Origin of the sequence: Shinella pollutisoli, from assembly GCF_024609765.1 — a bacterium.
Lineage (GTDB): Bacteria > Pseudomonadota > Alphaproteobacteria > Rhizobiales > Rhizobiaceae > Shinella > Shinella pollutisoli.
The window spans coordinates 55390-111684 of record NZ_JANFDG010000005.1 but is presented as its reverse complement, the minus strand read 5'-3'; the positions used below and the strand labels follow the sequence as shown (position 1 = coordinate 111684).

The following is a 56295-nucleotide window of genomic DNA, read 5'->3' as shown; positions in this document are numbered from 1 at the left end:
AACCTGCCGTTCGCACGGAGGTTGAACGCCGGCCGGCGGGCTTGTCAATGCGGCAGACGATTGCCGAGTCTTTCCAAGTGGCTGGGGGAAGCGGCGGAGAGATGGAGTCATCTGCGAAGGACGCCCTTGCACGGCCCCTGCCCCTATGGTCCAAAAGACGGCACATGCGAGGAGGAGAGGACATGATGGAAGAATGCTTCCGCTGGTACGGCCCGAAGGACCCGGTGACGCTCGACCATATCAGGCAGGCCGGCGCCGCGGGCATCGTCTCGGCGCTGCATCACATCTACGACGGTTCCGCCTGGCCGTTCGACGAAATTAGCGCCTACAAGGCCAATATCGAGGCATCCGGGCTCACCTGGTCTGTGGTCGAGAGCATTCCCGTCCACAATTCCATCAAGATCGCCGGCCCCGGACGCGAGCGCTATATCGGCTTCTACAAGGACACGATCCGCGCGCTGGCCGAGGCGGGTGTCAGGACCATCTGCTACAATTTCATGCCGGTCTGCGACTGGACGCGCACCGACCTCCTCTACCGCATGCCCTCCACCGGCTACGCGCTGCGCTTCGACGCCGTCGACTTCGCGGCCTACGACCTCTTCGTGCTGAAGCGCCGGAACGCGGAGCGGGATTATTCGCCCGACGCGATCCGCGCCGCCGAGGCGCGGCTCGCGACGCTTTCGGAGGAGCGGATCGCCACCGTCGAGCGTAACCTGATCGCCGGCCTGCCGGCGACCGAGCGCACCTACGACCGGGAAGGCTTTCGCCGGGCGCTTGCCGAATACGAGGGCATCGACGCGGCGACGCTCAGGGCCAATCTCCTCGCCTTCCTGCGCGAGATCGTGCCGGTGGCGGAGGAAGCGAGCGCGCGGCTCTCAATCCACCCGGATGACCCGCCCTTCCCGCTCTTCGGCCTGCCGCGCGTCGTCTCCTGCGCGGCGGATGCGCGCGCCATCCTCGCCGCGGCACCGAGCCCGGCGAACGGCCTCACATTCTGCACCGGCTCCTACGGCGTGCGCGCCGACAACGACCTGCCGGCGATGGTGCGCGAGTTCGGCCCGCAAATCCACTTCGCGCATCTGCGCAACGTCACCCGCGAGCCGGACGGCTCCTTCCACGAATCCGACCATCTCGACGGCTCGACGGACATGGTCGAGGTCGTCGTGGCGCTGCTGGAGGAGCAGGCGCGCCGCAAGGCGGAGGGCCGCGCCGACTGGCGCATCCCCATGCGCCCCGACCACGGCCACCTGCTCGCCGACGACATCGGCAAGGCGCGCATCAATCCCGGCTATTCGCTGATCGGCCGGCTCAAGGGGCTCGCCGAGCTGCGCGGCGTCATGCGCGGCGTCTCCCGCTTCATGGCCGCCTGAGCATCAATGTGAGGAATAACGGGCATCACAGCTATCTATTTCGTTTATGCTTGCGGGCGCGCTACCGTCCCGCATCGTCCATGACCAAAGGGGAACAACCATGAAAAGGACAATCCTGGCGCTCGCTCTCGCCGGCTCCACGCTCATTCCGGCCGTCGCCTCCGCCGAGACGCTGACGATCGGCACCGAGGGCGCCTACCCGCCCTTCAACTACCAGGATTCGGCCGGCAATCTCGGCGGCTTCGACGTCGAGATCGGGCTCGCGCTCTGCGCCGAGATGAAGGTGGAATGCACGGTGGTCGCGCAGGACTGGGACGGCATCATCCCCGGCCTCATCGCCAAGAAATACGACATGATCATCGCCTCGATGTTCATCACCGAGGAACGCAAGAAGCAGGTCGCCTTCACCGATCCCTACTATCTCGCCGCCATGACCCATGCGGCGGCGAAGGGTGCCGGCATCACCGACTTCACCAACGAGGGCATGAAGGGCAAGGCGATCGGCGCGCAGTCCGGCACGACGCAGGCCGACTACGTCGCCGCCGTCTATCCCGACGCCGACATCAAGCTCTACCCGACGCAGGACGAGGTGAACCTCGACATGGCCAACGGCCGCCTCGACCTGCAGGTCGGCGACATGATCCCGCTGCTCGACTGGGTGGAGAAGAACGACGACGGCAAGGCCTGCTGCGAGCTGATCGGCGAGCCGATCACCGATCCGAAGTTCGTCGGCGAGGGCGTCGGCATCGCCGTGCGCCAGGAGGACAACGATCTGCGCGAGCGCCTCAACGCCGCGCTGAAGACGCTGCGCGAGAACGGCACCTACCAGAAGATCAACGAGAAATATTTCTCGATCGACATCTACACGATGAAGTGAGGCGGCGAGCCCCCTCATCCGGCCCTTCGGGCCACCTTCTCCCCGGTGGGGAGAAGGGAAGGATGGAGGCCTCTCGTTTTCCCCTTCTCCCCACCGGGGGGAAGGTCCCGGCAGGGGGATGAGGGGGACATGCACCGCCCCCTTGCCTTTCCCGCGACCGCCGTCCACGCTAGGCGCATGCCGATCAACCGTCTCGAACGCTTCGCCCACAATCTCGACTGGAACCTGCTGCGCACCTTCGCCGTCGTCGTCGAGGAGGGCTCCATCACGAAGGCGGCGAACCGGCTGCTGCTCCAGCAGCCCGCCGTCAGCATGGCGCTGAAGCGGCTGGAGCAGTCCGTCGGCCATAGGCTGATCGACCGCGGCCCGGGCCGCTTCGCGCTGACGGAGGCGGGCGAGCGGCTGCATGCGCTCTGCCGCGACATCTTCACCGCCATCGTCCGCCTGCCCGAGGCGATGGAGCCCTCCGGCGAGGACGTCGCCGGCCACATCACCATCCATTCCGTCAGCCACGCGCTGAACCCGGAATGGGACCGCGCCATCGCCGATTTCTTCCGCCTGCATCCGCGCGTTACCGTCGCCGTCGCCGTCGAGACGACGACGGACGTGATCCGCTCCGTCGAGCGCGGCATCGCCACGCTCGGCCTGTCGGACGGCATCATCCCCGATACGCTGGACAAGGCGCCCTTCTGCTCCGAGCGCTACGCGCTCTATTGCGGCCGCGGCCACCGGCTGTTCGGCGCGGGCGACGTGCGGCTGGAGAACCTGCGCGGCGAGCCCTATGTCAGCTTCCTCGCCGACGTGCTCGGCGGGCCGCACATGGGGCCTGTCACGGCCGTGCGCGCCATCGGCTCCTTCGGCCAGCGGGTGCGCGCGCTCGCCTTCAACGTCGAGGAGGTGCGCCGCCTCGTCGTCGCCAATGCCGGCATCGGCATGCTGCCGGTCCATCTTGCGGCAAGCGCCGTCGAGGCGGGCGACCTCTGGCAGCTGCCGCCCTATGACGACCTGCCGGAGACCGAGACCTTCCGTATCACCAATCCCGGCGCCGCCCTCAATCCCGCCGAGCGCGCCTTCCTCGCCCATGTAGCGGACGTCAAGCCCTGGCGCTGGGGACGATCGGCATAAATCCGGCTGATACCAGTCTTCACCCCTATAAATTTGAAGAATGCGGGCCCGTCGCTTAGGCCTTGGAAAACCGCACGGCTGGAGCCCGACATGCAGACCTTCGACATCGCGATCATCGGCGGCGGCATCGCCGGCCTGTCGCTCGCCGCCTTCCTCGCCCCGCACCGCACCCTCGCCGTGCTGGAGCAGGAAGAGGCGCCCGGCTACCACAGTACGGGCCGCTCCGCCGCCGAGTTCACGCTGCGCGACAATGCGCCGGCCGTGAACGCGCTGGCGCGGGCGAGCCACGGCTTCCTCCTCTCCCCGCCCGAAGGTTTCGCCCCGGTGCCGCTCCTGATCCCGCGCGGCAGCATCATCCTCGGCACGGCGGACAAGGCGGAGCGCGTGCGGGCGCGCTTCGAGAATGCGCGGGCGCAGGGCGCGGCCGTCGAATGGCTCGACGGGGCAGCGCTCACCGCCCGCGCGCCGATCCTCGACCCGGCCTATGCGGCGGCCGCCTATTTCGACCCGGACTACTGGGACATCGACGTCGACGCCCTGCTGCAGGGCTATGCCCGCCGGGCGAAGCGCCACGGCGCAGAGGTTCTCGAACGGCGCCGCCTCGTCGCCGCGCGGCGCGAGGGCGGACGCTGGCTCCTCGAGACGGCCGGGGAGACGGTCGCCGCCAAAATCCTCGTCAACGCGGCCGGGGGCTGGGCGGACGGCGTGGCGGCGCTCGCCGGCGTCGCGCCGCTCGGCATCGTGCCGCACCGGCGCACGGCCATCACCGTCGACCTGCCGGAGGGCGTCGAGGCGGGCCGGCTGCCGGAGATCAACGAGATCGACGACACGTTCTACTTCAAGCCGGAGGCCGGCCGCCTGCTCGCCTCGCCCGCCGACGAGACGCCTTGCGAGCCCGGCGACGTGCAGCCGGAGGAGATCGACATCGCCTATGCCGCCCACTATGTCGAGGAGGCGACGACGCTTTCGGTGCGCCGCGTCGCCCGCAGCTGGGCCGGCATGCGCAGCTTCGCGCCCGACCGGCTGCCCGCCGTCGGCTTTTCCCGCGACGAGCCGGCCTTCTTCTGGCTCGCCGGCCAGGGCGGCTACGGCATCCTCACCTCCCCGGCGCTGGGCAGCCTCGCCGCATCGCTGATCACGGGGGCGCCGCTGCCCGATGCGGTGGCGCGGGAGGGCATCTCACCCGAGGCCTTCAGCCCGCACCGATTCGGCTGATCTACTCGACGAACACGACGCCGGCGGCTCCCCCCACCTGCCGCTGCGCGACGACCTCCCCATCGAGAGGAAGGTGGGCGGGCAGCCGCAAACGCAGGGCACAAAAGCCGACGGGCGCCTCTCGGCGCCCGTCCCGTTCTCAGCTTTCCGTGGCCGGCGTGCCGGCCGCTCCCGGCGCGCGGGCGGTCTCGCGGTCCTTCCACCAGCGGCTCAGGAACAGCAGGATCGGGCCGCCGATGTAGATCGACGAGGTCGTCGCGACGACGACGCCGAAGATCATCGGCCAGGCGAAGGGCTTCACCGTGTCACCGCCCCAGATCGCCATCGGCAGGAGCGAGGCGAGGATGGCGACCGAGGTGAAGATGCATCGCATGATCACCTGGTTGATCGACAGGTCGATGAGATCCGAGAAGGGCATCGTCTTGTACTTGCGCAGATTCTCGCGCATGCGGTCGTAGACGACGACCTTGTCGTTCACCGAGTAGCCGATCAGCGTCAGCACGGCGGCGATCGCCGTCAGGTTGAAGTCGATCTGCATCAGCGAGAAGAAGCCGATCATCTTGGTGATGTCCAGGATCAGCGTGGCGATGGCGCCCACGGCGAAGTGCCATTCGAAGCGCCACCAGATGTAGATCAGGATCGCCAGCATGCCGAGGCCGACGGCGAGGAAGCCCGAGCGGGCGAGCTCCGTGCTGACGGTCGGGCCGACCACCTCGGTGCGCTCGAAATTGGCGTCCGGGATGACCTCGGCGACGCCCTCGCGGATCTGCGCGAGCGCTGCCGTCTGCGCCTCCTCGCCGCCCGGCTGGCGCTGGACGCGCACGAGCACGGAGGTGCCCTGGCCGAATTCCTGCAGCGCCACCTCGCCGAGGTTCAGGTCCTCCATCTTCTTGCGGACGGTGGCGAGGTCGATCGGCGTCTGCGACGTCGCCTCCACCTGGATGCCGCCGACGAAGTCGATGCCGTAGTTGAGGCCCGGCGTGAAGAACAGGATGATCGAGGCCGTGGAGATGACGGCCGACGTGCCGATGGCGATGAAGCGGCCGCGCATGAAGGAGAAGCTCGGCAGGCTCCAGACCCGGCCGAAGATCGAGTGGATCTCGATCTTCTTCATCTTGCGGCGGATCACCGCGTCACGCATCAGCAGGCGCACGACCGTGATCGAGGTGAACATCGAGATGGCGATGCCGATGATCATGGTGATGGCGAAGCCGCGCACCGGCCCCGAGCCGAACATGAAGAGCAGGATCATGCCGACCATGGTCGTCATGTTGCCGTCGACGATGGTGGCATAGGCCTTGTTGAAGCCGACGTCGAGCGCCTTCATCGCGCCCGCGCCGGCCGCCGTCTCCTCGCGGATACGGGCGTTGATGAGGATGTTGGCGTCCACCGCCATGCCGATGCCGAGGATGATGCCGGCGATGCCGGGCAATGTCAGCGTCGAGCCGAGGAGGCCGAGCACGCCGATCGTCAGGATCGTGTGCAGCACGAGGCCGACATTGGCGATGAGGCCCCAGGTGCTGTAGAGCACCACCATCAGCAGCACGACGGCGATGAAGCCGGCGGCACCGGTGTAGAGGCCCATGCGGATCGAGTCCGAGCCGAGGTTCGGGCCGACCGTGCGCTCCTCGATGATGGTGAGCGGTGCGGGCAGCGCGCCGGAGCGCAGCAGCGCCGAGAGCACGGTCGCCTCCTGGGGGCTGAAGTTGCCGGAGATCTGGCCCTGGCCGCCGATGATCGGCTCGCGGATGACGGGCGCCGTCAGCACCTTGCCGTCGAGCACGATGGCGAAGGGCTTTCCGACGTTCGCCTGGGTGATCTCGGCGAACTGGCGCGCGCCGGTCGAATCGAAGCTGAAGGAGACGATCGGTTCGTTGGTGCGCTGGTCGAAGCCGGCCTTGGCGTCGGCGAGCCGGTCGCCGGAGATCGCCACGCGTTCCTCGACGGCATACTTGCCGGGGTCGTTGGCGCCGGGCAGGATCATGACGCCGCGCGGCGCGACGCCGTTCGGGTCGACGGTCTGGTCGACCATGTGGAAGCTCATCTGCGCGGTCGAGCCGAGAAGCTGGCGCAGGCGCGTCGGGTCCTGCAGGCCCGGCAGCTGCACGAGGATGCGGTCGCCGCCGACGCGCTGGATCAGCGGCTCGGCGACGCCGACCTGGTCGACGCGGCGGCGGATGATCTCGAGACTCTGCTCGACGGCCGCCGACATGCGCTCGTTGATGCCGGCCTCGGTGAGCGCGACGGAGACGACGGTGCCGGAGGTCGTGACGTCGATGTCGGAGGCGCCGGTGGCGAAGCCGAGCGCGGAGGTGGGGGTCGCGAGCTTGCGCACCTCCGGCAGCACCTTGTCGAGGGCGGCCTGGTCAGCGAGCGTGATCGTCAGCGTGGTGCCGGAAAGGCGGGCGGCCGAGGCGCGCTCGCCGGCGCGGCGCAGGATGGCGCGCGCGTCGTTCAGCAGCGCGTCCATGCGCGCCTTGCGCAGCGCTGCCGAATCCACCTCCAGGACGAGATGCGAGCCGCCCTTGAGGTCGAGGCCGAGCGTGACGGGACGGGCGGGGAAATAGTGCCCGAAGGTCGCCTGCTGCGCCGGCGTCAGGATGTTGGGCACGGCCGCGAGCACCCCGAACAGGGTGATCGCCGCATACACCACCAGGTGCCATTTGGAGATACGCATGGAAAGGTCCACTTCAATTGGCGGACCGGGGCGGCCCGAGAGGCCGGCGCCCGTCCGCAAGGATCGGAAAATCGTGTCTTCGCCTCAGGCGGCGGCGGGCGGGGCACGGCTGCGGAAGAAGGCGGCGCCGGCCTTCGCCGGGGCGGCATCGTCCGCCGGGCGGACGGTCCCGATCGCGGCGATCTCGAACGGATAGCGCAGGAGGCCCGCGCCCACGGCGATCGCCTTGCCCGCGGCGTCGCCGTCGGCGAGCCCGTTCTTCGCCTTCACCACCCGCCGTTCGGCATGGCCGCTTGCGGGGAACCAGAGCTCGTCGCCGGTGCCGAGCGGCGACGGCGCGAGCCCGCCCTCGGCGGAGCTGCGGGCCGCATCCTGCGTCGCGCGCGAGCCATCGGCGAAGGCGAAGGGGGCGAGAAGCAGCGTGACGAGCAGCACGAGGAAGCCGGCGGGCGCAAAGCCCCGCTGCCAAACCGCCCCTGTCCCGATCCTGTTCGTCATGCCCGTCCTTTGGCCTGTCCGTTTCCGGAATCGCCGCGAAGCGGTGCCCGAGGGGCGCCGATGCAGCGGCCCAAGAACCATTTACCGCCCGTCAAGTCAAGTTTCGACCCTGCAACTCGCGGGGCAATCGCATACGGGGCGGGAAGCGAGCCCCCGGCCCTTCCCTTCGCCGCGGCAGCGGATGGTACGGCGAGCCAAGAGAATGCGGCAGGCCAGCCCTGCGTCCGGCCCTTCGGCCACCTTCCCGCGGCGGGCGAGGGGAAGCGGCGGAGATTGCGCCGCTACAGCTCGTGGATCGTCACATCCGGGCAGGCCTCGCGCGCGAGATCGCGCAGATGCTGGTGGTGGGTGAGGTAGATCACCTGGCCGCTTTCCGCCATCGCGGCCATGACGCGCAGCGCATTGAGCGCACGGCGGTCGTCGAAGGTCTCCATGATGTCGTCGGCGATGAAGGGCACGGTCTCGCGGCTTGCGGCGATCTCGTGATAGCCGGCGACGCGCAGCGCCAGATAGAGCTGGAAGCGGGTGCCCTTGGAAAGATCCCTCGCGAGCTTCGAGCCGCCGGCGGCGGCGTTGGCGACGAGCAGCTCGCTCTCCTTCTCGACCACGGTGGAGAGGCCGGCATATTCGCCGCCGGTGATCTCACGGAAGGTTTTGGAGGCACGCTCCATCATGGCGCTGCGATGGCGCTCGCGATAGAGGCGCAGCGCCTGCTCGGCGGCCATGACGCCCGCCCGCGTGGCAAGATAGCGGCGCGAGCGCTCGGCAAGCTCCAGCAGCGCGGTGCGGCGGCGTTCCTCCAACACGGCCGCCTCGTCGCTGCCGGCGACGCGGGCGAGCGCCTCCTCCGCCCGGCGGCGCGCGGCGTGCTGCTCCTGCACCTCGCGGTCGAGCTCGTCGAGCCGGGCGGCCAGCGTCTCCCGCTCGGCGGCGAGCACGGCGGCGTCGACGCTCGCAAGCTGCGCCTCCGCCTCGTCCACCGTCCCGGCGCGGAGCTGCTGCACGAGGTCGCGCTCGGCCTCGGCGATGCGGGTGCGCAGGTCCTCGCGGCGCGCGCAGGCCTCCAGCCGCAGGCCCGCCTCGGCCAGCGTGTCGCAGCCGAGAAAGTCGAAGATCTCCGCCAGCCGCGCCCGCATCACCGCCCGGCGCTCGGCGATATCCTCCGCCTCCGCATCGAGGCGGGCGCGCGCGGCGTCGATGTCCTGCCGGCGGCGGGCGACAGCCTTCGCCGCGTCGAGGCGGCGGGCGATGGCGGCCATGGCCGCCGTCGGCGCATCGGTATCGAAGGGCTCGGAAAGCCGCCCGGCGAGCGCGGCGGCGAGGCGGCCGTAATCCTCGCGGTCGCGGCGCATGGCGGCGACGCGGTGCTCGTATTCGTCGCGCCGGGCGACCTCCTGCCCCAGCGCCTGCAGGAGCGGCAGGAGGGCGCCGAGCCGCCCGGTCTCCTGCGGCGCCTCCGGCCCGGCTAGCCAGGTGCCGGCGATCGCCGCCGCCCAGGCCGCGTGCCAGGCCGCCAGCGCCGCCTCCGCATCCTGCGCGGCCGCCTGCCGCTCGGCGAGCCGCCGCTCCGCCGCCTCCACCGCGTGCCGCGCGGCGAGCCGGGCGGCGCGCGCCTCGCGCAGCGCCGCCAGGCGGTCCTCGCCGGCCAGCAGCAGTTCCTCCAGCGTCTCCGGCCCCTCGCCCGTCCGGCCGAGCGCGGCGCGAAGACGGGCCATGGCCGTGCGGTACTCGCCCTCGACGGCATCAGCCTGCGCGCGTTCGCGGGCGAGCGCGTCGCGCGCGGCGAGCGCGTCGTCGCGCCGTGCGAGCCATGCCTCGATGGCGTCCAGCCCGCAATCGGCGGGCAGACCGAGATTTTCGGCGAGCGCGGCGATCTCCTGCGAGACGGCCTCGCGGGCCTCTTCCGCCCGCGCCGCGCCTTCCGCGGCGAGGGTGCGCTGCGCCTTGGCCTCGGCGAAGCCGCGCTCGAGCAGGCGCAGCTCGGAAAGCCGGTCGGCATTGGCGAGGCGGGCCGCGACGGCACGGTCGTCGGCCCGCAGCGCCTGCTCGAAGGCATCCGCGCTCCCGGCGTCGAGACGGGCGCGGTGTTCGCGCCAGGCGGCGTCGCGGCGCTCGCGCAGGGCGTCTGCCTCGCCGGCGCCGACCAGGCCGGCATCCGCGACGAGGGCGTCGAGCGCCGCGCGGCGCGTCTTTTCCTCGCGGTCGAGATCGGCCTTCCGGGCGGCGGCATGCCGAGCCGCCTCCTCCGCCGCCTCCTGCCGCGTCCGAAGCTCCCGCAGCCGGGCCGGGGCCGGCGGCAGCAGGCGGCCGAGTGCTGCGGCGTCGCCGGACCAGGGATGGAGGCGCGCCTCGGCGGCCTCGACCGACTGCGCCGCCAGCGCGACCTCGCGCAGCGCCGCGCGCAGGCGGGCGGGAAGATCGCCGGCACGCGTCGCCCGCAGCGCCAGCGAGAGCGCCTCGGCCGCCCCGTCGTCGTCGCCCTCTTCGCCTCCGGCGGCGGTGCGGGCGGCGGCAAGCGCGGCTTGCGCCTGCGCGCATTCGCGGCGGGCGGCCTCCGCCTCGGCGACGACGCCGGAGCGGCGCGAGAAAAGCGTCGTCAAACGGTCGCCGAGCCCGGCCGGCAGGAGAAGCGCGCGCGCATCCGCATCGCGCGGCAGGCCGAGGGCGGCCAGCCGGTCGGCGATCGCGGCGGCGAGCCGGTCGCGCTCCGCCTCGCGGGCGGCGAGGTCCATGCCGGCGGTGCGGAAGCGGGCTTCGAGCTCAGAGCCGGCAAGGGCGGCGATGTCCGCCTCGGCGTCGAGCACGGCGCGGTCGTCCTCAAGCGCGTCGCGTTCCTCCGCAAGGCGGGCGCGCTCCGTCTCCATCCGCGCGGTGCGGGCGGCGATCTCCGCCTCCTCGCGGCCGAGGTCGGCGACGAGCGCCCGCCAGCCGGGCGGCGGCGCCTCGCCGGGCTCGAAGGCGGCGAGCTCTTCGCGCAAGGTCCGCAGGCGCTGGAGCCGGGGCAGCGCGTCGAGGCTCCGCTCCAGCGCGGCAAGGGCGGCGCGCGCCTCGTTGCGGCCCTCCGCAGCCGCCTCGTGGCGGGCGGCGGCGGCGTCGCGCTCGCGCACCAGGGCCGCGTAGTCCCGGGCGGCGACGTCGAGGCCCTTGCGCTCCTCGCGCAGCGCCTCGATCTCCGCCTTCAGCGCCGCGAGCCCGTGCTTTCGGGCCTGCGGGCGGTAGAAGTCGTCGGCCTCGGCCTTGAGCGCGGCAAGGCCGGAGGCGAGGTCGGAAAGGCCGGAGCTTGCCGAAAACAGCATGGCGCCGAGCTCGCCCTCGCTCCTGAGGATGTCCTCGCCGCCCTTCTCGATGCTCTCGTCGTCGAGCGAGAACATCGTGCGATAGGCCGTGCGGTCCATGCCGCCGAGTACCGGGGCGAAGAGCCCGTCCGGCAGCGGCCGGTCGTCGGGCGCGACCAGCGAGCCCTGGTTGCGCTTCAGGCGGAAGAGCTCGTGCCGGGCGCCGTCGAGCGACAGGCGGCCGCCGACGCGCATGGTCGCATAGGGGTGCAGGAAGCCGTAGGCGCTCTTCAGCTCGATGCCGAAGAGCAGGTCGAGATAGGCCGAGAAGAGTGTCGACTTGCCCGCCTCGTTCGGCCCGTGCACGAGGTGGAAATCCGGCCGACCGGGCCGGGCCGGGCCGAAGTCGAGGCTGCGGTCGGTGAATTTTCCGTAGCGGACGAGGTCGAGCCGGTCGAGGCGCATGCGGTCAGGCCCCCTCACCCTCGCCGCCGAGGCGGGCGAGCACGCCGTCGCGGCCCTGGCGGGCGATGTCGGCGAGAAGCGCCTCCTCCGCCGCCTCGTCCGGGGCGACGAGCGCGCGGGCCTCGCGCGGGAGCTGGCGGAGCAGGTCGGACACGAGCGCGCGCAGGTCCTCGCGGTAGGCGTGGCTTTCCGCCACGTCGTCGCGCATCAGCCGGGCAAGCTCGGTGAACGGTCCGGCGGCACGGCCCTCCCCTTCCTCCGGTGCGGCCACGGAGAGTTCCGCGCCTTCGACCCAGCAGTCGCCGAGCGAGGCGGCGAGGCTCGAAAGCTCGGCGGCGAGCAGGTCCTCGTCGCGCCGGAGCCGCCAGGCGAGCGGCGTCACGCCACCGAGCGAAAGCCGCGCCACGAGATGGGCACCCGCCGGCCGTGCCGCCGCGAGCGCCGCCTCGACGCGGCCGAGCATGGCGTGCCAGTCGGCGATGCCGGAGAGGTCGACCGCCAGCCGCTCGAAGACGGCGACGGCGACGGGACGCTCCTCGCAGGTGATCGTGCCGTCCTCGGCAACCGTCACCAGCGTCACGCCCTTCGGCCCGGCCTCGTTGACGTCGCGGCCCTGCGGGTTGCCGGGCATGACGATCCACGGGCTCTGCGCGTGCACGCGGCGCTGGTGGACGTGGCCGAGCGCCCAGTAGTCGAAGCCGTGGGCGGCAAGCTCCGCGACGCTGCAGGGCGCGTAGGGGTCGTGGCGGACGGCGCCGGCGAGGCTCGTGTGCAGGAGGCCGATGTTGATGGCGTCGGGCAGCGGCGCGCGGAAGGACGGCAGCAGCGAGGCGGGCGCGTGCGGCTGGGCGAAGCTCACGCCATGGATGTGGACCTCGCGGCCGTTCTCGAGCCGGCCGGCGGCGACCGGTTTCCCGCGCCCGTCGAAGACGTGGACGTTCGGCGGGAAGGTCAGCTCGCGGGTGATCTGCGACTGCGCATCGTGGTTGCCGCGGATCAGGAAGACGCGGATGCCGGCGGCCTCCAGGCGGCGCATCTGGCCCGCCAGGAAGAGCGCCGTCGCCATCGAGGTCTGCGCGCCGTCGTAGAGATCGCCCGCCACCAGCACGGCGTCGACGGCCTCGGCGACGGCGAGGTCGACGATGCGCTCCAGCGCCTTGCGCGTCGCCCCGCGCACGAGCTCGCCGAGCTCGCCGTTGCGCAGCGCGAGCGACGTCAGGGGCGAATCGAGGTGGAGGTCGGCCGTGTGGACGAAGCGGAAGGGCATGGCCGGACAATCGCCCCGCCGCGCCGCCGCGTCAATGGCCGCGGCCCGCCGCCTTCCCATCGTTCACAATTGATGATCAAATCTTCGCGAAAGCCGCACCATGCTTTGACATGGTCCCTCATAATATCTATATTCCCCCTCATGAAGACGACGATCGAAATCTCCCAGTGCATGTTCAAGCTCTACCATCAGGTCAGCCGCCTGGTGAACGAGTGCATGATGGACGAAGGCGTGTCGCTGGCGCGCAGCAAGTTCCTGCTGCTGCTCGAATGCCAGGGGCCGCAGCGCTCCACCGACATCGCCGCCGCCCTCGGCTTCGCGCCGCGCACGGTGACGGAGGCGATCGACGGCCTGGAGCGCGACAAGCTCGTCCGGCGCGAGCCCGACCCGAAGGACCGGCGCGCCAAGATCGTCTCGATCACCGAGACCGGCCGCAGCGTGATTTGCGCTGCCCAGCAGCCGCAGCACAAGACCATCGAGGCGATCTTCGCGGTGCTGAGCGAGGAGCAGAGGCAGACCCTGTTCGAGATCGTCCGCTGCCTCAGCGAGCGCACCGAGGAGCTGCAATGCGCCCGCGACCGCAAGAGCGACGCCGACGAGACCGCGCCCGAACGGCCGCTGCGGGCCGTGGGGTGATACGAGGTCGACAGGAAAGCGCGAGAGGCCGGGATCGCTGGACCCCGGCCTTTTCTTTACGGAGCCTCGCGATGGCGCTTCCATCCGCCTGATGGAGGTCGCCGCGGAGCGGCGGGCGGAGGTGATTTCCGCCGGCGTTTCAGCCTGCCGCGTCACCCCACCCCGGGCCTCCGGCCCTACCCTTCCCATCGAGGGGATATGCCGCCTCATCTCGCGTCCATCAGGCGATACAGAAAAGGCCGGGGTCCAGCGATCCCGGCCTCTGTTCTTCGTCAAGCCTTGTCCTGCACTCCCACTCTCCCTCGTTGGAGGAGGTAGCGGCGGGTTGGGGTGACTTCCACCGATATTTCAGCCCGCCACATCACTCCCAACCCGGGCGTTCGGCCCGACCCGTCGAGGGAGGGCAAGGCCGGGCGCCTTTACATCGCGTTCATCGGGCCGATGCCGAAGAACAGGGTCTCGCCGGAGGAATCATCGACGCCATCATTGTCGGTGACGACGAAGCCGTTGCCGGCGGCGTCGACGGCGAAGCCTTCCACCTTGTCGACCACGTAGCCGTTGGCGGCCTTGAGATCCGAGATGAGGTCGCGGACCTCCTCCTTGCCGACGACCGGCAGTTCGCCGCCGAGCGGGGCGGGCTTCAGGTCGGCGAGCGCGACGCGATAGAGCTTCTTCAGCTTCGCCGCCTGGCCGATCAGGTTGTCGCGCTCGATGACATAGGCGTGGTCGCCGTGGACGGTGATCTCGGAGAGGCCGACCCAGCCGCTTTCCGTCTTTTCGAGCGGATAGCGCACCGCACCCCATTCCTTGGACGAGGGCTTGTAGGAGACGAGCTTGACGAAGCCCTTCTCGTCGTCGCCCCATTCGCGCTGCACGGCCATCCACAGCACCTGCTCGTCGCGCTCGCCGACGCTGGCGATGCCCTCGAAGCCGAAGCGCGTCTCGCCGGCGCGCAGCGCGGCGGGAATCGCGATCTCCTTCCTGATCTCGCCCTTGCCGTTCACGTGCAGGATCGCGTGGCCGTAGAGCTTGTCGGCGTCGCCTTCCGAAGCGAGCCAGAAGCCGCCCTCGCCGTCCGGCGTCACGCCCTCGATGTCGAGCTTCTGGGCGGCCGCGCCGTTGCGCGTGATGCGCAGCGCGTCGGTGATCACCGCCGGCCTGCTGCCGGCGTCGATGGTGAAGATCGTCGGCTGCAGGGCATAGACCGAATCGCTGACGGCATAGAGCCGGCCCGGCTGGTCCTTGACCGCGGCGAGGCCCGAGAGCGCGCCGAAGCCGATGAGCTCGCCGTCCTTTTCGGCGGAGACGATCTGCGGATAGGCCGGCTCGCCTTCCGCCCGCTCGTAGATCACGACGTGCGAGCGCGCGCCGCCGTCCTCGACGAGGTCGGTCTCGTTGGCGGTGACGAAGAGGTTGCGGCCGGGGATGGCGACGGCGCCCTCCGGCCCGATGCCCGACGGCAGGAGCTGGAGAAGCTCGGGCTCGGCGCCGGTGTCCCTGTAGACGCCGACGATCGAGGCGCGCTCGGCGAGCACGAAGAACAGCCGGTCCTCGCCGAAGGTCGCCGCCTCCAGGCCTTCCGGCTCGATGCCCTTCTTGTTGCGCTTGTCGGGATAGTGGCCGATCCTGGCGATCTCCCGCTCGAGACCGGCGCCGTTCTCGTAGAGGACCTTGCCGTCCTTGCCGAAGATGGTGAAGCCGCGGGCGCCGCCCTTCCAGTCGCCCTCGTTGGCGACGACGAGGCGGTCGTCGTCCAGCCACTTGACCGCGTCGGGCTCGCGGGCGACGTCCTTCATCTCGCCGGTGAAGGTCAGCGCGCCGTCGTTCTTCGTGTCGATGCCCTCGAGGCTGACGGCGCCGGCGGAGAAGTGGGACTTCACGTCGCCGGTCCTGCCGTCGACGATGACGATGTGGTTGTTCTCCTGGAGCGTGACGGCGACCTCGTCGAGATCGTTGAAGGAGACGAATTCCGGTTCCGGGTCGTCGCCGGCGACGGCGGCGAGCCCCGTCAGGTCGACGCGCTTCAGCGAGCCGCAATCGACGACGCCGTCCTTGACGGAGAGGAGCACGAGGTCGCCCGCCGGCATCTGCGGGATGGCGCCGTCGTCGACCTCCTCGTCGCGCTCGTTCTCGATGGCGATCGCGGCGATCGTCCTGTCCTTGTTGAGGGCGATGGAATCGGGCTGGCCGCCGATGTCGCAGGTGGCCTCGACGGCCTTCGCCGCAAGGTCGACCGTGGCGAGCAGGCCCGACGGCCTGGTGAAGCTCTCGCGGGTGTTGACGGCGACGAGCGCCTTGCCGCCGGCGACGGCGACCGAGGTCGGCTCGCCGTCGAAGGAAACGACGCCGCCGGCCTTGGGAGCGCTGGCATCCGTGATGTCGATGAAGCCGATCGCCTTCAGCGGGCTGTCGGAATAGACGAGCAGGTTGCCGTCCTCGGACGCCGCGATGATCTCGGACGAGGTCGGCGTCGCCCTGTCGGCGCCGTCGGGCAGGTTGTCGGCGACGGCGAAAGAGGCGATGCGGTTGAACACGGGCTCGGCGCTGGCGGCGGGCGCCACCGAGGCGGCAAGGGCCGCTGCGAGCGCTGCGGTGAGCGAACGGGTCTTCATGAGAATCCTCCGGGGTCCGGTATGAGGGAACCCGGCGGTTCTGAGGCCGTCCTGTTACAGGCCGATGACAGTTTCCGGACAGCCGTGCGACGATCCACAGCGACGAAAAAAGGGCCCGGCGAACCGGGCCCCGATCCTGGAATTCAGGATTGGCGGCGGAGTGGATGACCGCTCTGCCCGAGCATCGGATCAGCCGTTGACGGCGTCCTTGAGACCCTTGCCGGCCGAGAACTTCGGCACGTTGCGCGCCGGGATCTCGATTTCGGCGCCCGTCGAGAGGTTGCGGCCCTTGGAGGCTTCGCGACGCGATACGGAGAAGTTGCCGAAGCCGACGAGGCGGACGTCGCCGCCGTTCTTCAGCTCGGACTGGATGGTGTCGAAAACAGCGTCGACTGCGGAAGCGGCATCCGTCTTGGAGAGGCCCGACTTTTCGGCCACTGCGGACACGAGTTCATTCTTGTTCATGTTTCCACCCCTTTCTTACGGTTCGAAAACGACTCATGACAAGTCGGGGGGCAGAATACGCATCGGCCCCTCACCCGCAACCGGAATCCGGCGGAAATCCCTGGAAAACCGGGCTTTACGCACTTTTTTCCGTAAAAAAAGACCGGCGCGGAGGCCGGTCTTTTCACTTTTGCACAGAAACGGCGGGCGTTTACCCGGCGTTATGCTCAATGCGCGACGGCGCCGGCGCCCTCTTCGGACGATTCGACCGGGGCGACCTTGGCGTCCGCGGCCGCGCCGTCCCATTCGATCGGCTCGGGCTTGCGCACCAGCGCATGCTCGATCACCTCGCCCATTCGCGAGACCGGGACGATCTCCATGCTGTTCTTCACGTTGTCCGGAATATCGGCCAGGTCCTTGGCGTTCTCTTCCGGGATCAGAACCTTCTTGATGCCGCCGCGAAGTGCGGCGAGCAGCTTCTCCTTCAGGCCGCCGATCGGCAGCACGCGGCCGCGCAGCGTCACCTCGCCCGTCATCGCGATGTCCTTCGAGACCGGGATGCCGGTCATGATGGAGACGATGGCGGTCGCCATGGCGATGCCGGCCGACGGACCGTCCTTGGGCGTGGCACCTTCCGGCACGTGCACGTGGATGTCGGTCTTGTCGAAGCGCGGCGGCTCGATGCCGAAATCGACGGCGCGCGAGCGGACGTAGGAGGCCGCCGCCGAGATCGATTCCTTCATCACGTCCTTCAGGTTGCCGGTCACCGTCATGCGGCCCTTGCCGCCCGGAAGGCTGACGCCCTCGATGGTGAGCAGCTCGCCGCCGACCTCGGTCCAGGCAAGCCCCGTGACGACGCCGACCTGGTCCTCGCGCTCGGCCTCGCCGTGGCGGAAGCGCGGCACGCCGAGGAAGTCGTGGATGTTCTCCGCCGTCACCTCGACCTTCTTCGCCTTGCCCTTGATGATCTCGGTCACCGCCTTGCGGGCGAGCTTCATCAGTTCGCGCTCGAAGTTACGCACGCCCGCTTCGCGGGTGTACTGCTGGATGACCGCCATCAGCGCGCCGTCGGTGACCGAGAATTCCTTCGGCTGCAGCGCGTGGTCGCGGATCGCCTTCGGCAGGAGGTGCCTTTTGGCGATCTCCAGCTTCTCCTCTTCCGTGTAGCCGGCGATGCGGATCACCTCCATGCGGTCCATCAGGGGCGCCGGGATGTTCAGCGTGTTCGCCGTCGTCACGAACATCACGCTCGACAGGTCGTACTCGACCTCGAGATAATGGTCCATGAAGGTCGAGTTCTGTTCCGGGTCCAGCACCTCCAGCAGCGCCGAGGACGGGTCGCCGCGGAAGTCCATGCCCATCTTGTCGATCTCGTCGAGCAGGAAGAGCGGGTTGGACTTCTTCGCCTTCTTCATCGACTGGATGACCTTGCCGGGCATCGAGCCGATATAGGTGCGGCGGTGGCCGCGGATCTCGGCCTCGTCACGCACGCCGCCGAGCGCCATGCGCACGTATTCGCGGCCGGTCGCCTTGGCGATCGACTTGGCGAGCGACGTCTTGCCGACGCCCGGAGGACCGACGAGGCACAGGATCGGCCCCTTGATCTTGTTGGACCGGGCCTGCACGGCGAGATACTCGACGATGCGTTCCTTGACCTTGTCGAGGCCGAAATGGTCCTCGTCGAGGATCTTCTCCGCGTTGTTGAGGTCGGTCTTGATCTTCGACTTCCTGTTCCACGGAATGCCGGTCAGCCAGTCGAGATAGTTGCGCACGACGGTGGCCTCGGCCGACATCGGGCTCATCTGCCTGAGCTTCTTCAGTTCCGCGTCGGCCTTCTCGCGGGCTTCCTTGGAGAGCTTCGTCTTGGCGATCTTCTCTTCCAGCTCGGCCATCTCGTCGCGGCCGTCCTCGCCGTCGCCGAGCTCCTTCTGGATCGCCTTCATCTGCTCGTTCAGGTAATATTCGCGCTGGGTCTTCTCCATCTGGCGTTTTACACGCGAGCGGATTCTCTTCTCCACCTGAAGAACCGAAATCTCACCTTCCATGAAGCCGAGCGCCTTTTCGAGACGCAGCTTGACGCTCGTCGTCTCCAGCATCTCCTGCTTCTCGACGATCTTGATGGAGAGGTGCGAGGCGACCGTGTCGGCGAGCTTGGAATAGTCCTCGATCTGGCTCGCGGCGCCGACGACCTCGGGGGAGATCTTCTTGTTGAGCTTGACGTAGTTCTCGAATTCCGAGACCACGGAGCGCGACAGCGCCTCGATCTCGACCGGGTCCTCCTCGGGCTCGACCAGCACGTGGGCCATCGCCTCGTAGAAGTCCTCGCGCTCGGTGTAGCCGTCGATCTCCGCGCGCGCACGGCCCTCGACCAGCACCTTGACGGTGCCGTCGGGCAGCTTGAGGAGTTGCAGCACGTTGGCGACGGTGCCGATGCGGTAGATCGCATCGGTCTCCGGATCGTCGTCGGAGGCGTTGATCTGGGTGGCGAGCATGATCTGCTTGTCCGTGCCCATCACCTCTTCCAGCGCCCGGATCGACTTCTCGCGGCCGACGAAGAGCGGGACGATCATGTGGGGGAAAACCACGATGTCGCGGAGCGGCAGGACCGGGAACGCCGTGGTCTCTTGCGGCTGAGACGTCTTTTTCGTCATGTCATGTCCTTTCAAACGTCCCGTTGCCGGGACCCGGAACAGCGCGTGAAGCCCTCTGTCCCGCGTTCTTTTTCCACCCACAAGTGGCGTGCCGTTAACCTTTTTTCAAGTCCGGCGGCGCGGCACCGGGGCCGGAGGAAGCAAAGCCTAGCGGCCGGCCCTGTCGCGGACCTTGCGGGCTGCCGGCGCATACGAAAAGACCCGCCGAGGCGGGTCCTTCCTGTCGGTGACCGGTCTCAGGCCGAGACGTTGGCCTTCTCGTCCGAGCGTTCCGAGTAGATGTAGAGCGGCCGGGCCGAGCCCTTGACCACCTCGTCGGAGATGACCACCTCGCGCACGCCTTCGAGCGTCGGCAGCTCGAACATCGTGTCGAGCAGGATCTTCTCCATGATCGAGCGCAGGCCGCGCGCGCCGGTCTTGCGCACGATCGCCTTCTTGGCGATCTCGCGCAGCGCGTCCTCGTGGAAGGTCAGCTCCACGTCCTCCATCTCGAACAGGCGCTGGTACTGCTTGACCAGCGCGTTCTTCGGCTCGGAGAGGATCTGGATCAGCGCGTCCTCGTCGAGGTCCTCCAGCGTCGCCAGCACCGGCAGGCGGCCGATGAACTCGGGGATGAGGCCGAACTTCACCAGGTCCTCCGGCTCCAGGTCGCGCAGCACCTCGCCGACGCGGCGGTCCTCGGGTGCGCGCACCGTCGCACCGAAGCCGATCGAGGTCTTCTCGCCGCGCGCCGAGATGATCTTGTCGAGGCCGGCGAAGGCGCCGCCGCAGATGAACAGGATGTTCGTCGTGTCGACCTGCAGGAACTCCTGCTGCGGGTGCTTGCGGCCGCCCTGCGGGGGCACCGAGGCGACCGTGCCTTCCATGATCTTGAGCAGCGCCTGCTGCACGCCCTCGCCCGAGACGTCCCGGGTGATGGACGGATTGTCGGACTTGCGCGAGATCTTGTCGACCTCGTCGATGTAGACGATGCCGCGCTGGGCGCGCTCGACATTGTAGTCGGCGGCCTGGAGCAGCTTGAGGATGATGTTCTCGACGTCCTCGCCGACGTAGCCGGCTTCGGTCAGCGTCGTGGCGTCGGCCATGGTGAAGGGCACGTCGATGATGCGGGCGAGCGTCTGGGCGAGATAGGTCTTGCCGCAGCCGGTCGGGCCGACCAGCATGATGTTCGACTTCGCCAGCTCCACGTCGGAGCCCTTGGCGGCATGCGCCAGACGCTTGTAATGGTTGTGGACCGCGACCGAGAGGATGCGCTTGGCCTGCTGCTGGCCGATCACGTATTCGTCGAGGACCTTGATGATGTCCTGGGGCGTGGGAACGCCGTCGCGGGACTTGACCATCGAGGTCTTGTTCTCCTCGCGGATGATGTCCATGCACAGTTCGACGCATTCATCGCAGATGAACACGGTCGGGCCGGCGATCAGCTTCCGGACCTCGTGCTGGCTCTTGCCGCAGAAGGAGCAGTAAAGGGTATTCTTGGAGTCGCCGCCGTTGCTGCCGCTGACCTTGCTCATATCACTTTCCTTCCAGCACGCCGCCCATTCCGAGAGGGAACGGCCGGACCACTCAAACCGCCTTTGCCGGAAACGCCCTGGAAAGCGTCGCCTTGGAAGGCTTCGGGGGTACTGACCGGACGGGGCTTCGCCCCTTTGGCCGGTGGCAACGAATCCCCCACCGAACTGACGAATGCTAGGCCGTCACAGATCAACATAGCATTAATGACCAATATTAACGGCTTTGCCGCGCGGATAAAGCCCCGCCACCATTACAATTGTGTCACATTCGCCACGCCCCGCACACAAATCCTTGAGCCTCAGCCGCCCTCGCCACCCTCGATCGCCTCGCGGCTGGTGATGACGCGGTCGACGAGACCCCATTCCTTCGCCTCGTCCGCGCTCATGAAATGGTCGCGGTCGAGGGTCTGTTCCACTTCCTCGTAGGTCCGGCCGCAATGCCGGACATAGACCTCGTTCAGACGACGTTTCATCTTGAGGATGTCTTTTGCATGGCGCTCGATGTCGGAGGCCTGGCCGGAGAAGCCGCCGGAGGGCTGGTGCACCATGATGCGCGCGTTCGGCGTGGCGAAGCGCATGTCCTTGTGGCCGGCGGCGAGCAGCAGCGAGCCCATCGAGGCGGCCTGGCCGATGCACAGCGTCGAGACGGCCGGCTTGATGAACTGCATCGTGTCGTAGATCGCCATGCCGGAGGTGACGACGCCGCCCGGCGAGTTGATGTAGAGGGCAATCTCCTTCTTCGGGTTCTCGGCCTCGAGGAAGAGGAGCTGCGCGCAGACGAGCGTGGCGATGTGATCCTCGACGGGACCCGTCAGGAAGATGATGCGCTCCTTGAGGAGGCGCGAATAGATATCGTAGGAACGCTCGCCGCGGTTGGTCTGCTCGACGACCATCGGCACCAGAGCCATGGCGGTATCTACGGGATTTCTCATGTCAATCCTTCATCGGTGTGGCCCTGAAACCCTCGCCCAAGCGTTGGGAATCAGCAAGTTTCGTCCTCCCTACATAGAGTGTGAGGGTAGAGGACTTCAAGACAGGCCGGCGTTTTGGCCTCGTCTATGCCGCAATGCGGTTAACCCGTAAGGGCAAGCCCGCGATTTTCACCGCCGATGCGGGGACAGGGTAAAGAAAGCGTGAAGCCGGGCGGGATGCCGCAGGCGAAAAATCGCGGTTTTCCCGAAGCCGCGAATGCGCTACCGCTCGGCCATGACGACAAAGCCCTTTCCCTTCCTGATCATCGATCCCGCAACCCGCCGCGTCTCGCTCGACGGCCGCGACCCCGCCTTCTACCGCGACCCCAATCCGGTCTATGCCGCGCTGCACGCGCACTGTCCGACCTTCTGGTGGGAGGAGCAGAGGCAATGGACCTTCACCGGCTACGACGCGGTGAACGGGCTCCTGCGCGACCGCCGCTTCGGCCGGCAGATCCTGCATATCGCCAGCCGCGAGGAACTCGGCCTGCCGGAGCCGTCGCCGCATCTGAAAAACTTCGACGCGGCGGAGGCCTGGTCGCTCCTGGAGCTGGAGCCGCCGGAGCACACGCGGCTGCGCACGCTCGTCAACCGCGCCTTCGTCTCGCGCCAGATCGAGAAGCTGACGCCGGAGATTTCCGCGCTCTGCCACGAGACCATCGACCGCTTCGAGAAGGACGGGCGGGTGGAGCTCCTCTCCGCCTTCGCCGACATCCTGCCCGTCACCATGATCGCCCGGATGATCGGCATTCCCGACGCGATGGGGCCGCAGCTTCTCAAATGGTCGCACGCCTATGTGCGCATGTACATGTTCGGCCGCACCCGCGCCGACGAGGACGCGGCCGACAAGGCGGCGGCGGAATTCTCCGACTACGTGCGCGGCGTCATCGCCGAGCGACGGGAAAACCCGCGCGACGACCTGCTGACCCACATGATCCACACCGAGCATCGCGGCCAGCTGCTCACCGACGACGAGCTGGTCTCGACCACCATCGTGCTGCTCAACGCCGGCCACGAGGCGACGGTGCACCAGATCGGCAACGCCGTGCGCACCATCCTCGAAAGCGGCCTCGACCCCGCCCGCCTCTTCGCCGAGGCGAAGACGACGGAACGCACCGTCGAGGAATGCCTGCGCATCTCCGCCCCCGTGCACATCTTCCAGCGCTGGGCGCTGGAGGACGCGGAGATCGACGGCGTGCCGCTGAAGCGCGGCGACAAGGTGGCGATGATCCTCGCCGCCGCCAATCTCGACCCGAAGAAATTCTCCGACCCGCTCGTCTTCAGGCCGGAGCGCGACGAGGGCGCGAACCTCTCCTTCGGCGCGGGCATCCATTTCTGCATCGGCGCGCCGCTCGCGCGGCTGGAGCTCAACATCGCCCTGCCGATCCTCTTCCGCCGCCTGCCGGGCCTCAGGATCGCGGAAAAGCCCGTGGTCAAAGACGTCTATCATTTCCACGGGCTGGAGGCGCTCCGCCTCGAATGGTGAGAAAGCGGTTCAAAGCCGGATGACGTAATCCTTGCGAGTCGTTTCAACGACTTCCCAGGTTCCCTTGAAGCCGGGCCTGAGGATCAGCCGGTCGCCGGCTTTGAGGTCGAAGACCGTTCCGTCGTCCGCAGTGACGACAGAGCGGCCTTCGAGGATGTGGAAATATTCCCACTCGTCATACTGGATGCGCCACTTGCCGGGCGTCGATTCCCAGACGCCCGCATAGAGCCCGTCCGCCTCCTCGATGTTCCAGGTGCGGAAGACGGGATCGCCGGCGATCAGCCGGTCCGCGGCGGGGCGGCCTTCCTCGGGCGCGATGGCGGCGATGTCGAAGGTCTGTGCGGTGCTCATGTGATCGTCCCTTGAGCGGACACGGCCCCTCATCCGGCTGCCGCCACCTTCTCCCCGCAAGCGGGGAGAGGGATATGCCGCGCTGCTTTCCGACCATCGGGAAAACTTGCCCCGTTCCCCTTCTCCCCGCTTGCGGGGAGAAGGTCCCGGCAGGGGGATGAGGGGTCAATCCGCCTCACGCCTTCCCCAGCGCCTGCTCCAGGTCGGCGATGATGTCGGCCACGTCCTCCAGCCCCACGGAAAGCCGCACGACCTCCGGCCCGGCGCCGGCGGCCACCTGCTGCTCCTCGCTGAGCTGCCGGTGCGTCGTCGAGGACGGGTGGATGACCAGCGAGCGGGTGTCGCCGATATTGGCGAGGTGGGAGAACATCTCCAGCCCCTCGACGAAGCGTTTTCCCGATTCGTAGCCGCCCTTGAGGCCGAAGGTGAAGACGGCGCCCGCACCCTTCGGCGAATAGCGCTGCTGCAGCACATGGTTGGCGTCGTCCTCCAGGCCCGGATAGTTGACCCAGGCGACCTTGTCCTGGCCCTTCAGCCATTTGGCGACGGCGAGCGCATTGTCGCAATGGCGCTGCATGCGAAGCGGCAGCGTCTCGATGCCCGTCAGGATCTGGAAGGCGTTGAAGGGCGAGATCGACGGGCCGAAGTCGCGCAGGCCGAGAACGCGGCAGGCGATGGCGAAGGCGAAGTTGCCGAAGGTCGCGTGCAGCACGATGCCGGCATAGTCCGGCCGCGGCTCGGAGAGCGCCGGATACTTTCCGGACGCCGACCAGTCGAAGGTGCCGCCGTCGACGATGATGCCGCCCATGGAATTGCCGTGGCCGCCCATGAACTTGGTGAGCGAATGCACGACGATGTCGGCGCCGTGCTCCAGCGGGCGCACGAGATAGGGCGTCGCCATCGTGTTGTCGACGACGAGCGGCAGGCCGTGGCGGTGGGCGATCTCGGCGATCGCCGCGATGTCGACGAAGGTGCCGCCCGGATTGGCGAGGCTTTCGACGAAGATCGCCCTGGTCCTGTCGTCGATCTGGCTCTCGAAGCTCGACGGGTCGGCGGGATCCGCCCAGCGCACCTGCCAGTCGAACGACTTGAAGGCGTGGCCGAACTGGTTGATCGAGCCGCCGTAGAGTTTTCGCGCGGCGACGAAATTGTCGCCCGGGCGCATGATCGTGTGGAAGACGAGGAGCTGGGCGGCGTGGCCCGAGGCGACGGCGAGCGCGGCCGTGCCGCCCTCCAGCGCCGCGACGCGCTCCTCCAGCACCGCCTGCGTCGGGTTCATGATGCGGGTATAGATGTTGCCGAAGGCCTGCAGGCCGAAGAGCGAGGCGGCGTGGTCGGTGTCGTTGAAGACGAAGCTCGTCGTCTGGTAGATCGGCGTGGCGCGCGCGCCGGTCGTCGGGTCCGGCTGCGCGCCGGCATGGATGGCGAGCGTCGCGAAACCGGGCTTGTTCGTGGTCATTGGAAGGCCTCCCTCATGAAGTCGAGGCACTATTCCAGAGCCCCGCACGCCGGTCAAAGGGAGATTTCTCCTGTCCACGCCTGCCGTTATGCCGGCCGCGTCAGGCGACGAGGCGCGGATATTCGATGGCCGGGCAGCGGTCCATCACCACGTCGATGCCGGCCGCTTCCGCCTTCGCCGCCGCGCCGTCGTGGCGCACGGAGAGCTGGCCCCAGATCGCCTTCGGCCGCGTCTTCATCGCCAGCACCTCGTCGACGACGGAGGGCAGCGCCTCCGGCGCGCGAAAGACGTCGACCATGTCGACCGGCTCGGGAATGTCGGCGAGGCTGGCATAGACGGTACGGCCGAGGATCTCCTTGCCGGCCTGGCCCGGATTGACGGGGATGACGCGGTAGCCCTTGCGCAGCAGGAAGGCCATGACGCGATGGCTCGGCCGCTCCGGGTTGGGCGAGGCGCCGACGAGCGCGATCACCTTCGTCCGGCGCAGGATGTCGGCGAGATAGCCGTCCGGATAGGAATCATGATTCATCGCACCGCCTCCTGGTTTTCGCGGGAGAATTGGAGCAACGCGGTGCGAAGTCAACCGGTTCCGCGTTCAGGAGGCCTTGCGCATCAGCAGCGGATATTCCGTCACCGGGCAGCGGTCCATGACCACCTTCAGGCCGGCCGCCTCGGCGCGGGCGGCGGCCGCGTCGTCGCGCACGGTGAACTGGCCCCAGACGACCGACGGCAGCGGCCGCATCGCGAGCACCTCGTCCACCACCGCGGAGAAGCGGTTCGCCGCGCGGAACACGTCCACCATGTCGACGGGCTGCGGGATGTCGGCGAGCCGGGCGAAGACGCGCTGGCCGAGGATCGTGCCGCCGGCATGGCCGGGGTTGACGGGGATGACGCGATAGCCCTTGCCGAGCAGGAAGCCCATGACGCCGTGGCTCGGGCGGGCGTCGTTCGGCGAGGCGCCGACGACGGCGATCGTGCGCACGCTGCCCAGGATGTCGCGGATATAGGAGTCGCTGTAATGATCGTGGTTCATCGATGCCTCCTCGGGCTGTCGTGACCGCTCCCCTCCTTCTGGTCCGGCGGATATCCTAGCGCGCAATCGTGAAGAAGACGACAGCGCCGCAGGCCGCAAAGGCGGGCGGACTGTGCCGTTGCGGGTCACATCCGCCGCCCGCCGGCCAAAAATCCCGATTGCAAAGCGCCCGCATTCGCGGGAATGGTGGTCCCCTGCCCGCCTGCTTTCCGAGGTTCCTCCTTGCCGCTCGACGTCCTTTTCCTCGTGCTCTTCGCCGCGGCCCTGCATGCGACCTGGAACGCGCTCGTCAAGGCCGGCACCGACAAGTCGCTCGATTCGGCCATGGTCTCGCTCGGCGCCGGCGTGGTCGGGCTGTGCTTCCTGCCGTTCGTGCCGCTGCCGGCGCCGGCGGCCTTCCCGTTCCTCCTCGCCTCCGCCTTCCTGCAGTTCGTCTATTTCCAGCTCGTCGCGGCCGCCTACCGGGCGGGCGACATCGGCCTCGTCTATCCGCTGATGCGCGGCACCGCGCCGCTGATCGTGGCGATGACGAGCGGGCTGGTGCTCGGCGAGCACCTGTCGGGCGCGGCCATGGCCGGCGTGCTCGTCATCTCGGCGGGGGTGCTGACGCTCGCCTTCGAATCGCGCCACGGCGGCAGGCAGGCCTTCCTGCTGGCGCTCGCCAACGGCATGGTGATCGCGACCTACACCTTCGTCGACGGCGCGGGCGCGCGCATCTCCGGCAACGCCGTCTCCTACACGCTGTGGATGTCGCTCCTGCCGCCCGTGCTGCTCTTTTCCTGGGCGGTCGCCCGGCGCGGCGCGGCTCCCGTCTGGGGCCACGTCCGGCGCACCTGGAGACGCGGCCTCTTCGCCGGCGCCGGCTCCATCGCTTCCTACGGCCTGGCGCTCTGGGCGATGACCAAAGCCCCGGTCGCCACCGTCGCGGCGCTGCGCGAGACCGCCATCCTCTTCGCCCTCCTCATCTCCGTGCTGATCCTCAAGGAGAAGGCAAGCCCCTGGCGCTACGCAGCGGCGACGGTGATCGCCGCGGGCGTGCTGGTGCTGAAGCTCGGATAGTCGTTGAACGCCGGCGGCCGATCCTGTATTGTACGAATTTACGTACATTGGAGCACGAGAATGAAGGTCCTCAGCCTTTCCGAACTGCGCGCGAACATGGCGAAACACTTCGACAGCCTCGAAGCCGACCGCGACGAGATCATCGTCACCCGGCAGAACCGCGAGCCGATGGTGATCATGTCGCTTGCCGACTTCGAGAGCTGGAAGGAGACGATGCACCTGATGGCGAGCCCCGCCAACCGCGACCGCCTGCTCCGGTCCATCGCGTCGCTCGATGCAGGTCACGGCACTGCGAAGACGATCGACGAGCTTGCCGCCGCCGGCAAATGAACATCACCTTCTCGCCCGACGCCTGGGCCGATTTCGTCTGGTGGCTGGAGAACGACCGCAAGACGGCGGAAAAGATCGTCGGCCTGATCAAGGCTTGCCGGCGCGAGCCCTTTGCGGGCATCGGCAAGCCGGAGCCGCTGCGCGGCGAGCTCAAGGGCTTCTGGTCGCGCCGCATCACGCAGGAGCACCGGCTGGTCTACCGGGTCGCGGGCGGCGGGACGGCGCAGGTGCTGGAAATCGCCGCCTGCCGCTATCACTACAGCTAGGCAGCCGTCACTTGCCCCATTCCGGCATGCGCTTGCCGAGGAAGGCGCCGATGCCTTCCTTCGCGTCGTCGGCGAGCATGTTGTCCACCATCGTCGCCACGGCGAGGTCGTAGGCCTCGGGCAGCGGCAGGCCGGCCTGGGCGCGGAAGGCGGCCTTGCCGATCCGCAGCGCCTGCGGCGACTTGGAGGCGATGACGGAAGCGTATTTGTCGATCACCTGGCGCAGGTACTGTCTCGGCACGATGCGGTTGACGAGGCCGAAATCCTTGGCCGTCGAGGCGTCGATGGTCTCGCCGGTCAGCAGCATCTCCATCGCCTGCTTGGGATGGGCGGCACGCGTCACCGCCACCATCGGCGTCGAGCAGAACAGGCCGATATTGACGCCCGGCGTGCAGAAGGTGGAGGTGTCGGTGCAGATCGCCAGATCGCAGCTCGCCACGAGCTGGCAGCCGGCGGCCGTCGCCAGCCCGTCGATCTCGGCCACCACCGGCTGCGGCAGGCCGGCGATCTTCAGCATCAGGTCGGCGGCCATGCGCATGGTCTTCTCGAAGAAGGCGCGCCCGCCGTCCGGATCGGCGCGGTGCGCGGTCATCTCCTTGAGGTCGTGGCCGGCGGAGAAGAGGTTGCCGGTCGAGGCGACGACGACGACGCGCACCGTCCCGTCTTCCGCCGCGGCGTCGAGTGCGGCGCCCAGCGCCTCCATCAGCGCGATCGACAGCACGTTCGCCGGCGGATTGTCGAGCGTCAGCCGCAGCACCGGCCCGCTGCGCTCCGCCCGCACGAGGCCCGTCCGCTCCTCTTTCCTGAACGAAACCACATCCGCCATCGCACGCTCCTCCGTCTCTTTCTTCGGTCCTACGCCCGGCGGCGGCGGGTTTCAAGAGTCGCGGCCTAGACTTTCAGGGGGCTTGCCGGGCGCGGAAATCCGGTCTGTAACGGCGGGGATAGAAGGAGGACACGCATCGTGACACTGACGCCGATCATGGACCCGGAGGCGCTCAACCGCTTCCTGGAGACCGACTTTCCGCAGATCCACACCGACGGCAAGGTGTTCGAGGTGACGGAGGTCGGGCCGGGGACGGTCGTGATGCGGCTCGCGCCGAACGAACGGCACCTGCGCCCCGGCGGCACGATCTCGGGTCCGACCATGTTCGCGCTTGCCGACGTCGCGGCCTATTGCGCGGTGCTCGCGCATATCGGACCGGTGGCGCTCGCCGTCACCACCAATCTCAACATCAACTTCCTGCGCCGGCCCGAGCCGGGGCCGCTCACCTGCGCCTGCCGCATCCTCAAGCTCGGCAAGCGGCTGGCGGTGGTGGAGGCCGCGATCCATGGCGCCGATCCCGACGATCTGGTCGCGCATGCCACGGCGACCTATTCGATTCCGCCGCGATAATGTGTGGTATCCAAATACCTTTTTCATAACATATTGTTTTCATTAATTTATCTTGCAGGCTGCCGGAATGCCTCCTCTTGACGCGATGCCCCGCCTCGCCTATAAGCCGCCTCGATCGCGGTCCCCGGTGGCCGCGTTCGATTTTTGGCGTCCGCGGGGCGCCAAGCCAAGCAACAAGAAACGCCCGGCCCGCAAGGGTTCCGGGTTTCCAGAGAAAGAGCACCTCCCATGGCAACCTTCGTCCAGAAGCCCGCCGAGGTAGAGAAGAAGTGGATCCTCATCGACGCCGAAGGGCTCGTCGTCGGCCGCCTCGCTACCCTCATCGCCAACCGCCTGCGCGGCAAGCACAAGGCGACCTACACGCCCCACGTCGATGACGGCGACAACGTCATCGTCATCAATGCGGAGAAGGTCGTCCTGACCGGCAAGAAGTATTCCGACAAGACCTACTACTGGCACACCGGCTATCCCGGCGGCATCAAGGAGCGCACCGCGCGCCAGATCATCGAAGGCCGCTTCCCCGAGCGCGTCCTTGAGAAGGCAGTCGAGCGCATGGTTCCGCGCGGCCCCCTCGGCCGCCGCCAGATGAAGAACCTGCGTGTCTATGCCGGCCCGAACCATCCGCACGAAGCCCAGCAGCCCGTCGCCCTCGACGTCGCCGCTCTGAACAGCAAGAACACAAGGAGCGCCTGACAATGGCCGATCTCTCCTCGCTCAAGGACCTCGGCGTCACCGGCACCGACGCTCCGGCCGCCTCCGCCCCGGTCCACGTCAAGAAGGTCGACGCCCAGGGCCGCGCCTATGCCACCGGCAAGCGCAAGGACGCCGTCGCCCGCGTCTGGGTCAAGCCGGGCTCCGGCAAGATCACCATCAACGGCAAGGCCTTCGACGCCTATTTCGCCCGTCCGGTCCTGCAGATGATCCTGCAGCAGCCGATCATCGCGGCGGCCCGCGACGGCCAGTTCGACGTCGACGCCACGGTTGCCGGCGGCGGCCTCTCCGGCCAGGCCGGCGCCGTCCGTCACGGCATCTCCAAGGCGCTGACCTACTACGAGCCGGCGCTGCGCGCCATCCTCAAGAAGGGCGGCTTCCTGACCCGCGACTCGCGCGTCGTCGAGCGCAAGAAGTACGGCCGTGCCAAGGCCCGCCGTTCGTTCCAGTTCTCCAAGCGCTAAGCCGCTCGGACGATCGTCTTTCGGGAAAGGCCGGGGTTTTGCCCCGGCCTTTTCGTTTGCTGCTCGCCCCCTCATCCGGCCCTTCGGGCCACCTTCTTTCCGGTGGGGAGAAGGAGGTTCGCAGCGCGGCGGTTTTCCCCTTCTCCCCTCGGGGAGAAGGTGCCGGCAGGCGGATGAGGGGGCCATTCGGCCTTTTCACCCACGCCCCCTTGCCATCGCCCGCGCGATTGGCGAACGTCCGCCAACTCCGGAGGAACCTCGCCATGGCCAACAGGACCATCGACCACGCCGTCACCGCCCGCACGCTGAAGAGCGCCGCATCGGACCCGACCCATGCCGGCGTCCTCTCCTTCATGCGGCGGCGCTATACCAAGGTGCTGCGGGACGCGGACGCGGTCGTCTGGGGCATTCCCTTCGATGCGGCGACCTCCAACCGGCCGGGCGCGCGCTTCGGGCCGCAGGCGATCCGCCGCGCCTCGGCCATCATGGACAACGACCCGCAATATCCCTTCGAGCGCGACCTGTTCGCCGACATGGCCGTTATCGACTACGGCGATTGCCTGCTCGACTACGGCGACCACCGCAAGACGCCGGCCACCATCGAGCGCGAGGCGCGGAAGATCCTGAAATCGGGCGCCTACCTGCTGACCCTCGGCGGCGACCATTTCGTCACCCTGCCGCTGCTCAGGGCGCATGCGGAGAAATATGGCCCCCTCGCCCTCGTCCAGTTCGATGCGCACCAGGACACCTGGCCGGACGAGAAGGGCCGCATCGACCACGGCTCCTTCGTCGGCACCGCCGTGCGCGAGGGGCTGATCGATGCCGAGCGCTCCATCCAGGTCGGCATCCGCACCCATGCGCCGGAGGATTGCGGCATCCGCATCCTCTACGGCTACGAGGTGGAGGAGATGGGCGCCGCGGCGATCGCCGAGGAGATCGTCCGCCACGTCGGCTCGGCCCCGACCTACCTCACCTTCGACATCGACTGCCTCGATCCGGCGTTTGCGCCCGGCACCGGCACGCCGGTCGCCGGCGGCCCGTCGAGCGCGAAGATCCTGTCGGTGCTGCGCAAGCTCGGCGCGCTGCACGTGGCGGGCTCCGACGTGGTCGAGGTGGCGCCCGCCTACGACCATGCCGACATCACCGCCATCGCCGGATCGGCGGTCGCCATGTACATGCTGGGGCTACGCGCGGAATGGCTCGCGGAGCGGCGATGAACGGGCCTGTCTCCTTAGTTCTTACGCATTGTCCCTCCGCAAAACCGCTTCGCACTTTTGCTGGAAATGCTCTATAGCGAAGCACCAGCAAAGGAGCGGCAGATGAAACCGAAGATCTTCATCGATGGCGAGCACGGCACGACGGGCCTGCAGATCCGCACCCGCATGGCCGGCCGCGGCGATGTGGACCTCATCTCGATTCCCGAGGCCGAGCGCCGCAACGCGCAGCTTCGCGAGGACCTGCTGAACAGCGCCGACATCGCCATCCTCTGCCTGCCGGACGACGCGGCGAGAGAGGCCGTCGCCATGATCGAGGGCAACAACAGGGTGCGCGTCATCGACACCTCGACGGCGCATCGCGTCGCCCCCGACTGGACCTACGGCTTCGCCGAGATGGACCGCGGCCAGGCGAGAAAGATCGCCGGCGCCCGCCTCGTCGCCAATCCCGGCTGCTATCCGACCGGCGCGATCGGCCTCCTGCGCCCGCTGCGCATGGCCGGCGTCCTGCCGGAGGACTATCCCGTGACGGTCAACGCCGTCTCCGGCTATACCGGCGGCGGCAAGCAGCTCATCGCGCAGATGGAGGATGAAAACCATCCCGAGCACATCGACTCGCCGCATTTCCTCTACGGCCTGCCGCTCAAGCACAAGCACGTGCCGGAGATGCAGGTGCACGGCCTCATTTCCCGCGCGCCGCTGTTCTCGCCCTCCGTCGGGCGCTTCCCGCAGGGCATGATCGTGCAGGTGCCGCTGCACCTCCCCGACCTCAACGACCACGCCTCGCTCGGCTCGATCCATGCGGTGCTCGCCGACCACTACGCCGGCCAGGACATCGTCGAGGTGGTGGACCTCAAGGAGAGCGCCGCGCTCTCCCGCGTCAACGCGGTGGAGCTTGCCGATTCGGACCGGATGAAGCTCTACGTCTTCGGCACCGCCGGCGCGCCGCACGTCAACCTCGTCGCACTGCTCGACAATCTCGGCAAGGGCGCGTCCGGGGCGGCGGTGCAGAACATGGACCTGATGCTGCGGGGGTAAGGTCAGCCCCTCATCCCGCTGCCGCGACCTTTTCCCCGCAAGCGGCAGGTCGATCGCATATGAAATTGTGAGGGCGCCGTCCGCCCCTTTTCCCCGCCGGGGAGAAGGTCGCGGCAGCGGGACGAGGGGGCGCCGAAGGCGAACCGATGCGTTGCCCCCTCATCCGGCCCTTTCGGGCCACCTTCTCCCCGGCGGGGAGAAGGATGGCGGAGACGCGGCAGCGGGATGAGGGAATTCCCCCTTACCGCGGATATTCCCCGACGAAGCCGCGCCAGTGGGCCACCGCGAAGCCGAGGACGACGAGCGCGCCGCCCTGGTGCGCGAGCGCCCAGCCGAGCGGCACCTGCCAGATCAGCGTCAGGATGCCGATCGCGGCCTGAAGACAGACGAGGCCGAAGAGAAGCACCGAGCGGCGCGCATGGGTCGTCTCGGGCGCCGCGCGGATCGACGAGACCATGTGGACGAGCACCAGCGCGAAGAGCACGTAGGCGCCGATACGGTGGACGAACTGCACCGCCTTCGGGTTCTCGAAGAGGTTGATCCACCAGGGTTGCTGCACGAAGAGCCCGCCCGGCACCAGCGCCCCGTCCATCAGCGGCCAGGTGTTGTAGGAAAGCCCCGCGTCGAGGCCGGCCACCAGCGCGCCGAGATAGATCTGGAAGAGCGCCATGAAGGCGATGGCAGCCGCCCAGCGCCGCGAGGTCGCCGTCGGCGCCGGGTCGTCGCTGTGTGGCGAGAGCGCGCGCATGACCCAGACGGTGCCGGCGAAGATGAGACAGGCGATGACGAGATGGGCGGCGAGCCGGTACTGGCTGACCGACACCCGTTCGGCAAGCCCCGAGGTCACCATCCACCAGCCGATGAAGCCCTGGAAGCCGCCGAGCGCGAGCAGCCCGGCAAGCGGCCAGCGCAGCCGCCGCTCGATGCGGCCGGAAAGCCAGAAGAAGACGAGCGGCACGGCGAAGACGAAGCCGATCGACCGGGCGATCAGCCGATGCGCCCATTCCCACCAGAAGATGGTCTTGAACTCGTGGACGGTCATGCCCTTGTTGATCTGCTCGTATTGCGGGATGCGCTGGTAGAGCGCGAACTCCTCCTGCCATTCGGCCTCGGTCAGCGGCGGGATGACGCCGTGGATCGGCTTCCATTCGGTGATGGACAGGCCGGAATCGGTGAGCCGCGTCGCGCCGCCCACCAGCACCAGCACGAAGAGCGTGAACAGCACGAGGCCGAGCCAGCGGCGGATCTGGTGGCGGTTGCGGTCGATCCTGTCGGCGTCGGCGAAAGCGGCGGTGACGGCGCTCATCTGTCGGCTCCCTTTTCCGCCCTGTGAACGGCGGATTGCACGTGCTTCGGCATCCCTTGCGGGTCGTGGCGTTGATTTGCCCCAGCCGGCCGTGCAAAACAAGGCCGGACTCTTTGCGGCATGCCGTCGCGCCCAACCGGAACACCGTCTATGCCCCCTCGCCTCAGAAAATTGGTCGGCACCGTGCTGATCATCGTCCTCGTCGTCGTCTATGCGCTGGTCGCCACCACCGTCGCCTCGGCGACGCTCGGGCAATCGCCCTGGTGGATCCACCTTATCTATTTCCTCTTCACCGGCCTGTTCTGGATCCTGCCCGCCATGCTGATCATCAAATGGATGGAGAAGCCCGGCCGGTGAGGCTCAGGCCGCGCGCTCCAGCGCGGCGACGTCGGCCCCGGAGATCAGCGCGATGTTGCGCGTCACCTTCTCCGCCGGCCAGTCCCACCAGGCGACGGCGACGAGGCGCGCGACGGTCTCCGCGTCGAAGCGGTACCGCACGACGCGGGCCGGATTGCCCGCCACCACCGCATAGGCCGGCACGTCGCGGCTCACCATCGCACCGGCGGCGACGATCGCCCCGTCGCCGATCGTCACGCCCGGCAGGATCGTCGCCTCGCGGCCGATCCACACGTCGTTGCCGACCGTCGTGTCGCCCTTGAAGCCGGAGGCGAAATGTTCCGGGTCGTAGGCCTCGCGCCAGGCGCCGGGGAAGATCGCGAAGGGATAGCTCGACAGCCCGTCCAGCGCATGGTTCGCGCCGTTCATGATGAAGCGCGCGCCGGTGGCGATGGCGCAGTAGCGGCCGATCCGCAAGCGGTCGCCGATGAAGTCGAAATGGTAGAGGACGCATTTCTCCTCGAAATGCTCCGGTCCATCGGGATCGTCGTAATAGGTGAAGTCGCCGACCTCGATCAGCGCCGAGCGGACGATCGGCTTCAGGAAGCCGATGCGGGGGACGCCCGCGACGGGATGGGCGGCACGAGGGTCCGGTTCTGTCATGGCGATGCTCCCGATTGTATGCAGGCTATCGCCTATGGATATGGCTCTCCTCCGGCCTGCCGGCCACCTTCTCCTTGGCTGCGGGGAGAAGGAGATATGCCGCACGGCCGTCCTCGATCATCGGCCGCCCGTGGGGCAGGTCCCCTCTCCCCGCTTGCGGGGAGAGGGTTAGGGCGAGGGGCAAAAACCAGAGGCGATGGTCCTGCGATTGCGCACGGGACTCTAGCGCGCAGCGCCGGCGCCGGCCACCCTCCGGCCTTTTCGGCGATCCGTTAGAGAATTGCTAACCGCACCCGCCACTTTTCCGGGGCAAGGCGGGCGGAGCCACTGGATTTAAACCATTTCCGCAAGCCTAGTGCCTAATGTGAGCTTGGCGGCGATCGCGTCGCCGGCTTCGAAAGCAAGGGTACGCCATGGGAGCGATGCAACTCCATTTCCAGATCATGCCTGCCGAGCGGGAGCTCGCGGCGCGGCATTTCGGACCGTTCGCCGGCGGCGGGCGCGCCCCTTCCGTCGTGCCGCTCGAAATCCGCCTGCACGACCGCATGGAGCCGCTGGAGGCCGCCTGGCGCGCGCTGGAGGCGGAGAACAACCTGTCGCTCCACCAGAGCTACGACTGGTGCCGCGCCTGGGCCGAGACGCATGCCTGCCGGCTCCTGATCGTCGAGGGCGTGGCCGAGGGCCGCACGCAGCTCATCCTGCCGCTGGAGATCGTCCGCCACGGCCCGGTGCGCACGGCCCGCTTCCTCGCCACCGATTTCAGCAACATCAACACCGGCCTCTATACCGAGGAATTCCGATTCCTCGCCGCACCGCCGCGCCTCAGACAGGCGCTCGACCGGGCGCGCGGCCAGTTCGCCCGCTATTTCGACCTGTTCATGCTGGAGAAGGTGCCGCTCGAATGGCGCGGCGAGACCAATTCCTTCGCCGACCTGCCGGCGACGCTGAACCAGAACGCCGCCTTCCAGCTCGCGCTGTTCGAGGATTTCGACCGCACGCTCGCGCAGGTCAACGCCAAGCGCCGGCGCAAGAAGTTCCGCAATTCCGAGCGGCGGCTGGAGGCGCTCGGCGGCTACGAGCACGTCGTTGCGCAGACGGCGGCGGAGGGCCGCAGGCTCCTCGAACTGTTCTTCCGCCAGAAGGCCGCCCGCTTCGAGACGATGGGCCTGCCGGACGTCTTCCGCGACGAGGAGACGCGCAACTTCTTCCGCGCGCTCGTCGACCTGCCGGCCGGCGCCGACGCCTACCCGCTGCAGCTGCATGCCGTGCGCCTCAAGGGCGAGAACGACGGGCGCATCGTCGCCATCGCCGGCCTGTCGCGCAAGGGCGACCACGTGATCTGCCAGTTCGGCTCGATCGACGAGACGATCGCCGCCGACGCGAGCCCGGGCGAGTTCCTGTTCCATCTGGCGATCCGCAAGCTCTGCGGCGAGGGCGTCAGGCTCTTCGACTTCGGCATCGGCGACCAGCCCTACAAGCGCTCCTGGTGCACCGCCGAGACGCCGCAGCACGACCTGCTCTGGCCGACGACCGTCGCCGGCAGCGCGATCGCGGCCGTGCACCGGGCGAAGGCCGGCGCCAAGCGCCTCATCAAGCAGAACCCGCAGGTCTATTCGTTCCTCCAGCGCATCCGCTCCGGCAAGACGGAATTCGTGCGCGCCGAGGACGACGCGGACTGAGGCCTCACGCGGCGGCCTTGCGGCCCGGGTGGCGCGGCGGCTCCGCGCTTTCGCCGGTCATCAGCACGATCTCGCTGTAGCCCGCCTCGCCGAAGGCGCCGATCAGCGCGACGATCTCGTCCTCCTCGGCGCCCGGGATGGAGAGGATGATGTCGGTGCCGGCGTCGCGGGTGAGCCGGCGCACGCCCTCGACCTCCGCCGGGCCGCATTCGACGATCACCGTGTCATAGGCGTCCGACAGCGAATCGATCACCATCGACAGCCGGTCGATGCCGCGCATCGCCCGCTTGATGTTGGCATTGCCGCGCGGGACGATATGCGCGCCGGACAGCCGGTCGCCGTGGATGATGTCGGCGAAGGCCGCATCGCCGACGAGCAGGTCTGTGATGCCCGGCGCATGCAGGCTGTGCGCCATCAGCCGCGTCGGGCAGGCGGAGCCCGTGAGGTCGATCAGGATCGTCTTGCGGTGCTCGCCGGCGATGCGCCGCGCCAGCATGACGGCGGCCGTCGAGCCGCGGTCGCCGGAGGGCGAGACGGAGATCGCCACGGAAATGTTGTTGTCGACGATGTGGCGCGCGACGGCGGGGATGGAGAAGTCGCCCTCCTCCTCCGCCGCGGCGACGATGGCGGGCGACGCCCCCTCCTCCACGAGTTCCTCTTCCTCCTCGATGCCCGAGAGCAGCGAGCGGGCGGGCGCATGCAGGTCGCGCAGCGCGCCCGCGTCGGAAAGCGGCCGCGCCGCCTTGCGGCGTCCGGGCTGGACGGGAACGGCCTCCGCCTCCGGCTCGACCGTCTCGCGGCGCGCCGGCAGCGCGACGGCACCGCCGACCGGCTTCAGCGCGCGGCCGCTGAACAGTTCGGCGAGCAGGATGGCGATGGCGCTCAGCGCGAAGCCGGCAAGCCCGCCGACGAGCGTGATCGGCAGCACCTTCGGGAAGGCGACCTCGGTCGGCTCGACGGCCGCGGAGATGACGCGCGCGTCGGCGGGCGTCGAATTGCTGCCGGTGCGCGAGGTCGCCTCGCGGTAGCGGGCGAGATAGGTCTCGAGCAGCTGGCGCTGGGCGGTCGCCTCGCGCTCCAGCGCCTTCAGCCCGACCTCGTCCTCGCCGGCGCGCGCCGTGTCGGCCTTCAGCGTGTTGAGCTGCTGGACGAGCTGCGTCTCGCGGAACCGCGCTGTCTTCGCCTCGTTCTCCAGGCTCGACAGGATCTTCCGCGTCTCCGCCTTGATCTGGCCGCGGATGCCTTCCAGCTGCGAGCGCAGGCCCTTGAGGCGGGGATGGCCGTCGAGGAGCGAGGTGGAGAGATCGGAGATCTGCCCCTGGATCTGCGATTCGCTCTCCTTCAGCCGCTGGATCATCTGCGAGCCGACGACGTCGGGAAGCGTGTCCGGCGCGCCGCCCGCCTGCAGCACGGTGCGCACGCTCTCCGCCCGCGCCTCGGCATTGGCCCGCTCGCCGCGCACGCGGGCGAGCTCGGTGGAGATGTCGTTCAGCTGCTTGACGGCGAAGGTGGCGTTCTCGCCGGTCGGCAGGAGATCGGCCTGCGCGCGGTACTCGGCGACCTTCTGCTCTGCCTCGCGCACCTTCTCGCGCAGGTTGGCGATCTCCGGCTCCAGCCAGCGCGTCGCCTCGGAATTGGTGTCGAGCTTGGCGCCGCTCTGCAGCGACATGTAGACCTTCGCCATCTCGTTGGGGATCTCGGCGGCAAGGCGCGGGTCCTTCGAGGAGAACTCGATGCCGATGACGCGCGACTTCTCGACCTGGTAGACGACGAGCTTCTCGTTGAACTCCTTCAGCACCCGCTCCTCGGGCGCGAGCTCCAGCGGGTTCTTCTTGATCCCGACGAGGACGAGCAGGTCGGACAGCGCCGAGGGCCTGGCGGTCGGGTCGAACTCCTCCAGCTCGTAGAGCTTCATGTTGCGCGCGACCTGCTTGATGAGGTCGGCGGATTTCAGGAGCTGCACCTGGCTGACGATGCCGAGCTCGTCGAGCACGGGCGGCTCGCGGCCGGGCGAACGGTCGGTGCCCGTGGTGAAGGCCGGCTCGCGCGTCTCGATCAGGAGGCGCGCCTCGCTCTTGTAGGTGGGCGTGACGAGGCTCGCCCCGACGAAGGCGAGGCCCGCGAAGGCCGCCGTCGCCAGCAGCACGCGCATGCGGTTCCGCCAGATGGCGCCGAAGAGACCGCCCAGGTCGATATCGACATCCTGCTGGCTTGCGTGAACCCCCGACATTTTCCCACTCCAGACACTGCGAATTGTCGGCAGAGTAAACAAACATGGTAACGCAAGGGTTAACCGACGCCGGCCGCCCTGCCCGCGTTGCCGATAAAAATTTCACCGGCGGCGACGCGAAGCGGCCGGCCTTTACCAGCCATTAACCCTAACGGATCGATAACGAAGCAAGACTTCAGGTTTTCCGGAATGGGAAAGCGCATGACTTTCGCAACGTTCAACAGGGGCATGCTCGTCGCGCTGGCGCTGATCGCGCCGGCCGTTTCGGGCTGCAGCGGCTACCGCCCCGCACCCAAGGCCTTCCACGACGCGACGATCCAGCCCTACCGGCTCGACAGCGGCGACCGGCTGCGCATCACCGTGTTCGAGCAGACCGGCCTCAGCAACAGCTACTCGGTCGACCAGGCCGGCTACATCGCCTTCCCGCTGATCGGCGCCGTGCCGGCGCGCGGCCGCACGATCCAGGAGCTGGAAGGCGCCATCGCCGCGAAGCTGCGCCAGGGCTACCTGCGCGACCCCGACGTCTCGATCGAGGTCGACCGCTACCGCTCCATCTACATCATGGGCGAGGTCGGCCAGGCCGGGCAGTACAGCTACGTCGCCGGCATGACGGTGCAGAACGCCATCGCGGTCGCCGGCGGCTTCTCGCCGCGCGCCAACCAGGGCGACGTCGACATCACCCGCAAGATCAACGGCAAGATCATCACGGGCCGCGTCTCCATCTCCGATCCGGTGCTCGCCGGCGATACGATCTATGTCCGCGAACGGCTGTTCTGACCGTCATGGGAGACGGTCCCCTGCGCATCATCCATTGCTTCCGGTCGCCCATCGGCGGGATCTTCCGCCATGTGCGCGACCTCGCCGAGTTCCATGCGAAGGCAGGCCATGACGTCGGCATCATCTGCGACAGCCTCACGGGCGGCTCCTTCGAGGACGCGCTCTTCGACGAGATCCGCCCCCATCTCTCGCTCGGGCTCGTCCGGCTGCCCATCAGCCGCGCGGTCAGCCCGACGGACATAGGAGCCTTCTGGAGAAGCTTTCGTGAAATCAAGGGATTGCGGCCGGATGTCCTGCACGGGCACGGCGCCAAGGGTGGCGCCATCGCCCGGCTCATCGGCACAGCCCTGCGGGTCAACAGGTATCGCGTAGCCCGCCTCTACTCGCCGCACGGCGGCAGCCTGCACTACGATCGCCGCACACTCCCGGGCGCGGCGATCCTTGGCGCCGAACGGCTGCTCGAGCCGATGACGGACGCCCTCGTCTTCGTCTGCGACTTCGAGAAGGACAGCTACATCCGCAAGGTCGGCCGCCCGCGCTGCCGCTTCCAGCGCATCTACAACGGCATCCACGACCGCGATTTCGAGACCGTGCACGCCCGCCCCGACGCCGCCGACTTCCTCTATATCGGCATGCTGCGCGACCTGAAGGGGCCGGACGTCTTCATCGAGGCCTTCGCGCGCACCGAGCGGCTGATCGGCCGCCCGCTCTCCGCGCTGATGGTCGGCGACGGGCCGGACCGCGAAAAATACCTCGACACGATGGTCCGCCTCGGCCTCGGCCGGCGCATCGGCCTCCTGCCGGCCATGCGCGCGCAGGAGGCCTTCGCGCTCGCCCGCACCGTCGTCGTCCCCTCGCGCGCCGAGGCGATGCCCTATATCGTGCTGGAGGCGCTCGCCGCCCGCAAGCCGGTGATCGCCAGCCGCGTCGGCGGCATCCCGGAAGTGCTCGGCCGCGAGAGCATCGCGCTCGCCGAGCCGGGCGACGCCGCCGCGCTGGCGGGCATCATGGCCGAGGCGACGAGCGATCCGGGCTGGCGCGCCAAGGTCATGCCCGAGCCCGCCGCGTTCCGGGAGACCTTCTCCGCCTCCGCGATGTCGGCCGGCCTGCTTGCCCTTTATCGCGACATCCTCGCCGGGAAAGCCGCCCGCCGCGTAAGCGTTTCTTAGTGGCTTCGTGCTATGCCCGGGAGGTAGTCCCGGGAGTGCCTCCATGAACCACATCGACAAGCCGATCGCCTTCGACCCCGACGCTCTGCGGCGCAAGGTATCGGAAATCCGGACCATCGCGCCCGGCGATCGCCAGGAGGAGGAGGACGGCGGCAAGACGACGGACCTCAACCCGCTCGCCCGCAAGATCGCGCTGCAGTTCCGCGCCGACACCTATTCGCCGGCGATGATCATCGGTCTCCTGCGCCTGCTCGAATTCGCCGCCCTCTTCACCATCGGCTATGCCGTGCTGATGTTCTACGTGCGGCCGGACGTCGAGACCCTCTTCGTCTATCTCGCGGCCCTCGTCGGCGGCGCGGCGCTCGGCGTCGTCCTCCTGCAGTTCGCCGACGCCTACCAGGTACCCGCCCTGCGCTCGCCCTGGCGCATGACGCCGCGCATCGTCGCCGCATGGGGCCTCGCCTTCGCGGCGATGGCGCTCGTCCTCTTCCTCGTGAAGAGCGGCGACGAATATTCGCGCATCTGGTTCCTCTCCTGGTTCCTCGGCGGCGCGGCCTATCTCTTCATCGAGCGCCAGACTATCGCCTACTCGATCCGCCGCTGGGCGCGCAACGGCACGATGGAGCGCCGCGCGGTGATCGTCGGCGGCGGCGAGCCCGCCCGCGACCTCATCCGCACGCTGGAGCAGCAGCCGGAGAACGACATCCGCATCTGCGGCATCTTCGACGACCGCGACGAGCGCCGCTCGCCCTCGATCATCGCCGGCTACCCGAAGCTCGGCAACGTCGCCGAGCTGGTGGAGTTCGCCCGGCTCGCGCGCATCGACATGCTGATCATCGCGCTGCCGCTGTCGGCCGAGGCGCGCATCCTGACGCTGCTCAAGAAGCTCTGGGTGCTGCCGGTCGACATCCGCATCGCGGCGCACGCCAAGGGGCTGCGCTTCCGCCCGCGCAGCTATTCGCAGATCGGCGCCGTGCCGATGCTCGACGTCTTCGACAAGCCGATCGCCGACTGGGACAAGGTGGCCAAGCGGCTCTTCGACATCGTCTTCAGCCTCATCGCGCTCGCCCTGCTGTGGCCGGTGATGCTCGGGGCGGCGATCGCCGTCAAGCTCTCCTCGCCCGGCCCGATCCTCTTCAAGCAGAAGCGGCACGGCTTCAACAACGAGATCATCGACGTCTACAAGTTCCGCTCGATGTACACGCACCTGTCCGACCCGACGGCAAGGGCCGCGGTCACCAAGGGCGACCCGCGCGTGACCCCCGTCGGCCGCTTCATCCGCAAGTCCTCCATCGACGAGCTGCCGCAGCTCTTCAACGTGCTGCGCGGCCAGCTCTCGCTGGTCGGCCCGCGCCCGCACGCCATCCAGGCCCAGTCGCACGACCGCAAGTATGTCGACGTGGTCGAGGGCTACTTCGCCCGCCACCGCGTCAAGCCCGGCGTCACCGGCTGGGCGCAGATCAACGGCTGGCGCGGCGAGATCGACCATGACGACAAGATCCGCTACCGCACCGAATTCGACCTCTACTACATCGAGAACTGGTCGCTCTGGCTGGACCTGAAGATCCTGTTCCTGACGCCGATCCGCCTCCTCAACACGGAAAACGCCTATTGAGCGACGCGGTCCTCCCCCCTGGTCAGTTCGGGCAAGGCCGCTTCGCGGTCCCGCCGCAATTGCGCAACGCCCCGGCCCCGCCCTTCCGCCCGCATCTGGCGGCGCTCGGCGTCATCGGCTCGATGCTCGTCACCTTCGGCGTCTTCCTGTCGGGCTTCGTCATCAGCGAGCCGGCGCCCTACGAGCTGTTCATGGCGGGGCTCATCGGACTCTGGGCGATCGTCGGCCTGCGCATTTCGCGCGCGGTCGCTCCGCTCCTCGTGCTGCTCGTCCTCTTCAACGTCGGCGGCATGCTGTCGCTGACGGTGATGGCGGACCTCGCCGACGGGCCGATGTACATCGCCGTCTCGCTGTTCCTGGCGCTCTCCAGCGTCTTCTTCGCGGCAATCGTCGAGGCGCGGCCCGCCCGCCTGGAGCTCATCTTCCGCGCCTGGGTCGCCGGTGCGCTGATCACCGCGCTCCTCGGCATCCTCGGCTATTTCCACGCCTTTCCCGGCGCCGAGGTCTTCACGCTCTACGACCGCGCCAAGGGCGCCTTCCAGGACCCGAACGTCTTCGGCCCCTTCCTCGTCGCGCCCTCGCTCTACCTGCTGCACGGCCTGCTTTCCGGCCGCATCCTCGGCGCGCCCTTGAAGGCGGCAGGCTTCCTGGTGCTGGCGCTCGGCGTCTTCCTCTCCTTCTCGCGCGCGGCCTGGGCGCTCTACCTCTTCTGCGTCGTCGCGCTCGTCTTCGTCATGCTGCTCAAGGAGCGCACCGGCGCCTTCCGGCTGAAGATCCTGATCCTCAGCCTCTCGGCGCTGGGGCTGATGGTCGTGGCGCTCGCCGTGGCGCTGCAGTTCGACAAGGTGGCGGACCTCTTCTCCAGCCGCACCCAGCTCGTGCAGGAATATGACGGCGGCCATCTCGGCCGCTTCGACCGCCACCGCATCGGCTTCCTCATGGCCATGGAGAAGCCGCTCGGCATCGGCCCCATGGTGTTCAGCAGCATGTTCCCCGAGGACGAGCACAACATATGGCTGAAATCGCTGACCACCTACGGCTGGCTGGGCTTCGCCTGCTACCTGACGCTGATCGCCTGGACGCTCGGCGCCGGCTTCCGCCTCCTGCTGCGCAACCGGCCCTGGCAGCCCTTCCTGATGATCGGCTTCATCACGGTGCTCGGCCACACCGCCATCGGCTTCGTCATCGACACCGACCACTGGCGGCATTTCTATCTGCTGCTCGGCATCGTCTGGGGCTGCATGGCGCTGGAACGGCGCCACGGCCGGCCTCATGCTGCGGACTGATCCTGCCATGGACATGATGCGCGACAAGGCCATGCGGGCGCTCCGCATCCTGCAGGTGCTGGAGCCGAGCGGCGGCGGCTCGGGCCGGCATTTCATCGACCTCTGCCGCGGCCTCGCCGCGCGCGGCCACCGGGTGCATGCCGTCTATTCGCCGGTCCGGGCCGAGGCGCGCTTCGTCGAGGAGCTCCGGGCGCTCGGCCTCGCCGGCGTGCACGCCGTCGCCATGGCGCGCGCGCCCGGCCCCTCCGACCTTTCCGCCTGGCGGGAGCTGCGCGCCGTCATCCGCGCGCACGGCCCCTTCGACGTGATCCACGGCCACAGCTCCAAGGCCGGCGCGCTCGCGCGCCTGCGCCTGCCCGGCCGCCACGTCCCGCGCGTCTACACGCCGCACGCCTTCCGCACGATGGACCCCGAGCTCGGCCGGGCCGGCCGGCTCGTCTACGGCGCCATCGAAAGCCTGCTCGCCCGTGCCTTCACCGACCGGCTCATCTGCGTGTCGGCCGACGAATATGCCCATGCCCGCGCCCTCGGCATTCCGCGCCGGAAGCTCGCCGTCGTCGTCAACGGCGCCGAGACGCCGCCGGGGGACCCGCAGGGCACCGTGCGCGCCGCGCTCGGCATCGCCCCCGGGGCCCTCGTCTTCGGCTTCGTCGGCCGCCTCTGCCCGCAGAAGGCGCCCGAGCGGCTGCTCGCGGCCTTCGACCTCGTCGCCGCGCGGGCGCCGGAGGCCCGGCTCCTGATGATCGGCAGCGGCGAGATGGAGGCGGCCGTGCGCCGGCAGATCGCCGGCTCGGCGCACGCGGCGCGGATCGTGCTCACCGACCGCTTCACCGGGCCCGAGGCCATGGCGGCGTTCGACGTGCTGGTGATGCCGAGCCGCTACGAGGCGATGTCCTACGTGATGCTGGAGGCGGCGGCGGCCGGCAAGCCGATGGTCCTCACCGATGTCGGCGGCGCCTCGACGGTGCTGAGCGACGGCGAGAACGGCGTGCTGGTGGAAAACGACGACGATCCCCGCGCCCTCGCCGACGCCATGCTGCGGCTTGCCGACCGCGACCGGCTCGCCCTCCACGCCGCCGCCGCGCGCGGGCGCAGCGGCGACTACGGGCTTGCCCGCATGATCGGCGAGACCGAGGCGATCTACCGCACGCTCGTCGCCTGACACGGCCGGTACGGAAAAGGCCGCCCCTCCTTCCGGAGGCGCGGCCCATAAATCATTCGATCGCGTTTCCTACCGCCGTATCGCCCGCGCGATCGCGATCAGGATGCAGGCGCCGATGAAGCCGGCGATCAGATAGCCGATCCAGCCGCCCAGCGACACGCCGATCACCCCGAGCAATATGTTGGCGATCGCCGCGCCGACGATGCCGAGCACGATGTTCATCAGCACGCCCATGTTGCTCTTCATGAACATTTCCGCGAGCCAACCCGCGATGCCGCCAATGATGATGGCCGCGATCCAGCCGATACCTGCGTCTTCCATTCCCGCCTCCTGATGCGTTTCGATGCGTTGCGAAGCCCCGACTCCTATGGCCGGGCGCGAATACAACGCGAACGGGTGGCGGGCGGTTCCAAGGCATGGCGGGAATATATCCGCTCCCCCCCTCGGCCTCTCCTACCGGAAAGCTATTTGACGGTCGCGGGGCTGATGATAAGGATTGGCCGCTCGCCGGATCGAGGAGCCTCCTGGCTCTCTTGGAGCCGCCCCGTCGGCGAAGCACCCAACAGGCAAGTCAGGGCGCATATCATGAACCCATATTCCAACCTCGACGACCGCGCCTACTGGAAGCGGGGCGTCGAAGCGCAGCATCCGCTGGCGCCCGTCGATCTCTATCGCAAGAAATTCGATATCGGCGGCGACGACAGGATCGCGACCGCCGGAAGCTGTTTTGCCCAGCACATAGCCCGGCACATGCGCTCTTCCGGATATCAGGTCATCGACGCGGAGCCGCCTCCGAAATACATGCCGGAGGATCTGGCGAAGACCTTCGGCTTCAACCTCTATTCCGCCCGCTACGGCAACATCTATACGACCCGACAACTGCTGCAACTGGCGAAGGCTGCCTTCGGCAAGTGGTCTCCGTCGCAGATCGTCTGGGAAAAGAACGGACGCTATTATGACGCCCTGCGCCCGAGCGTCGAGCCGGAGGGTCTGTCCTCCCCGGAGGAGGTCATGGCGCATCGTCTGAACCATCTTCATCACGTCGCCCGGATGATGGAGCAGGCCACCGTGTTCATCTTCACGTTCGGCCTGACGGAAACGTGGGAGCACATCGAAAGCGGAACGGTCTATCCGACCGCCCCCGGCGTTATCGCCGGGCGTTTCGATCCGCAGGTGTTCCGCTTCAAGAACCTGACGTTCGCCGAGACACTGCAAGACTTCCTGGAGTTTCGGAAACTGGTCAGGGCGGCCAACCCGACGGTGAAATTCCTGGTGACGGTTTCCCCGGTCCCACTGACCGCCACGGCGAGCGGCGAGCATGTCCTGTCGGCGACGAGCTACTCGAAATCGGTGCTGCGCGCCGTCGCTGGACAACTCTATCACGAGTTGGACGACGTCGACTATTTCCCGTCCTACGAGATCATCGCCTCGCATCCTTCCCGCGGCTTCTTCTACAAGGGCAACATGCGGGAAGTGGACAACGGCGGCGTCAATATCGTGATGAAGACGTTCTTCTCGCAGCACAGGCCCGCGCAGAAGGCGAAAGTGTCGTCGCGGCGGAAGGCTGGGGACCACGACAGGATCGTCTGCGAGGAAGCGCTTCTGGAGGCTTTCGGATGAGGGTATGCATTATCGGAAACTCCCACGCCGGTGCCCTCAGGCTCGGGTGGAAAACGGTGGCCGACGATTTCCCGGACATTTCAATCGATTTCTTCGCCTCTCCGCAACGGGGAATGGCAACGCTCCAGCGAAAGGGAAATCTTCTCCGCTCGACCGACAAGGCCGTCACGAACGCCATGAAGTTCACATCCGGCGGCAGCGATACCATTGACATCACACGCTACGATGCCTTCGCGTTCATCTTCGGAAACGGCATCAAGGCCCTCATGCAGGCCTTCCGCCATCACCGCACCGTCGACATGCAGGGAAAGGTAAAGGCCCGCCACCTCATTTCCCGGCCCGCAGCCTCAGCCGTCGCCACGGGAATGCTGGCACGGTCGATGGCCGTGTCGATCGGCAAGCTCATTCACGAAGTCCTTCCGGCACCACTGTTCATCGTCTCGACGCCGACGCCGACATCCGCCGTTGCTGCCGACAACCAGCTGTGGAAAGACGCCGCCCTTCTCCGCCCGATCATGCTGGATCTCCTGCGGCAATCGATAGACGCGCTCCAGGCCGAACTGCCTTTCACGTTCATCCACCAGCCGGAAGAGACGATCATAAAGGGATTCACCGATCCCGCCTATTCAAAGGGATCCATGCAATTGTCCCAGACTTCGCGCGAGCATCACGACGACGAGCCGCATCACATGAACGCCCGATACGGCGCCCTGATGATGACGGAACTCGTCCGCACGTTTCCTGCCGGAGCCCCGCGTTAGACGGGTCTCGGCAAAGGAAGGGGACGTTCCGATTTCTCAAGGGAAAAATGGTCGGAGCGGCGGGATTCGAACCCACGACCCCTTGACCCCCAGTCAAGTGCGCTACCGGGCTGCGCTACGCTCCGAACCGCCGAAAGCCCTATAGTCTCGGGCACTTGGATGCAAGCCCTAAAATCGGCGAAAGGAACAAAAGTGGCGGCCTGCCTTCTCGCGGCGCCCAGTGCGGGGCGCGATGCCGGCCGGCCGGCCTCGTGATTGAGACATCGCGCATAAATATCGAATTGACGTAACGCAGATATGCCACTAATCTCCGTCAGCTTTTCATCTGTGATGCAGGTGGGCGATCTTTGTGTGTCATTCAGCCCTGATGCCTGTCCGCACAAAACAATAAGCACGCGCCCGACGCGCGCCTTGACGACATGAATCGGCGCCTTCAGCCGATATATCCTAATAGCAGAATCGAGAACGGAACGTCTTGCGGTGCGCATCGGGCGCGCCGGTCTATTGCTGTTCGGAGATCGCCATGCCCAGCATCCCGGCTACCTGGCGCAATGATTTCATCGCCAACCTCAACGTGGGATCGCAATTCGATCCCGTCATCACGCAACTCGCCAGCGGCCACTTCCTGGTCGTCTGGACCGATTCCAACAATTCCTCCGTTCCCGGCTCGCCGGCCGGAAACGACATCATCGGCCGGGTCTTCGACGTGCTCGGCAATGCCGTCACCGGCGAGATCCGCCTGAACACCCGCAACACCGGCGACAGCGAGTTCAATCCGACCGTCACCGCGCTCGCCGACGGCGGCTTCGTCCTCGCCTACGACGAGACCGGAAGCTTCGACGATCTCAACATCGAAACCTACAGCTTCAATCCCACCACCCTCGCCGTCACCCAGCGTTTCAGCGCCGAGCTGTTCTTCGACCAGGGCACCTCGAACCCGATCGACCCCACCATCGCTTCGGCTTCCGCCACGTCGGTGCTGGCCGCCTATCACACCATCAACGCGGACGGATCGGACAATATCGTCATCCGCACCTACAATCCGTCGACCAATGCGTTCGGTGCGGAAATCCAGTTGCTGACCGGCAACACCGGCACCGGCGAGGACGCAAGCAGGCCGGATGTCGCGGCGTTGAGCAACGGCAACTACGCCGTCGCCTTCGTCAACCAGAACCCCGCCGGCACGCCCGACGAACTGATCGTTCACGTCCGCAACCAGGCCGGCGCCTTCGTCGCCAGCGCCACGGTCGCGGCCCTGGATGCCGGCCTCTCCGACCCGCAGGTCGCGGCCCTGGCCAGCGGCAACTTCGTCGTCGCCTACCAGCGCGCCGACGGCGCCGGCGACATCAGCTTCCGCGTCTACAGCAATGCGGGCGTGGCGCTGACCGGCGGCGGCCCGTTCGCGGCGGCGAACGGCGCCAACGCGCAGAACGAGCCGGCCGTCGTCGGCCTTGCCGACGGCAGCTTCATCATCGCATGGGACGACGACACCACCGGGCAGCTCATGGGCGCGCGCTTCGGCGTCTCCGGCCAGAGCGTGTTCTCGATCGGCGGGCCGTTCGTCATGGACGACACCGGCGGCGCATCGATCACCGAGATCGAGATGGCCGCCTTCGCGGACGGCCGCTTCTCCGTCACCTGGAACGACGGCGGCGACGTCCGCGTCAAGATCATGGACACGCGCGACTTCGTCAACAGCCCGCCCGTCTATCTGCCGGACAGGAAGCAGGTCGGCACGATCGGCAACGACGTCTTCACGGCTGCCGCCAACGCCAGGGAGGTGTACGGCCACGACGGCAACGACACCATCACCGAGGCCGGCGTCACCAAGAAATATTTCGGCGGCTCCGGCAACGACAAGCTGATCGTCGCCTCGACGCTCGACAGCGACGCCCATGACGGCGGCAGCGGCATCGACACGATCGACTGGAGCGGCTCCGGCGTCGCGGGCGCGACGTTCGATCTCGCAAACGGAACGGCGTCGAATGCCCTCGGCAGCGAGAAGATGATCGGCTTCGAGCATATCATCGCCACCAACGATGCCGACATCATCTTCGGCACCCCCGGCGAGAACACCATCACCGCGCTCGGCGGCAACGACAAGATCGAGGGCGGCCTCTCGACGGACACGATCGATGCCGGCGCGGGCAACGATGTCATCGTCGTTCGCGACGGCCAGTTCGCCGACAATGTCGACGGCCGCGACGGCATCGACACCTACGTCCTCAACTACCAGAACCAGAAGATCAAGATCGACCTCGCGGCCGGCACGCTGCAGGTCCTCACTCTCGCCGGCGCGGCATTCGGGCCGGAGAACACGGTGAACCGGGTCGAGAGGGTCACGGGCGGGGCGGGAGACGACGTGATCGCCGGCGACGACGTCGCCAATGTGCTCGCGGGCCAGGGCGGCGCCGATACCCTTTCCGGCAGGGCCGGCAACGATACGCTGGACGGCGGGACGGGCGTCGATGCGCTTACCGGCGGGTCCGGCAACGACATCTATGTCGTCGACAACACGAACGACAAGGTCATCGAGAAGGCGAAGGAAGGCTCCGACCTCGTCAAGGCCTCGGTCAGCTTCACGCTGTCCGGCAATGTCGAGAACCTGACGCTCACCGGCTCCACGGCGATCAACGGCATCGGCAACGGCCTTTCCAACGCGCTCGTCGGCAACGGCGCCCGCAACACGCTCGCGGGCGGCAGCGGCAACGACAAGATCGACGGCAAGGGCGGCGCCGACAGGCTTCTCGGCGGCAAGGGCAACGACGCCTATGTCGTCGACAACAAGAACGACAGGATCGTCGAGAAGGCGAAGGAAGGCTCCGACCTCGTCAAGGCCTCGGTCAGCTTCACGCTGTCCGGCAATGTCGAGAACCTGACGCTCACCGGCACGAAGTCGATCGACGGCACCGGCAACGGCCTTTCCAACAAGATCGTCGGCAACGCCGGGAAGAACACACTGAAGGGCGGGGCCGGACACGACACCCTGCAAGGCGGCAAGGGCGGCGACAAGCTCCAGGGCGGCCTCGGCGCGGACGATCTCCACGGCGGCTCCGGCGCCGACCGGTTCGTCTTCAAGTCGATCAAGGAGTCGACCGTCGGCAGGTCCGGCCGCGACACGCTCGACGATTTCTCCCACAAGCAGGGCGACAAGGTCGACCTCAAGGCGATCGACGCGAACACCAAGGCCGGCGGCAACCAGGCCTTCTTGTTCATCGGCACGGAAAAGTTCCACAAGACGGCGGGCGAGCTTCGCTACGAGAAGAAAGGCGGCGATACTTTCATCCATGGCGACGTCAACGGCAACGGCTCCGCCGACTTCTCCATCAAGATCGACGCCTCGCTGAACCTCACGAAGGGGGACTTTTTGCTCTAGCTCAGCGCACCTGGTCGAGCAGGCGCTTGCATTCCAGGAGGTCGTAGAGCGCCTCCTGCAGGAGCGCGCGGTCCTCCTTGCCGACGCTGGAGCGGCCGATCGAGATCTCCGGCGAATCGTCGCCGCCGCCGACGAAGGAGAAGAAGCGGCGGCTCGCCGGCACCTTGGCGCGACCGACGATCTGGTCCTCGTCGCTCGCCGCCTTCGGCGGCGGCGGCTCCTCGTGGCTGGCGGCGGCGAGCGCCTCCACGGTGGCAAGGTCGCCGCTTGCGATCGCCGCGACGAACTTGTTGCCGTTGACCTTCAGGAGCTTCTGCACGCCCTTGATCGTGTAGCCGTGGTCGTAGAGCAGGTGACGGATGCCCTTGAGCAGGTCGACGTCTTCCGGCCGGTAGTAGCGCCGCCCGCCGCCGCGCTTCATCGGCCTGATCTGCGTGAAGCGCGTCTCCCAGAAGCGCAGCACGTGCTGCGGCAGGTCGAGATCGTCGGCGACTTCGCTGATGGTGCGGAAAGCGTCCGGACTCTTGTCCATTCTACCCTCGTTGGAAAAACGCATGGACGGCACAAGACATATGCCGGACGATCGCATTCATTTCAACGGGTTGGCGCCGGATATTCACGTGCGGGCGGATAAAAGCCGTCAGGAGGCGGGCGAGGCCGGCTTCTGCTTCGCCTTGCGCGCGAGATGAGCCTTCAGCACCCGCTGCTTGAGCACGTTGGAGGCCTTGAAGGTCATCACCCGGCGCGGCGAGATCGGCACCTCCTCGCCCGTCTTCGGGTTGCGGCCGATGCGCTCGTTCTTGTCGCGCACCTGGAAGGTCGCGAAGGAGGAGAGCTTCACGCTCTCGCCGCGCACGATGGCGTTGCAGATCTCGTCGATCACGGTCTCGACCAGCTCGGCCGATTCGGTCCTCGAAAGGCCCACCTTGCGGAAAACCGATTCGGCCAGGTCTGCGCGTGTCACCGTCTTCCCGCTCATCTTCTCCTCACCGATTTTCCATAGAAAGCGCATGCTTAGGGAGCGCAGACTATTGTCCTTGCCCCGGCGGGTCAAGGGCGCGGCCGGAAGCAATTCCGGCAAAAGCGCAAGGCGCCTCCGCATCCGGAACTGCGTAGAAACAAGGAGATAGGGGATTCTTGCGATTCGGGGAAACGGCGAACGCCCCGGACTACCAGCGCAGCAGCACCGCACCCCAGGTGAAGCCGCCGCCCATCGCCTCGAGCAGCACGAGGTCGCCCTCCCTGATGCGCCCGTCGCCGGCGGCCGTCGCCAGCGCCAGCGGGATCGATGCGGCCGACGTGTTGCCGTGCCTGTCGACGGTGATGACGACCTTCTCCGGCGCGATGCCGAGCTTCTTGGCCGACGCGTCGATGATGCGGCGGTTGGCCTGGTGCGGCACCATCCAGTCGAGGTCCTCCGAGGTCAGCCCCGTCGCGTCGAAGGCGGCGACGATGACGTCGGTGATCATGCCGACGGCGTGCTTGAAGACCTCGCGGCCCTCCATGCGCAGGTGGCCGACGGTGCCGGTCGTCGACGGGCCGCCGTCGACGTAGAGCTTGTCGCGATGCGCGCCGTCGGAGCGCAGCTGCGCGGTCAGCACGCCGCGGTCGGCCGACGTGCCCTCGCCTTCCGCGCGCTCCAGCACGATGGCGCCGGCGCCGTCGCCGAAGAGCACGCAGGTCGTGCGGTCGGTCCAGTCGAGGATGCGCGAGAAGGTCTCCGCGCCGACGACGATCGCGCGCCGCGCGAGCCCGCCGCGGATATAGGCGTCGGCGGTCGCCACCGCATAGACGAAGCCGGAGCAGACGGCCTGCACGTCGAAGGCGAAGCCGTGATGCATGCCGAGCCGGTTCTGGATGTCGACGGCGACGGCCGGGAAGGTGTTGTCCGGCGTCGAGGTGGCGACGATGATGAGGTCGATGTCGGCGGCCTTGAAGCCGGCCTTGTCGAGCGCGGCCTGCGCGGCGGCGGCCCCCAGCGAGGCGGTCGTCTCGCCCTCGCCGGCGATGTGGCGCTCGCGGATGCCGGTGCGCTGCACGATCCATTCGTCGGACGTGTCGACCATGCTTTCGAGTTCGGCATTGGTGAGCACCCGCTTCGGGAGCACCGCCCCGAAACCGCGGACCACTGAACGGATCATGTCATCGTACCCCGTCGCTCATGTCCTGGGCAGCACCCCCCACGGGGCGGCCGGCATGATATTTCTGCAAATCTTTCTCGATCTTGTCCTTCAGGCCGTTGCGGACCATGTCGTAGCCCACATCGACGGCGGCGGCAAAGCCCTCGGCGTCCGTGCCGCCGTGGCTCTTGATGACGATGCCGTTCAGCCCCAGGAACACGCCGCCGTTGACCTTGCGCGGATCCATCTTCTCGCGCAGCCGGTCGAAGGCGCTCTTCGCCAGGATGTAGCCGAGCCGGGCGAGCCAGGTGCGCGACATGGCGGCGCGCAGGTAGGTGGCCATCTGCCGCGCCGTGCCTTCGGCGGCCTTCAGCGCGATGTTGCCGGCAAAGCCTTCCGTCACCACCACGTCCACCGTGCCCTTGCCGATGTCGTCACCTTCCACGAAACCATAATAGTCGATCGTGTCGACATTGGCCTCGCGGATGAGCTGGCCGGCGGCCTTGACCTCTTCCTGGCCCTTGATCTCCTCGACGCCGACGTTGAGGAGGCCGACCGTCGGCCGGTCGACCTCGAACAGCGCGCGCGCCATGGCGCCGCCCATCAGCGCGAAGTCGAAGAGCTGGTTCGCGTCCGCGCCGATGGTGGCGCCGATGTCGAGCACGATGCTCTCGCCCTTCAGCGTCGGCCAGATGCCGGCGATCGCTGGGCGCTCGATGTTCGCCATCATGCGCAAACAGAATTTCGACATGGCCATCAGCGCGCCGGTGTTGCCGGCGGAGACGGCCACATCCGCCTCGCCCTTGGCGACGGCGTCGATCGACAGCCACATCGAGGATTTGCCGCGCCCGCGACGCAGCGCCTGGCTCGGCTTCTCGTCCATGGCCACGGCGACGTCACAGTGGCGGAAGGTGCTCGCCGCCTTCAGCTTGGGGTGCTGGTCGATCAGCGGCTCGCACCGGGCCGCATCGCCATAGAGCACGAATCGGATGTCGGGATGGCGTTCGAGAGCCTTGGCTGCGCCAGGGATGGCGACCTCCGGGCCGAAATCGCCACCCATGACATCAACGGAAATTGTGACCACGCGTATCTTGCCTTGTTCTTGTTTCCGCTAGAGCGCCGTGCGTCCGTGCGGACGCACAAAGGATGCTCTAAATTCCTTGAATCCAGAGTATCTTGTCTGCGAGCAGGCGATTTCGCCCGTTTGCAGGATGCTCCAGCGCGCCGCCGACGCGGATTGCGTCAAAATAGCGCTTTTCACCGGGGTGACAACTGAATTATCCGCCGGGCGGAACGCCGTTCAGTCTTTTTTCCAGTCCTTGAGCGCGGCGAAGGGCGAGGGTTTCCGGTCGTCCTTCCGCGTGCTTTCGGTATGGCCCTCGAAGACCGCGTCGCTCTTGCGCGGATAGGGGTCGATGGCAAGCGCGGCGTGCTCGGCGGCCACCGCGCCGGCGTCGATCGTGTCGCCGGAAAAGACCTCCGGCGCGTCCGGGCCGTCCGGGTCGAGCAGCATCTCGCCGCCCTCGACCGCGACGGGCATGCGCGCGAGCTTGGAGCCCTCCGGCACGAAGACGGCCTCGACCGGCTCGTCGATATGCGCCTCGACCGGCTCCAGCGTCACCACGCAGGCCTGGACGATGTCGGCCGAAACGCGGCCCTTGAGGCGCACGCCGTCGCGCTTCCAGCGCTGCACCTGGAAGGCGGCGGAAAGCGCCCTCACCTCCAGGACGCCCCAGAGGCGCGCGAGGCCCGCCCGCTCCTCGGCATCGGCCGAGATCGTCACCTCGACGGGATTGGCGGAGATGTGCCCCACCCTGACGGGATAGGAGAAGGGAATGTCGTCGGTCTTCATGGCGTTCAGGTCTCCGGCGCGGGCACGGCGAGCGCCCCCGTCTCGATGGCGTCCTCCGGAAGGGCCGCCATGGCCGCCTCGACGGAAAACAGGTAGTCGGCGAGCGCCCGCATCGAGGGCGCGGCCTCGCCGGCCTCGGGATGGATGTTGCGGCCGAGCGCGGCGGCGAGCGCCTCCCGGTCGCCGGAGTCGAGCGCCGCGGCGTAGGATTCGAGCCGGCCGTAGAACATGCCGGCGAACTTCTTCATGCGCTTCGGCACGCCGACGTCGCCGACGCCGAGCTCGCGGATCGAATGGTCGACGTCCTCGAAGAAGGCGTCGACGATCTCCTGGGCGATCTCCTGGCCCGAGCGCGCGGAGCTGCGCGTGCGGCGGAAATAGAGGATCAGCATGGCCGACAGCATCTCGAAGCGGCCCATCACCGTGTCGGGCACGCCGAGGCGCGCATAGAGGCCGGGCCGGCGCGCGGCCGCCGTCAGCGCCGCATACTGCTTCTCGACGATCCGCCGGTTGCCGTTTTTTTTGCCGAACAGGCCGAAAAACATCATAAAGCCCAGTTTTGCCTGATTCAAACCAAGGAGGCGCAGCATGCCGTGTTGCATGACGCTCGAAGCTGGTTTACCGAAGCAGGCACGAATTGCAATGGCTGTGCGGCCATCGCGGGCCGGGGATATTTTGAAGAGAGACGCCTTGAACATGAAGCTGTTGCGTAACGCCGCCATTGCCGTCACCGTCTCCGCTTCGCTTCTGGCGGGCTGCAACACCGGCGAGGTGCTGCACCAGGGCTACGTGGTCGACCAGGAGACGCTGGCGCTCGCGCCCGTCGGCTCGTCGCGCGAGCAGGTGCTGCTCTCGCTCGGCTCGCCCTCCTCGACGGCGACCTTCGACAACGAGGTCTTCTACTACATCTCGCAGACCCGCACGCGCCCCGTCGCCTTCATGAAGCCGAAGATCGTCGAGCAGAACATCCTCGCCGTCTACTTCAACAAGGAAGGCACGGTCGAACGGCTTGCCAACTACACGCTGAAGGACGGCGTCGTCTTCGACATGATCTCGCGCACGACGCCGACGGGCGGCATGGAGCTCACCTTCCTCGGCCAGTTGCTGCGCGGCGGCGCCAACCCGGCGACGATGATCCGCAACGCGCTCGGCGGAAGCTGACGCCCGACGCACGGAACCAAAAGGAAAACCGCGGGGATCGCTCCCCGCGGTTTCTTTTTGGGCTGACGGCGGATCAGGCCAGCGCGGCGAGCAGCAGCAGGGCCACGATGTTGGTGATCTTGATCGCCGGGTTGACGGCCGGACCGGCCGTGTCCTTGTAGGGGTCGCCGACGGTGTCGCCGGTGACGGAGGCCTTGTGGGCGTCCGAACCCTTGAGGTGGCGCTGGCCATCCTTGTCGACGAAGCCGTCCTCGAAGCTCTTCTTCGCATTGTCCCAGGCGCCGCCGCCCGACGTCATGGAGATCGCGACGAAGAGGCCGTTGACGATGACGCCGAGCAGCGAGGCGCCGAGGGCCGCGAAGGCGGACGCCTTGGAGCCGGAGATCAGGAGCACGCCGAAATAGACGACGAGCGGCGCCAGCACCGGCAGGAGCGACGGCACGATCATCTCGCGGATCGCCGCCTTGGTGAGGATGTCCACCGCGCGGCCGTAGTCGGGCCGTTCGGTCCCCTTCATGATGCCGGCCTTCTCGCGGAACTGCCGGCGCACCTCCTCGACGATGGAGCCCGCCGCGCGGCCGACGGCCGTCATGGCGATGCCGCCGAAGAGGTAGGGGATGAGACCGCCGAAGATCAGGCCCGCGACCACGTAGGGGTTGGAGAGGTCGAAGGAGATCGTGCCGATGTCGGCGAAGTAGGGATACTTGTCGCCGTTCGCCGCGAAATAGGCGAGGTCGTTCGAATAGGCGGCGAAGAGCACCAGTGCGCCGAGGCCGGC

Annotated in this window: 50 protein-coding genes and 1 tRNA gene (1 of these 51 only partly in view); 25 read left to right on the top strand and 26 right to left on the bottom strand. The window is 67.9% G+C overall.

Features of this window, described 5'->3' with window-relative positions:
- The first annotated feature begins 185 nt into the window (after positions 1 to 185).
- The 4 genes from uxuA to NNZ72_RS05870 all read left to right on the top strand — a co-directional run bounded on the left by uxuA (position 186) and on the right by NNZ72_RS05870 (position 4587).
- Positions 186 to 1370: a mannonate dehydratase gene (gene uxuA / locus NNZ72_RS05885; protein WP_257314223.1), complete on the top strand. Its 1185-nt coding sequence runs from the start codon at positions 186 to 188 to the stop codon at positions 1368 to 1370.
- 100 nt (positions 1371 to 1470) lie between these two features.
- Complete coding sequence (locus tag NNZ72_RS05880; RefSeq protein WP_257313990.1) at positions 1471 to 2247, top strand: ABC transporter substrate-binding protein; 777 nt, start codon at positions 1471 to 1473, stop codon at positions 2245 to 2247.
- A gap of 129 nt (positions 2248 to 2376) precedes the next feature.
- Positions 2377 to 3372, top strand: a complete 996-nt coding sequence (locus NNZ72_RS05875; RefSeq protein WP_257313987.1) for a LysR family transcriptional regulator — start codon at positions 2377 to 2379, stop codon at positions 3370 to 3372.
- A gap of 90 nt (positions 3373 to 3462) precedes the next feature.
- Entirely contained in the window at positions 3463 to 4587 is a 1125-nt protein-coding gene (locus NNZ72_RS05870; RefSeq protein ID WP_257313985.1) for an NAD(P)/FAD-dependent oxidoreductase, read from the top strand.
- Positions 4588 to 4726: 139 nt separating this feature from the next.
- Here NNZ72_RS05870 and secD read toward each other — a convergent pair whose 3' ends face one another.
- The 4 genes from secD to NNZ72_RS05850 all read right to left on the bottom strand — a co-directional run bounded on the left by secD (position 4727) and on the right by NNZ72_RS05850 (position 12769).
- The gene (secD, locus tag NNZ72_RS05865; protein ID WP_257313983.1) at positions 4727 to 7264 is read right to left on the bottom strand and encodes a protein translocase subunit SecD; all 2538 of its coding nucleotides are present in this window, start codon (positions 7262 to 7264) and stop codon (positions 4727 to 4729) included.
- Positions 7265 to 7348: 84 nt separating this feature from the next.
- Positions 7349 to 7762: a hypothetical protein gene (locus NNZ72_RS05860; RefSeq protein WP_257313980.1), complete on the bottom strand. Its 414-nt coding sequence runs from the start codon at positions 7760 to 7762 to the stop codon at positions 7349 to 7351.
- A 281-nt stretch (positions 7763 to 8043) separates the two neighbouring features.
- Entirely contained in the window at positions 8044 to 11502 is a 3459-nt protein-coding gene (locus NNZ72_RS05855; protein WP_257313978.1) for an ATP-binding protein, read from the bottom strand.
- Between the two features lie 4 nt (positions 11503 to 11506).
- Positions 11507 to 12769, bottom strand: coding sequence for a metallophosphoesterase family protein (locus tag NNZ72_RS05850; protein ID WP_257313975.1), 1263 nt, complete (start codon positions 12767 to 12769; stop codon positions 11507 to 11509).
- A 141-nt stretch (positions 12770 to 12910) separates the two neighbouring features.
- Here NNZ72_RS05850 and NNZ72_RS05845 point away from each other — a divergent pair, with 141 nt between their 5' ends.
- Entirely contained in the window at positions 12911 to 13405 is a 495-nt protein-coding gene (locus NNZ72_RS05845) for a MarR family winged helix-turn-helix transcriptional regulator (protein ID WP_257313972.1), read from the top strand.
- A 419-nt stretch (positions 13406 to 13824) separates the two neighbouring features.
- On the opposite strand, the gene NNZ72_RS05840 is transcribed toward NNZ72_RS05845, so the two are convergent.
- From NNZ72_RS05840 to clpP, 5 genes are all read right to left on the bottom strand, one after another.
- Positions 13825 to 16017: an esterase-like activity of phytase family protein gene (locus NNZ72_RS05840; protein ID WP_257313969.1), complete on the bottom strand. Its 2193-nt coding sequence runs from the start codon at positions 16015 to 16017 to the stop codon at positions 13825 to 13827.
- Positions 16018 to 16206: 189 nt separating this feature from the next.
- Positions 16207 to 16482: a DNA-binding protein HupB gene (gene hupB / locus NNZ72_RS05835; RefSeq protein WP_257313966.1), complete on the bottom strand. Its 276-nt coding sequence runs from the start codon at positions 16480 to 16482 to the stop codon at positions 16207 to 16209.
- Between the two features lie 206 nt (positions 16483 to 16688).
- Positions 16689 to 19112 (bottom strand): endopeptidase La, encoded by a 2424-nt coding sequence (gene lon / locus NNZ72_RS05830; protein WP_257313962.1) that lies wholly within the window; start codon positions 19110 to 19112, stop codon positions 16689 to 16691.
- A 236-nt stretch (positions 19113 to 19348) separates the two neighbouring features.
- Entirely contained in the window at positions 19349 to 20626 is a 1278-nt protein-coding gene (gene clpX / locus NNZ72_RS05825; RefSeq protein WP_257313959.1) for an ATP-dependent Clp protease ATP-binding subunit ClpX, read from the bottom strand.
- A 299-nt stretch (positions 20627 to 20925) separates the two neighbouring features.
- A complete protein-coding gene (gene clpP, locus NNZ72_RS05820) occupies positions 20926 to 21558 on the bottom strand; it encodes an ATP-dependent Clp endopeptidase proteolytic subunit ClpP (RefSeq protein ID WP_257313957.1) in 633 nt (210 codons plus the stop codon).
- A 256-nt stretch (positions 21559 to 21814) separates the two neighbouring features.
- Here clpP and NNZ72_RS05815 point away from each other — a divergent pair, with 256 nt between their 5' ends.
- The gene (locus tag NNZ72_RS05815) at positions 21815 to 23083 is read left to right on the top strand and encodes a cytochrome P450 (RefSeq protein ID WP_257313955.1); all 1269 of its coding nucleotides are present in this window, start codon (positions 21815 to 21817) and stop codon (positions 23081 to 23083) included.
- A 9-nt stretch (positions 23084 to 23092) separates the two neighbouring features.
- Here NNZ72_RS05815 and NNZ72_RS05810 read toward each other — a convergent pair whose 3' ends face one another.
- The 4 genes from NNZ72_RS05810 to NNZ72_RS05795 all read right to left on the bottom strand — a co-directional run bounded on the left by NNZ72_RS05810 (position 23093) and on the right by NNZ72_RS05795 (position 25926).
- Positions 23093 to 23434: a cupin domain-containing protein gene (locus tag NNZ72_RS05810; RefSeq protein ID WP_257313952.1), complete on the bottom strand. Its 342-nt coding sequence runs from the start codon at positions 23432 to 23434 to the stop codon at positions 23093 to 23095.
- 175 nt (positions 23435 to 23609) lie between these two features.
- Positions 23610 to 24893: an O-acetylhomoserine aminocarboxypropyltransferase gene (locus NNZ72_RS05805; protein ID WP_257313949.1), complete on the bottom strand. Its 1284-nt coding sequence runs from the start codon at positions 24891 to 24893 to the stop codon at positions 23610 to 23612.
- 100 nt (positions 24894 to 24993) lie between these two features.
- On the bottom strand, positions 24994 to 25422 hold the full coding sequence (locus tag NNZ72_RS05800; RefSeq protein WP_257313946.1) for a CoA-binding protein: 429 nt from the start codon (positions 25420 to 25422) through the stop codon (positions 24994 to 24996).
- Between the two features lie 66 nt (positions 25423 to 25488).
- Positions 25489 to 25926 carry a CoA-binding protein gene (locus NNZ72_RS05795; RefSeq protein WP_257313942.1) on the bottom strand — a complete coding sequence of 146 codons (438 nt, stop codon included), beginning with the start codon at positions 25924 to 25926 and terminating at the stop codon, positions 25489 to 25491.
- 222 nt (positions 25927 to 26148) lie between these two features.
- Here NNZ72_RS05795 and NNZ72_RS05790 point away from each other — a divergent pair, with 222 nt between their 5' ends.
- Genes NNZ72_RS05790 through NNZ72_RS05780 form a run of 3 tightly spaced genes read left to right on the top strand, consistent with a single transcriptional unit; the run spans position 26149 to position 27581 of the window.
- Entirely contained in the window at positions 26149 to 26985 is an 837-nt protein-coding gene (locus NNZ72_RS05790) for an EamA family transporter (RefSeq protein WP_257313940.1), read from the top strand.
- Positions 26986 to 27045: 60 nt separating this feature from the next.
- Complete coding sequence (locus tag NNZ72_RS05785) at positions 27046 to 27315, top strand: type II toxin-antitoxin system Phd/YefM family antitoxin (protein ID WP_257313937.1); 270 nt, start codon at positions 27046 to 27048, stop codon at positions 27313 to 27315.
- On the top strand, positions 27312 to 27581 hold the full coding sequence (locus NNZ72_RS05780) for a Txe/YoeB family addiction module toxin (protein WP_257313935.1): 270 nt from the start codon (positions 27312 to 27314) through the stop codon (positions 27579 to 27581). The genes NNZ72_RS05785 and NNZ72_RS05780 overlap by 4 nt, the downstream gene beginning before the upstream one ends.
- A 7-nt stretch (positions 27582 to 27588) precedes the next feature.
- Here NNZ72_RS05780 and NNZ72_RS05775 read toward each other — a convergent pair whose 3' ends face one another.
- Entirely contained in the window at positions 27589 to 28407 is an 819-nt protein-coding gene (locus NNZ72_RS05775) for an enoyl-CoA hydratase (protein WP_257313933.1), read from the bottom strand.
- Positions 28408 to 28545: 138 nt separating this feature from the next.
- Here NNZ72_RS05775 and NNZ72_RS05770 point away from each other — a divergent pair, with 138 nt between their 5' ends.
- The 5 genes from NNZ72_RS05770 (at position 28546) to argC (ending at position 32404) form a co-directional block, all read left to right on the top strand.
- Positions 28546 to 28977 carry a PaaI family thioesterase gene (locus tag NNZ72_RS05770; protein WP_257313931.1) on the top strand — a complete coding sequence of 144 codons (432 nt, stop codon included), beginning with the start codon at positions 28546 to 28548 and terminating at the stop codon, positions 28975 to 28977.
- Between the two features lie 228 nt (positions 28978 to 29205).
- A complete protein-coding gene (rplM, locus tag NNZ72_RS05765; RefSeq protein WP_257313928.1) occupies positions 29206 to 29670 on the top strand; it encodes a 50S ribosomal protein L13 in 465 nt (154 codons plus the stop codon).
- A 2-nt stretch (positions 29671 to 29672) separates the two neighbouring features.
- Positions 29673 to 30152 (top strand): 30S ribosomal protein S9, encoded by a 480-nt coding sequence (rpsI, locus tag NNZ72_RS05760; protein ID WP_257313924.1) that lies wholly within the window; start codon positions 29673 to 29675, stop codon positions 30150 to 30152.
- Positions 30153 to 30415: 263 nt separating this feature from the next.
- Positions 30416 to 31369: an agmatinase gene (gene speB / locus NNZ72_RS05755; protein WP_257313922.1), complete on the top strand. Its 954-nt coding sequence runs from the start codon at positions 30416 to 30418 to the stop codon at positions 31367 to 31369.
- A gap of 102 nt (positions 31370 to 31471) precedes the next feature.
- Positions 31472 to 32404, top strand: coding sequence for an N-acetyl-gamma-glutamyl-phosphate reductase (gene argC, locus NNZ72_RS05750; protein WP_257313920.1), 933 nt, complete (start codon positions 31472 to 31474; stop codon positions 32402 to 32404).
- Positions 32405 to 32645: 241 nt separating this feature from the next.
- Here the strand turns inward: argC and NNZ72_RS05745 are convergent, their stop codons facing one another.
- Positions 32646 to 33710: a COX15/CtaA family protein gene (locus tag NNZ72_RS05745; protein WP_257313917.1), complete on the bottom strand. Its 1065-nt coding sequence runs from the start codon at positions 33708 to 33710 to the stop codon at positions 32646 to 32648.
- A 150-nt stretch (positions 33711 to 33860) separates the two neighbouring features.
- Between NNZ72_RS05745 and NNZ72_RS05740 the strand changes: the two genes are divergently transcribed.
- Complete coding sequence (locus NNZ72_RS05740) at positions 33861 to 34067, top strand: DUF2842 domain-containing protein (RefSeq protein ID WP_257313914.1); 207 nt, start codon at positions 33861 to 33863, stop codon at positions 34065 to 34067.
- Positions 34068 to 34070: 3 nt separating this feature from the next.
- Here the strand turns inward: NNZ72_RS05740 and NNZ72_RS05735 are convergent, their stop codons facing one another.
- Positions 34071 to 34709: a CatB-related O-acetyltransferase gene (locus NNZ72_RS05735; protein ID WP_257313911.1), complete on the bottom strand. Its 639-nt coding sequence runs from the start codon at positions 34707 to 34709 to the stop codon at positions 34071 to 34073.
- Between the two features lie 413 nt (positions 34710 to 35122).
- On the opposite strand from NNZ72_RS05735, the gene NNZ72_RS05730 reads away from it, so the two are divergent.
- Entirely contained in the window at positions 35123 to 36388 is a 1266-nt protein-coding gene (locus tag NNZ72_RS05730; RefSeq protein ID WP_257313909.1) for a GNAT family N-acetyltransferase, read from the top strand.
- A 4-nt stretch (positions 36389 to 36392) separates the two neighbouring features.
- Here NNZ72_RS05730 and NNZ72_RS05725 read toward each other — a convergent pair whose 3' ends face one another.
- Positions 36393 to 38618, bottom strand: a complete 2226-nt coding sequence (locus NNZ72_RS05725) for a Wzz/FepE/Etk N-terminal domain-containing protein (RefSeq protein WP_257313906.1) — start codon at positions 38616 to 38618, stop codon at positions 36393 to 36395.
- A 201-nt stretch (positions 38619 to 38819) separates the two neighbouring features.
- Here NNZ72_RS05725 and NNZ72_RS05720 point away from each other — a divergent pair, with 201 nt between their 5' ends.
- The 5 genes from NNZ72_RS05720 to NNZ72_RS05700 are packed head-to-tail and all read left to right on the top strand — an operon-like array spanning position 38820 to position 44627.
- Complete coding sequence (locus tag NNZ72_RS05720; protein ID WP_257313903.1) at positions 38820 to 39395, top strand: polysaccharide biosynthesis/export family protein; 576 nt, start codon at positions 38820 to 38822, stop codon at positions 39393 to 39395.
- A 5-nt stretch (positions 39396 to 39400) separates the two neighbouring features.
- Positions 39401 to 40564, top strand: a complete 1164-nt coding sequence (locus NNZ72_RS05715; protein WP_257313900.1) for a glycosyltransferase family 4 protein — start codon at positions 39401 to 39403, stop codon at positions 40562 to 40564.
- 43 nt (positions 40565 to 40607) lie between these two features.
- Positions 40608 to 42179 (top strand): undecaprenyl-phosphate glucose phosphotransferase, encoded by a 1572-nt coding sequence (locus NNZ72_RS05710; protein WP_257313898.1) that lies wholly within the window; start codon positions 40608 to 40610, stop codon positions 42177 to 42179.
- A gap of 59 nt (positions 42180 to 42238) precedes the next feature.
- Entirely contained in the window at positions 42239 to 43465 is a 1227-nt protein-coding gene (locus NNZ72_RS05705; RefSeq protein WP_257314221.1) for an O-antigen ligase family protein, read from the top strand.
- Between the two features lie 7 nt (positions 43466 to 43472).
- Positions 43473 to 44627, top strand: coding sequence for a glycosyltransferase family 4 protein (locus NNZ72_RS05700; RefSeq protein ID WP_257313896.1), 1155 nt, complete (start codon positions 43473 to 43475; stop codon positions 44625 to 44627).
- Between the two features lie 69 nt (positions 44628 to 44696).
- Here NNZ72_RS05700 and NNZ72_RS05695 read toward each other — a convergent pair whose 3' ends face one another.
- Positions 44697 to 44948: a GlsB/YeaQ/YmgE family stress response membrane protein gene (locus NNZ72_RS05695; protein WP_257313893.1), complete on the bottom strand. Its 252-nt coding sequence runs from the start codon at positions 44946 to 44948 to the stop codon at positions 44697 to 44699.
- A gap of 147 nt (positions 44949 to 45095) precedes the next feature.
- Between NNZ72_RS05695 and NNZ72_RS05690 the strand changes: the two genes are divergently transcribed.
- Positions 45096 to 46247, top strand: coding sequence for a GSCFA domain-containing protein (locus NNZ72_RS05690; RefSeq protein WP_257313891.1), 1152 nt, complete (start codon positions 45096 to 45098; stop codon positions 46245 to 46247).
- Positions 46248 to 46303: 56 nt separating this feature from the next.
- Positions 46304 to 47008 (top strand): hypothetical protein, encoded by a 705-nt coding sequence (locus NNZ72_RS05685; protein ID WP_257313889.1) that lies wholly within the window; start codon positions 46304 to 46306, stop codon positions 47006 to 47008.
- A 48-nt stretch (positions 47009 to 47056) separates the two neighbouring features.
- Here the strand turns inward: NNZ72_RS05685 and NNZ72_RS05680 are convergent.
- A tRNA-Pro gene (locus tag NNZ72_RS05680) sits at positions 47057 to 47133 on the bottom strand.
- Between the two features lie 398 nt (positions 47134 to 47531).
- Here NNZ72_RS05680 and NNZ72_RS05675 point away from each other — a divergent pair.
- On the top strand, positions 47532 to 50384 hold the full coding sequence (locus NNZ72_RS05675) for a calcium-binding protein (protein ID WP_257313888.1): 2853 nt from the start codon (positions 47532 to 47534) through the stop codon (positions 50382 to 50384).
- 1 nt (position 50385) lies between these two features.
- Here the strand turns inward: NNZ72_RS05675 and NNZ72_RS05670 are convergent, their stop codons facing one another.
- From NNZ72_RS05670 to NNZ72_RS05645, 6 genes are all read right to left on the bottom strand, one after another.
- Positions 50386 to 50916, bottom strand: coding sequence for a MerR family transcriptional regulator (locus NNZ72_RS05670; protein WP_257313886.1), 531 nt, complete (start codon positions 50914 to 50916; stop codon positions 50386 to 50388).
- Positions 50917 to 51024: 108 nt separating this feature from the next.
- The gene (locus NNZ72_RS05665) at positions 51025 to 51363 is read right to left on the bottom strand and encodes an integration host factor subunit alpha (RefSeq protein ID WP_064329714.1); all 339 of its coding nucleotides are present in this window, start codon (positions 51361 to 51363) and stop codon (positions 51025 to 51027) included.
- A gap of 190 nt (positions 51364 to 51553) precedes the next feature.
- Positions 51554 to 52525: a beta-ketoacyl-ACP synthase III gene (locus NNZ72_RS05660; RefSeq protein ID WP_257313877.1), complete on the bottom strand. Its 972-nt coding sequence runs from the start codon at positions 52523 to 52525 to the stop codon at positions 51554 to 51556.
- 1 nt (position 52526) lies between these two features.
- Complete coding sequence (gene plsX / locus NNZ72_RS05655) at positions 52527 to 53588, bottom strand: phosphate acyltransferase PlsX (RefSeq protein WP_257313873.1); 1062 nt, start codon at positions 53586 to 53588, stop codon at positions 52527 to 52529.
- Positions 53589 to 53804: 216 nt separating this feature from the next.
- Positions 53805 to 54356 (bottom strand): YceD family protein, encoded by a 552-nt coding sequence (locus NNZ72_RS05650; RefSeq protein ID WP_257313872.1) that lies wholly within the window; start codon positions 54354 to 54356, stop codon positions 53805 to 53807.
- A gap of 5 nt (positions 54357 to 54361) precedes the next feature.
- Positions 54362 to 54901: a ubiquinol-cytochrome C chaperone family protein gene (locus NNZ72_RS05645; protein WP_257314219.1), complete on the bottom strand. Its 540-nt coding sequence runs from the start codon at positions 54899 to 54901 to the stop codon at positions 54362 to 54364.
- 151 nt (positions 54902 to 55052) lie between these two features.
- Here NNZ72_RS05645 and NNZ72_RS05640 point away from each other — a divergent pair, with 151 nt between their 5' ends.
- Positions 55053 to 55517: an outer membrane protein assembly factor BamE gene (locus tag NNZ72_RS05640; RefSeq protein WP_257313871.1), complete on the top strand. Its 465-nt coding sequence runs from the start codon at positions 55053 to 55055 to the stop codon at positions 55515 to 55517.
- Between the two features lie 73 nt (positions 55518 to 55590).
- Here the strand turns inward: NNZ72_RS05640 and NNZ72_RS05635 are convergent, their stop codons facing one another.
- Positions 55591 to 56295, bottom strand: the end of a protein-coding gene (locus NNZ72_RS05635) for a sodium-translocating pyrophosphatase (RefSeq protein WP_257313870.1). The gene runs 1431 nt beyond the window's last position; the window shows 705 of its 2136 coding nt (coding positions 1432–2136); its start codon lies off the right edge, out of view — the gene reads right to left on this strand; the stop codon is at positions 55591 to 55593.

Excerpts from the sequence above, each read along its gene's own strand:
- NNZ72_RS05850 (WP_257313975.1), bottom strand. The coding sequence starts at position 12,769 with ATGCCCTTCCGCTTCGTCCACACGGCCGACCTCCACCTCGATTCGCCC.
- NNZ72_RS05675 (WP_257313888.1), top strand. The coding sequence starts at position 47,532 with ATGCCCAGCATCCCGGCTACCTGGCGCAATGATTTCATCGCCAACCTC.
- NNZ72_RS05875 (WP_257313987.1), top strand. The coding sequence starts at position 2,377 with ATGCACCGCCCCCTTGCCTTTCCCGCGACCGCCGTCCACGCTAGGCGC.
- clpP (WP_257313957.1), bottom strand. The coding sequence starts at position 21,558 with ATGAGAAATCCCGTAGATACCGCCATGGCTCTGGTGCCGATGGTCGTC.
- NNZ72_RS05710 (WP_257313898.1), top strand. The coding sequence starts at position 40,608 with ATGAACCACATCGACAAGCCGATCGCCTTCGACCCCGACGCTCTGCGG.
- NNZ72_RS05720 (WP_257313903.1), top strand. The coding sequence starts at position 38,820 with ATGACTTTCGCAACGTTCAACAGGGGCATGCTCGTCGCGCTGGCGCTG.
- NNZ72_RS05640 (WP_257313871.1), top strand. The coding sequence starts at position 55,053 with ATGAAGCTGTTGCGTAACGCCGCCATTGCCGTCACCGTCTCCGCTTCG.
- rpsI (WP_257313924.1), top strand. The coding sequence starts at position 29,673 with ATGGCCGATCTCTCCTCGCTCAAGGACCTCGGCGTCACCGGCACCGAC.
- NNZ72_RS05815 (WP_257313955.1), top strand. The coding sequence starts at position 21,815 with ATGCGCTACCGCTCGGCCATGACGACAAAGCCCTTTCCCTTCCTGATC.
- NNZ72_RS05780 (WP_257313935.1), top strand. The coding sequence starts at position 27,312 with ATGAACATCACCTTCTCGCCCGACGCCTGGGCCGATTTCGTCTGGTGG.
- NNZ72_RS05695 (WP_257313893.1), bottom strand. The coding sequence starts at position 44,948 with ATGGAAGACGCAGGTATCGGCTGGATCGCGGCCATCATCATTGGCGGC.
- NNZ72_RS05645 (WP_257314219.1), bottom strand. The coding sequence starts at position 54,901 with ATGTTTTTCGGCCTGTTCGGCAAAAAAAACGGCAACCGGCGGATCGTC.
- NNZ72_RS05660 (WP_257313877.1), bottom strand. The coding sequence starts at position 52,525 with ATGATCCGTTCAGTGGTCCGCGGTTTCGGGGCGGTGCTCCCGAAGCGG.
- uxuA (WP_257314223.1), top strand. The coding sequence starts at position 186 with ATGGAAGAATGCTTCCGCTGGTACGGCCCGAAGGACCCGGTGACGCTC.
- NNZ72_RS05740 (WP_257313914.1), top strand. The coding sequence starts at position 33,861 with ATGCCCCCTCGCCTCAGAAAATTGGTCGGCACCGTGCTGATCATCGTC.
- NNZ72_RS05800 (WP_257313946.1), bottom strand. The coding sequence starts at position 25,422 with ATGAATCATGATTCCTATCCGGACGGCTATCTCGCCGACATCCTGCGC.
- NNZ72_RS05785 (WP_257313937.1), top strand. The coding sequence starts at position 27,046 with ATGAAGGTCCTCAGCCTTTCCGAACTGCGCGCGAACATGGCGAAACAC.
- NNZ72_RS05665 (WP_064329714.1), bottom strand. The coding sequence starts at position 51,363 with ATGAGCGGGAAGACGGTGACACGCGCAGACCTGGCCGAATCGGTTTTC.
- NNZ72_RS05730 (WP_257313909.1), top strand. The coding sequence starts at position 35,123 with ATGGGAGCGATGCAACTCCATTTCCAGATCATGCCTGCCGAGCGGGAG.
- lon (WP_257313962.1), bottom strand. The coding sequence starts at position 19,112 with ATGACGAAAAAGACGTCTCAGCCGCAAGAGACCACGGCGTTCCCGGTC.
- argC (WP_257313920.1), top strand. The coding sequence starts at position 31,472 with ATGAAACCGAAGATCTTCATCGATGGCGAGCACGGCACGACGGGCCTG.
- speB (WP_257313922.1), top strand. The coding sequence starts at position 30,416 with ATGGCCAACAGGACCATCGACCACGCCGTCACCGCCCGCACGCTGAAG.
- NNZ72_RS05775 (WP_257313933.1), bottom strand. The coding sequence starts at position 28,407 with ATGGCGGATGTGGTTTCGTTCAGGAAAGAGGAGCGGACGGGCCTCGTG.
- NNZ72_RS05855 (WP_257313978.1), bottom strand. The coding sequence starts at position 11,502 with ATGCGCCTCGACCGGCTCGACCTCGTCCGCTACGGAAAATTCACCGAC.
- clpX (WP_257313959.1), bottom strand. The coding sequence starts at position 20,626 with ATGAGCAAGGTCAGCGGCAGCAACGGCGGCGACTCCAAGAATACCCTT.
- NNZ72_RS05735 (WP_257313911.1), bottom strand. The coding sequence starts at position 34,709 with ATGACAGAACCGGACCCTCGTGCCGCCCATCCCGTCGCGGGCGTCCCC.
- secD (WP_257313983.1), bottom strand. The coding sequence starts at position 7,264 with ATGCGTATCTCCAAATGGCACCTGGTGGTGTATGCGGCGATCACCCTG.
- NNZ72_RS05725 (WP_257313906.1), bottom strand. The coding sequence starts at position 38,618 with ATGTCGGGGGTTCACGCAAGCCAGCAGGATGTCGATATCGACCTGGGC.
- hupB (WP_257313966.1), bottom strand. The coding sequence starts at position 16,482 with ATGAACAAGAATGAACTCGTGTCCGCAGTGGCCGAAAAGTCGGGCCTC.
- NNZ72_RS05810 (WP_257313952.1), bottom strand. The coding sequence starts at position 23,434 with ATGAGCACCGCACAGACCTTCGACATCGCCGCCATCGCGCCCGAGGAA.
- NNZ72_RS05700 (WP_257313896.1), top strand. The coding sequence starts at position 43,473 with ATGGACATGATGCGCGACAAGGCCATGCGGGCGCTCCGCATCCTGCAG.
- rplM (WP_257313928.1), top strand. The coding sequence starts at position 29,206 with ATGGCAACCTTCGTCCAGAAGCCCGCCGAGGTAGAGAAGAAGTGGATC.
- NNZ72_RS05650 (WP_257313872.1), bottom strand. The coding sequence starts at position 54,356 with ATGAAGACCGACGACATTCCCTTCTCCTATCCCGTCAGGGTGGGGCAC.
- NNZ72_RS05805 (WP_257313949.1), bottom strand. The coding sequence starts at position 24,893 with ATGACCACGAACAAGCCCGGTTTCGCGACGCTCGCCATCCATGCCGGC.
- NNZ72_RS05840 (WP_257313969.1), bottom strand. The coding sequence starts at position 16,017 with ATGAAGACCCGTTCGCTCACCGCAGCGCTCGCAGCGGCCCTTGCCGCC.
- NNZ72_RS05845 (WP_257313972.1), top strand. The coding sequence starts at position 12,911 with ATGAAGACGACGATCGAAATCTCCCAGTGCATGTTCAAGCTCTACCAT.
- NNZ72_RS05870 (WP_257313985.1), top strand. The coding sequence starts at position 3,463 with ATGCAGACCTTCGACATCGCGATCATCGGCGGCGGCATCGCCGGCCTG.
- NNZ72_RS05715 (WP_257313900.1), top strand. The coding sequence starts at position 39,401 with ATGGGAGACGGTCCCCTGCGCATCATCCATTGCTTCCGGTCGCCCATC.
- NNZ72_RS05670 (WP_257313886.1), bottom strand. The coding sequence starts at position 50,916 with ATGGACAAGAGTCCGGACGCTTTCCGCACCATCAGCGAAGTCGCCGAC.
- NNZ72_RS05860 (WP_257313980.1), bottom strand. The coding sequence starts at position 7,762 with ATGACGAACAGGATCGGGACAGGGGCGGTTTGGCAGCGGGGCTTTGCG.
- NNZ72_RS05745 (WP_257313917.1), bottom strand. The coding sequence starts at position 33,710 with ATGAGCGCCGTCACCGCCGCTTTCGCCGACGCCGACAGGATCGACCGC.
- NNZ72_RS05880 (WP_257313990.1), top strand. The coding sequence starts at position 1,471 with ATGAAAAGGACAATCCTGGCGCTCGCTCTCGCCGGCTCCACGCTCATT.
- NNZ72_RS05795 (WP_257313942.1), bottom strand. The coding sequence starts at position 25,926 with ATGAACCACGATCATTACAGCGACTCCTATATCCGCGACATCCTGGGC.